Origin of the sequence: Euryhalocaulis sp., from assembly GCF_013911995.1 — a bacterium.
Classification (GTDB): domain Bacteria; phylum Pseudomonadota; class Alphaproteobacteria; order Caulobacterales; family Maricaulaceae; genus Euryhalocaulis; species Euryhalocaulis caribicus.
The window spans coordinates 1-55770 of record NZ_JACESD010000013.1; the positions used below are offsets into that span (position 1 = coordinate 1).

The 55770-nt window shown below is 63.3% G+C and carries 58 protein-coding genes and 1 tRNA gene (1 of these 59 only partly in view); 48 read left to right on the forward strand and 11 right to left on the reverse strand.

The annotated features are described in order from the left end of the window. The 30 genes from H2040_RS05100 to H2040_RS05245 form a co-directional block, all read left to right on the forward strand. The coding region (locus tag H2040_RS05100) for an EF-Tu C-terminal domain-related protein (protein WP_287155851.1) at positions 1 to 107 on the forward strand (107 nt) is incomplete at its 5' end. Between the two features lie 98 nt (positions 108 to 205). Next, positions 206 to 520 carry a 30S ribosomal protein S10 gene (gene rpsJ, locus H2040_RS05105; RefSeq protein ID WP_022699317.1) on the forward strand — a complete coding sequence of 105 codons (315 nt, stop codon included), beginning with the start codon at positions 206 to 208 and terminating at the stop codon, positions 518 to 520. Positions 521 to 523: 3 nt separating this feature from the next. Then, positions 524 to 1321, forward strand: a complete 798-nt coding sequence (rplC, locus tag H2040_RS05110; RefSeq protein WP_353844793.1) for a 50S ribosomal protein L3 — start codon at positions 524 to 526, stop codon at positions 1319 to 1321. Continuing rightward, on the forward strand, positions 1321 to 1941 hold the full coding sequence (rplD, locus tag H2040_RS05115; RefSeq protein WP_287155514.1) for a 50S ribosomal protein L4: 621 nt from the start codon (positions 1321 to 1323) through the stop codon (positions 1939 to 1941). Before rplC ends, rplD begins: the two co-directional genes overlap by 1 nt. Beyond that, entirely contained in the window at positions 1938 to 2231 is a 294-nt protein-coding gene (locus H2040_RS05120) for a 50S ribosomal protein L23 (RefSeq protein WP_287155523.1), read from the forward strand. Before rplD ends, H2040_RS05120 begins: the two co-directional genes overlap by 4 nt. Before the next feature lie 12 nt (positions 2232 to 2243). After that, entirely contained in the window at positions 2244 to 3083 is an 840-nt protein-coding gene (gene rplB / locus H2040_RS05125; protein WP_022699321.1) for a 50S ribosomal protein L2, read from the forward strand. A 15-nt stretch (positions 3084 to 3098) separates the two neighbouring features. After that, positions 3099 to 3377, forward strand: coding sequence for a 30S ribosomal protein S19 (rpsS, locus tag H2040_RS05130; protein WP_022699322.1), 279 nt, complete (start codon positions 3099 to 3101; stop codon positions 3375 to 3377). A gap of 2 nt (positions 3378 to 3379) precedes the next feature. Further along, positions 3380 to 3760, forward strand: a complete 381-nt coding sequence (rplV, locus tag H2040_RS05135) for a 50S ribosomal protein L22 (protein WP_022699323.1) — start codon at positions 3380 to 3382, stop codon at positions 3758 to 3760. Beyond that, entirely contained in the window at positions 3760 to 4464 is a 705-nt protein-coding gene (rpsC, locus tag H2040_RS05140; RefSeq protein WP_022699324.1) for a 30S ribosomal protein S3, read from the forward strand. Before rplV ends, rpsC begins: the two co-directional genes overlap by 1 nt. A 12-nt stretch (positions 4465 to 4476) precedes the next feature. Beyond that, positions 4477 to 4899: a 50S ribosomal protein L16 gene (gene rplP, locus H2040_RS05145; protein ID WP_022699325.1), complete on the forward strand. Its 423-nt coding sequence runs from the start codon at positions 4477 to 4479 to the stop codon at positions 4897 to 4899. A gap of 11 nt (positions 4900 to 4910) precedes the next feature. Then, positions 4911 to 5117 carry a 50S ribosomal protein L29 gene (gene rpmC, locus H2040_RS05150; RefSeq protein ID WP_022699326.1) on the forward strand — a complete coding sequence of 69 codons (207 nt, stop codon included), beginning with the start codon at positions 4911 to 4913 and terminating at the stop codon, positions 5115 to 5117. Positions 5118 to 5119: 2 nt separating this feature from the next. Continuing rightward, positions 5120 to 5359, forward strand: coding sequence for a 30S ribosomal protein S17 (gene rpsQ, locus H2040_RS05155; RefSeq protein ID WP_022699327.1), 240 nt, complete (start codon positions 5120 to 5122; stop codon positions 5357 to 5359). A gap of 45 nt (positions 5360 to 5404) precedes the next feature. After that, the gene (rplN, locus tag H2040_RS05160; RefSeq protein WP_022699328.1) at positions 5405 to 5773 is read left to right on the forward strand and encodes a 50S ribosomal protein L14; all 369 of its coding nucleotides are present in this window, start codon (positions 5405 to 5407) and stop codon (positions 5771 to 5773) included. Then, the gene (gene rplX / locus H2040_RS05165; protein WP_022699329.1) at positions 5773 to 6090 is read left to right on the forward strand and encodes a 50S ribosomal protein L24; all 318 of its coding nucleotides are present in this window, start codon (positions 5773 to 5775) and stop codon (positions 6088 to 6090) included. The genes rplN and rplX overlap by 1 nt, the downstream gene beginning before the upstream one ends. Then, on the forward strand, positions 6083 to 6643 hold the full coding sequence (rplE, locus tag H2040_RS05170) for a 50S ribosomal protein L5 (protein WP_022699330.1): 561 nt from the start codon (positions 6083 to 6085) through the stop codon (positions 6641 to 6643). Before rplX ends, rplE begins: the two co-directional genes overlap by 8 nt. Positions 6644 to 6691: 48 nt before the next feature. Next, on the forward strand, positions 6692 to 6997 hold the full coding sequence (gene rpsN / locus H2040_RS05175) for a 30S ribosomal protein S14 (RefSeq protein WP_022699331.1): 306 nt from the start codon (positions 6692 to 6694) through the stop codon (positions 6995 to 6997). A gap of 10 nt (positions 6998 to 7007) precedes the next feature. Further along, entirely contained in the window at positions 7008 to 7403 is a 396-nt protein-coding gene (gene rpsH / locus H2040_RS05180; RefSeq protein ID WP_022699332.1) for a 30S ribosomal protein S8, read from the forward strand. Between the two features lie 12 nt (positions 7404 to 7415). Next, on the forward strand, positions 7416 to 7946 hold the full coding sequence (gene rplF / locus H2040_RS05185) for a 50S ribosomal protein L6 (RefSeq protein WP_022699333.1): 531 nt from the start codon (positions 7416 to 7418) through the stop codon (positions 7944 to 7946). Positions 7947 to 7948: 2 nt separating this feature from the next. Next, the gene (gene rplR, locus H2040_RS05190) at positions 7949 to 8314 is read left to right on the forward strand and encodes a 50S ribosomal protein L18 (RefSeq protein ID WP_287155605.1); all 366 of its coding nucleotides are present in this window, start codon (positions 7949 to 7951) and stop codon (positions 8312 to 8314) included. Between the two features lie 12 nt (positions 8315 to 8326). Continuing rightward, positions 8327 to 8881 carry a 30S ribosomal protein S5 gene (gene rpsE / locus H2040_RS05195; protein WP_022699335.1) on the forward strand — a complete coding sequence of 185 codons (555 nt, stop codon included), beginning with the start codon at positions 8327 to 8329 and terminating at the stop codon, positions 8879 to 8881. Further along, positions 8882 to 9067: a 50S ribosomal protein L30 gene (gene rpmD / locus H2040_RS05200; RefSeq protein WP_287155628.1), complete on the forward strand. Its 186-nt coding sequence runs from the start codon at positions 8882 to 8884 to the stop codon at positions 9065 to 9067. It begins immediately after the preceding gene. A gap of 52 nt (positions 9068 to 9119) precedes the next feature. Further along, positions 9120 to 9602: a 50S ribosomal protein L15 gene (rplO, locus tag H2040_RS05205; RefSeq protein ID WP_022699337.1), complete on the forward strand. Its 483-nt coding sequence runs from the start codon at positions 9120 to 9122 to the stop codon at positions 9600 to 9602. 64 nt (positions 9603 to 9666) lie between these two features. After that, complete coding sequence (gene secY / locus H2040_RS05210; RefSeq protein WP_353844795.1) at positions 9667 to 10998, forward strand: preprotein translocase subunit SecY; 1332 nt, start codon at positions 9667 to 9669, stop codon at positions 10996 to 10998. After that, a complete protein-coding gene (locus H2040_RS05215) occupies positions 10995 to 11591 on the forward strand; it encodes an adenylate kinase (RefSeq protein WP_287155635.1) in 597 nt (198 codons plus the stop codon). The genes secY and H2040_RS05215 overlap by 4 nt, the downstream gene beginning before the upstream one ends. 122 nt (positions 11592 to 11713) lie before the next feature. Further along, entirely contained in the window at positions 11714 to 12082 is a 369-nt protein-coding gene (rpsM, locus tag H2040_RS05220) for a 30S ribosomal protein S13 (protein ID WP_022699340.1), read from the forward strand. Between the two features lie 17 nt (positions 12083 to 12099). Continuing rightward, positions 12100 to 12489 (forward strand): 30S ribosomal protein S11, encoded by a 390-nt coding sequence (gene rpsK / locus H2040_RS05225; RefSeq protein ID WP_022699341.1) that lies wholly within the window; start codon positions 12100 to 12102, stop codon positions 12487 to 12489. Positions 12490 to 12562: 73 nt separating this feature from the next. Next, positions 12563 to 13579 carry a DNA-directed RNA polymerase subunit alpha gene (locus tag H2040_RS05230; protein WP_022699342.1) on the forward strand — a complete coding sequence of 339 codons (1017 nt, stop codon included), beginning with the start codon at positions 12563 to 12565 and terminating at the stop codon, positions 13577 to 13579. 29 nt (positions 13580 to 13608) lie between these two features. Continuing rightward, entirely contained in the window at positions 13609 to 14028 is a 420-nt protein-coding gene (rplQ, locus tag H2040_RS05235) for a 50S ribosomal protein L17 (RefSeq protein ID WP_022699343.1), read from the forward strand. A 196-nt stretch (positions 14029 to 14224) separates the two neighbouring features. Next, entirely contained in the window at positions 14225 to 15646 is a 1422-nt protein-coding gene (locus H2040_RS05240) for a DegQ family serine endoprotease (RefSeq protein ID WP_287155654.1), read from the forward strand. Positions 15647 to 15707: 61 nt separating this feature from the next. Then, the gene (locus H2040_RS05245) at positions 15708 to 17024 is read left to right on the forward strand and encodes a replication-associated recombination protein A (protein WP_287155656.1); all 1317 of its coding nucleotides are present in this window, start codon (positions 15708 to 15710) and stop codon (positions 17022 to 17024) included. Between the two features lie 15 nt (positions 17025 to 17039). Here the strand turns inward: H2040_RS05245 and H2040_RS05250 are convergent, their stop codons facing one another. Continuing rightward, positions 17040 to 21182: a translocation/assembly module TamB domain-containing protein gene (locus H2040_RS05250; protein ID WP_287155663.1), complete on the reverse strand. Its 4143-nt coding sequence runs from the start codon at positions 21180 to 21182 to the stop codon at positions 17040 to 17042. 3 nt (positions 21183 to 21185) lie between these two features. Then, the gene (locus H2040_RS05255; protein WP_287155671.1) at positions 21186 to 22886 is read right to left on the reverse strand and encodes an autotransporter assembly complex protein TamA; all 1701 of its coding nucleotides are present in this window, start codon (positions 22884 to 22886) and stop codon (positions 21186 to 21188) included. 172 nt (positions 22887 to 23058) lie between these two features. Between H2040_RS05255 and H2040_RS05260 the strand changes: the two genes are divergently transcribed. From H2040_RS05260 to H2040_RS05270, 3 genes are read left to right on the forward strand one after another with little or no spacing between them, the layout of a single operon-like run. Next, positions 23059 to 24123 (forward strand): isoaspartyl peptidase/L-asparaginase family protein, encoded by a 1065-nt coding sequence (locus H2040_RS05260; protein ID WP_287155680.1) that lies wholly within the window; start codon positions 23059 to 23061, stop codon positions 24121 to 24123. Positions 24124 to 24126: 3 nt separating this feature from the next. Next, positions 24127 to 25065, forward strand: a complete 939-nt coding sequence (locus H2040_RS05265) for a bile acid:sodium symporter family protein (protein ID WP_287155689.1) — start codon at positions 24127 to 24129, stop codon at positions 25063 to 25065. A 12-nt stretch (positions 25066 to 25077) separates the two neighbouring features. Next, complete coding sequence (locus H2040_RS05270) at positions 25078 to 26838, forward strand: N-acyl-D-amino-acid deacylase family protein (RefSeq protein WP_287155697.1); 1761 nt, start codon at positions 25078 to 25080, stop codon at positions 26836 to 26838. Here H2040_RS05270 and H2040_RS05275 read toward each other — a convergent pair. Together H2040_RS05275 and H2040_RS05280 are read right to left on the reverse strand one after the other, a co-directional pair. Then, positions 26835 to 29954: an efflux RND transporter permease subunit gene (locus H2040_RS05275; protein ID WP_287155699.1), complete on the reverse strand. Its 3120-nt coding sequence runs from the start codon at positions 29952 to 29954 to the stop codon at positions 26835 to 26837. The two genes, H2040_RS05270 and H2040_RS05275, sit on opposite strands and share 4 nt — an antisense overlap. After that, on the reverse strand, positions 29951 to 31075 hold the full coding sequence (locus H2040_RS05280) for an efflux RND transporter periplasmic adaptor subunit (RefSeq protein ID WP_022699200.1): 1125 nt from the start codon (positions 31073 to 31075) through the stop codon (positions 29951 to 29953). The genes H2040_RS05275 and H2040_RS05280 overlap by 4 nt, the downstream gene beginning before the upstream one ends. A gap of 174 nt (positions 31076 to 31249) precedes the next feature. Between H2040_RS05280 and H2040_RS05285 the strand changes: the two genes are divergently transcribed. Further along, positions 31250 to 31996 carry a DUF4142 domain-containing protein gene (locus tag H2040_RS05285; RefSeq protein ID WP_287155714.1) on the forward strand — a complete coding sequence of 249 codons (747 nt, stop codon included), beginning with the start codon at positions 31250 to 31252 and terminating at the stop codon, positions 31994 to 31996. A 125-nt stretch (positions 31997 to 32121) separates the two neighbouring features. On the opposite strand, the gene H2040_RS05290 is transcribed toward H2040_RS05285, so the two are convergent. Then, positions 32122 to 32212, reverse strand: a tRNA-Ser gene (locus H2040_RS05290). A gap of 149 nt (positions 32213 to 32361) precedes the next feature. On the opposite strand from H2040_RS05290, the gene H2040_RS05295 reads away from it, so the two are divergent. The 4 genes from H2040_RS05295 (at position 32362) to H2040_RS05310 (ending at position 37184) form a co-directional block, all read left to right on the forward strand. Further along, positions 32362 to 33915 carry an exopolysaccharide biosynthesis polyprenyl glycosylphosphotransferase gene (locus H2040_RS05295; RefSeq protein ID WP_287155720.1) on the forward strand — a complete coding sequence of 518 codons (1554 nt, stop codon included), beginning with the start codon at positions 32362 to 32364 and terminating at the stop codon, positions 33913 to 33915. Between the two features lie 67 nt (positions 33916 to 33982). Further along, on the forward strand, positions 33983 to 35440 hold the full coding sequence (locus tag H2040_RS05300; RefSeq protein WP_287155722.1) for a lipopolysaccharide biosynthesis protein: 1458 nt from the start codon (positions 33983 to 33985) through the stop codon (positions 35438 to 35440). After that, complete coding sequence (locus H2040_RS05305; protein ID WP_287155724.1) at positions 35437 to 36333, forward strand: glycosyltransferase family 2 protein; 897 nt, start codon at positions 35437 to 35439, stop codon at positions 36331 to 36333. Before H2040_RS05300 ends, H2040_RS05305 begins: the two co-directional genes overlap by 4 nt. After that, positions 36330 to 37184 carry a polysaccharide deacetylase family protein gene (locus H2040_RS05310; protein WP_287155726.1) on the forward strand — a complete coding sequence of 285 codons (855 nt, stop codon included), beginning with the start codon at positions 36330 to 36332 and terminating at the stop codon, positions 37182 to 37184. The genes H2040_RS05305 and H2040_RS05310 overlap by 4 nt, the downstream gene beginning before the upstream one ends. Here the strand turns inward: H2040_RS05310 and H2040_RS05315 are convergent. Together H2040_RS05315 and H2040_RS05320 are read right to left on the reverse strand one after the other, a co-directional pair. Beyond that, the gene (locus tag H2040_RS05315) at positions 37094 to 37765 is read right to left on the reverse strand and encodes a P-loop NTPase family protein (RefSeq protein WP_287155728.1); all 672 of its coding nucleotides are present in this window, start codon (positions 37763 to 37765) and stop codon (positions 37094 to 37096) included. The genes H2040_RS05310 and H2040_RS05315 overlap by 91 nt on opposite strands. A 66-nt stretch (positions 37766 to 37831) precedes the next feature. Next, on the reverse strand, positions 37832 to 39349 hold the full coding sequence (locus H2040_RS05320; RefSeq protein ID WP_287155736.1) for a GumC family protein: 1518 nt from the start codon (positions 39347 to 39349) through the stop codon (positions 37832 to 37834). Positions 39350 to 39450: 101 nt separating this feature from the next. Between H2040_RS05320 and H2040_RS05325 the strand changes: the two genes are divergently transcribed. Further along, positions 39451 to 40209 carry a polysaccharide biosynthesis/export family protein gene (locus tag H2040_RS05325; protein WP_287155745.1) on the forward strand — a complete coding sequence of 253 codons (759 nt, stop codon included), beginning with the start codon at positions 39451 to 39453 and terminating at the stop codon, positions 40207 to 40209. Between the two features lie 39 nt (positions 40210 to 40248). On the opposite strand, the gene H2040_RS05330 is transcribed toward H2040_RS05325, so the two are convergent. Beyond that, on the reverse strand, positions 40249 to 40545 hold the full coding sequence (locus H2040_RS05330) for an SEL1-like repeat protein (protein ID WP_022698106.1): 297 nt from the start codon (positions 40543 to 40545) through the stop codon (positions 40249 to 40251). Between the two features lie 737 nt (positions 40546 to 41282). Continuing rightward, complete coding sequence (locus H2040_RS05335) at positions 41283 to 41987, reverse strand: glutathione S-transferase N-terminal domain-containing protein (protein ID WP_287155756.1); 705 nt, start codon at positions 41985 to 41987, stop codon at positions 41283 to 41285. A 63-nt stretch (positions 41988 to 42050) separates the two neighbouring features. Here H2040_RS05335 and H2040_RS05340 point away from each other — a divergent pair, with 63 nt between their 5' ends. Then, complete coding sequence (locus H2040_RS05340; RefSeq protein WP_287155764.1) at positions 42051 to 43151, forward strand: CaiB/BaiF CoA transferase family protein; 1101 nt, start codon at positions 42051 to 42053, stop codon at positions 43149 to 43151. Positions 43152 to 43284: 133 nt separating this feature from the next. Here H2040_RS05340 and H2040_RS05345 read toward each other — a convergent pair whose 3' ends face one another. Continuing rightward, positions 43285 to 44556 carry a cation:proton antiporter gene (locus tag H2040_RS05345; protein ID WP_287155783.1) on the reverse strand — a complete coding sequence of 424 codons (1272 nt, stop codon included), beginning with the start codon at positions 44554 to 44556 and terminating at the stop codon, positions 43285 to 43287. 90 nt (positions 44557 to 44646) lie between these two features. On the opposite strand from H2040_RS05345, the gene H2040_RS05350 reads away from it, so the two are divergent. The 4 genes from H2040_RS05350 (at position 44647) to tdh (ending at position 50683) form a co-directional block, all read left to right on the forward strand. Continuing rightward, on the forward strand, positions 44647 to 46296 hold the full coding sequence (locus tag H2040_RS05350) for a thiamine pyrophosphate-dependent enzyme (protein WP_287155792.1): 1650 nt from the start codon (positions 44647 to 44649) through the stop codon (positions 46294 to 46296). Positions 46297 to 46309: 13 nt separating this feature from the next. Further along, positions 46310 to 47497, forward strand: coding sequence for a glycine C-acetyltransferase (locus H2040_RS05355; protein WP_287155801.1), 1188 nt, complete (start codon positions 46310 to 46312; stop codon positions 47495 to 47497). A gap of 26 nt (positions 47498 to 47523) precedes the next feature. After that, positions 47524 to 49587 carry a penicillin acylase family protein gene (locus H2040_RS05360; protein WP_287155820.1) on the forward strand — a complete coding sequence of 688 codons (2064 nt, stop codon included), beginning with the start codon at positions 47524 to 47526 and terminating at the stop codon, positions 49585 to 49587. A 61-nt stretch (positions 49588 to 49648) separates the two neighbouring features. Beyond that, positions 49649 to 50683: an L-threonine 3-dehydrogenase gene (tdh, locus tag H2040_RS05365; protein ID WP_022698099.1), complete on the forward strand. Its 1035-nt coding sequence runs from the start codon at positions 49649 to 49651 to the stop codon at positions 50681 to 50683. A gap of 6 nt (positions 50684 to 50689) precedes the next feature. Here tdh and H2040_RS05370 read toward each other — a convergent pair whose 3' ends face one another. Next, a complete protein-coding gene (locus tag H2040_RS05370; RefSeq protein ID WP_287155823.1) occupies positions 50690 to 51628 on the reverse strand; it encodes an aspartyl protease family protein in 939 nt (312 codons plus the stop codon). 223 nt (positions 51629 to 51851) lie between these two features. Between H2040_RS05370 and H2040_RS05375 the strand changes: the two genes are divergently transcribed. The 4 genes in view from H2040_RS05375 to H2040_RS05390 are tightly spaced (at most 60 nt apart) and all read left to right on the forward strand, a layout consistent with a single transcriptional unit that may run on beyond the window. Next, positions 51852 to 53555 carry a class I adenylate-forming enzyme family protein gene (locus H2040_RS05375; RefSeq protein ID WP_287155825.1) on the forward strand — a complete coding sequence of 568 codons (1704 nt, stop codon included), beginning with the start codon at positions 51852 to 51854 and terminating at the stop codon, positions 53553 to 53555. 60 nt (positions 53556 to 53615) lie between these two features. After that, a complete protein-coding gene (locus tag H2040_RS05380) occupies positions 53616 to 54476 on the forward strand; it encodes a DUF3034 family protein (protein WP_287155827.1) in 861 nt (286 codons plus the stop codon). A 16-nt stretch (positions 54477 to 54492) separates the two neighbouring features. Next, complete coding sequence (locus H2040_RS05385; protein ID WP_287155829.1) at positions 54493 to 54900, forward strand: group I truncated hemoglobin; 408 nt, start codon at positions 54493 to 54495, stop codon at positions 54898 to 54900. A gap of 19 nt (positions 54901 to 54919) precedes the next feature. Next, positions 54920 to 55770, forward strand: the 5' portion of a protein-coding gene (locus tag H2040_RS05390; protein WP_287155831.1) for a sensor histidine kinase. 1036 nt of this gene lie beyond the right edge of the window; the window shows 851 of its 1887 coding nt (coding positions 1-851); its start codon is at positions 54920 to 54922; the stop codon falls past the right edge of the window.

The following is a 55770-nucleotide window of genomic DNA, read 5'->3' on the forward strand; positions in this document are numbered from 1 at the left end:
CGGTCGAGCTGATCACGCCGATCGCCATGGACCAGGGCCTGCGCTTCGCCATCCGCGAAGGCGGACGCACCGTCGGCGCCGGCGTCGTGTCGAAAATCATCGAGTAGGAAGCAAGAACCTGACGAGGGGCGCATTTTCCGGGCGGCACTTCAAAACGCCGCCCGGCTTAATCAGAAGACCGCTCGTCGGATAACGGAAGACCGTCATGGAACGTCAAAATATTCGCATCCGCTTGAAGGCGTTTGATCATCGCGTGCTGGACAGCTCCGCGCGTGAGATCGTCTCGACCGCCAAGCGTACAGGCGCGACTGTGCTCGGCCCGATTCCGTTGCCGACGCGCAAGGAGCGTTTCACCGTGAACCGCTCGCCGCACGTCGACAAGAAGTCGCGCGAGCAGTTTGAGGTGCGCACGCACAAGCGCCTTTTGGACATTGTCGATCCGACCCCGCAGACCGTCGATGCTTTGATGAAGCTCGACCTGGCCGCGGGCGTGGACGTTCAGATCAGCCTGGAGCGTTAAGTCATGCGATCCGGAGTTATAGCCAAGAAGATGGGCATGACCCGCGTCTTTAACGACGACGGGGCCCATATCCCGGTGACCGTCCTGCAACTGCAGGAATGCCAGGTCGTCGCCCAGCGTACGGGCGAGCGCGACGGTTATTCCGCGCTGCAACTCGGCGCGGGCGCGGCCAAGGTCAAGCGCGTGTCGAAAGCCGAGCGCGAGCGTTTCGCGAAGGCCAGTGTCACGCCGAAGAAAAAGCTGATCGAGTTCCGCGTCGCCGAGGACAACCTCATCGATGTCGGGTCCGAGATCACGGCCGATCATTTCGTGAATGGTCAGAAGGTCGATGTGTCGGGCATCTCTATCGGTAAAGGTTTTGCCGGCGCCATGAAGCGTCACAACTTCAGCGGCCTGCGCGCCACGCACGGCGTGTCCATCTCTCACCGTAGCCACGGCTCGACCGGTCAGTGCCAGGATCCGGGCCGTGTCTTCAAGGGTAAGAAGATGGCGGGCCAGATGGGCGCCAAGCGCGTCACCACGCAGAACCTTGAAGTGGTTCGCGTGGACGTGGACCGCGGTCTGGTTCTGGTGCTTGGCGCGGTGCCGGGCCCCGAGGGCGGCTGGATCGAGATCCGCGACGCCGTGAAGGGCATCGGCGTGGACGAGGTTCCGATGCCGGGCGCGTTCCGCGCGCCGGGCGCCGAAGACAAGAAATCTGCGGCCAAAGCCGAGGCGGAAGCCCCGGCCGAGAACGAAGCTGAAGCTGCGGACGCCGCGGCCGATGCTGACAGCTCCGAAGACAAGGGCGGCGAAGAATAATGAAGATCGACGTTCAAACCCTGGAGGCCAAAGCGGCCGGTTCGATCGAGCTGGACGAGTCCGTGTTCGGACTTGAGCCGCGCTCGGACGTGCTGCACCGCGTGGTCCGCTGGCAACTGGCGAACCGCCAGGCCGGCACCCACAAGGTCAAGGAGCGCGGTGAAATCTCGCGCACCAAGAAGAAAGCCTATCGCCAGAAGGGCACGGGCGGCGCGCGTCATGGCGCGCGTTCGGCCGGCATCTTTGTCGGCGGCGGCGTGGCGCACGGCCCGCGGGTCCGCGATCACGGTCACGACCTGCCGAAGAAGGTTCGCAAGCTGGGCCTGAAGCATGCGCTGAGCTCCAAGCTGGGCGGCAAGACGCTGATCGTTCTCGACAGCGCCGAGCTGAAAGAGCCCAAGACGGCCGCGCTGCGGAAGGCTTTTGCCGATCTTGGCGTGAAAAGCGCCCTGATTGTTGGCGGCGAGACGCTGGACGAGAATTTCTCCCGCGCCGCGCGCAACTTCCCGGAAGTCGACGTGCTGCCGGTTCAGGGCATCAATGTCTATGACGTGCTGCGCCGCGATACGCTGGTGCTGACCAAGGACGCTGTCGAAGCGCTGGAGGCGCGCCTGAAATGAGCAACGCCAAGCACTATGACACGATTGTCGCGCCGGTAGTGACCGAGAAAGCGACCCTGCTCTCAGAGGAGAACAAGGTTGTTTTTGAAGTGCCGCTGACCGCGAACAAGACCGAGATCAAGGAAGCGGTCGAGGGGCTTTTCAAAGTGAAAGTCGCGGCTGTGAACACGCTTCGCCAGAAGGGCAAGACGAAAATGTTTCGTCGTGTCGAGGGCCGGCGTTCCGACATGAAAAAAGCGATCGTGACCCTCGAAGAAGGTCACTCGATCGATGTCACGACTGGATTGTAGGCGGATAGGATAATGGCTCTCAAGAAGTTCAATCCCACCTCGCCGGGACGCCGGGCTCTGGTCCTGGTCGACCGCAGCGAGCTGCACCACGGGCGCCCCGAGAAGACGCTGACCGAAGGTCTGAAGTCTTCCGGCGGGCGTAACAATGTCGGCCGGGTGACCTCCCGCCGGCGTGGCGGCGGCGCCAAGAAGCTGTACCGCGTCATCGATTTCAAGCGCACCAAGCTTGATGTCGCCGCGACGGTCGAGCGTCTGGAATACGATCCGAACCGCACCGCGTTCATCGCGCTGATCAAGTACGAGGACGGCGAAAAGGCCTATATCCTCGCGCCGCAGCGCCTGAGCGTCGGCGACTCGGTGATCGCCGCCGACAAGGCGGACGTGAAGCCGGGCAACGCCATGCCTCTGAAGGCGATGCCGGTCGGCACGATCATCCACAATATCGAGATGAAGCCGAAAAAGGGCGGTCAGATCGCCCGTTCGGCCGGCGCGTTCGCGCAGCTGGTCGGCCGTGACCAGGGCTATGCCCAGATCCGGTTGTCCTCCGGCGAGCTTCGCATGGTGGAAGATATCTGCATGGCGACCGTTGGCGCGGTCTCCAACCCGGACCATTTGAACATCAATCTTGGCAAGGCGGGCCGCAAGCGTCACATGGGCAAACGCCCGGCGGTGCGCGGCGTTGCGATGAACCCGGTTGATCACCCGCACGGCGGCGGCGAAGGCCGCACCTCGGGCGGCCGTCACCCGGTCACCCCCTGGGGCAAGTCGACCAAAGGCGCGAAGACGCGCAAGAACAAGGCGACTGACAAGTTCATCATTCGCTCCCGTCACCAAAAGAAAAAGCGCCGTTAGGAGAGCTGAGAGAAAATGTCACGCTCTGTTTGGAAAGGTCCGTTCGTTGACGGCTATCTGCTCAAGAAGGCGGAAGCTGCTCATGAAGGCGGGCGTAAGCAAGCGATCAAGACCTGGTCGCGCCGTTCGACAATTATGCCGCAATTCGTGGGCCTGACGTTCCAGGTTCATAACGGCCACAAATTCATCCCCGTGCTGGTGACCGAAGACATGGTCGGCCACAAGCTCGGCGAGTTCGCCCCCAGCCGCACCTATTACGGCCACCAGGCGGACCGGAAGGCGAAGAGGAAGTAGTCATGGGTAAGGCCAAGGCTGAACGCCGCCTCGCGGATAACGAGGCCCGCTCGAAGCTCCGTCTGCTTCGCACCAGCCCTCAGAAGCTGAACCTTGTCGCGCAATCCATTCGCGGCAAGACGGCTGAGAAGGCGCTGGCGGAGCTGGAGTTTTCGCACAAGCGTATCTCCAAGGATGTCCGCAAGGCGCTGGAATCGGCGATTGCGAACGCGGAAAACAATCACGGCCTGGATATCGACTCGCTGGTCGTGTCCGAAGCCTTTGTCGGCAAGAACCTGGTGATGAAGCGTTTCCGCGCCCGTGCGCGGGGCCGCGGCGCCCGGATCCTCAAGCCGTTCTCTGAGCTGACCATCGTCGTGCGCGAAGTCGAGGAGGCCGTCTAATGGGCCATAAAGTAAACCCGATCGGGCTGCGGCTCGGCATCAACAAGACGTGGGATTCGCGTTGGTACGCGAACACCGGCGAATACGGCGATCTGCTGATGGAAGACATCAAGATCCGCCGGATGCTGAAGAAGCGCCTGAAGTCCGCCGGCGTGTCGAAGATCGTCATTGAGCGTCCGCACAAGAAGTGCCGCGTGACCATCTACACTGCCCGTCCGGGCGTCGTGATTGGCAAGAAGGGCGCGGACATCGAGTCCATGCGCCGCGAGCTGGACAAGATCGTCGATGGCGAGGTCTTCCTCAACATCGTCGAGGTCCGCAAGCCGGAAGTCGACGCCACGCTGGTCGCCGAGAACGTCGCGCAGCAGCTGGAGCGCCGTGTTGCGTTCCGCCGCGCCATGAAGCGTTCGCTGCAGTCCGCCATGCGCCTCGGCGCGAAGGGCTGCAAGATTCAGACGGGCGGCCGTCTGGGCGGCGCCGAGATCGCGCGCATCGAGCGTTACCAGGAAGGCTCCGTGCCGCTTCACACGCTTCGCGCCGACATCGATTACGGAACGGCTGAAGCCGATACCGCGATGGGCAAGATCGGCGTGAAGGTCTGGATCTACAAAGGCGAGATCATGGAGCACGATCCGCTCGCCTCTGAGAAACGCCAACAGGATTCCGGCGAACAGCGCGCCCGTTCGGGCCGCCAGGCCGCGTAAAGGTTAGAGACGATGCTGCAACCGAAGCGAACAAAATATCGCAAGGCGCATAAAGGGCGCATCAAGGGCAACGCCAAAGGCGGCGCGGCTCTGAATTTCGGGTCTTACGGCCTGAAAGCCATGCAGCCCGAGCGCATCACCTCGCGCCAGATCGAGGCGACGCGCCGCGCCATTACCCGCCACATGAAACGTGCGGGCCGTGTGTGGATCCGGATTTTCCCGGACGTGCCGGTTTCCAAGAAACCGACCGAAGTCCGCATGGGTAAAGGCAAGGGCTCGCCGGAATACTGGGCGGCCAAGGTCAAGCCGGGCCGCATCATGTTCGAGATTGACGGCGTGCCTGATTCCGTCGCCCGCGAGGCTCTGCGCCTGGGCGCGGCCAAGCTGCCGATCAAAACCAAAATCGTCGTCCGTGACGGCGTAGAGAGTGCTTAGGAGAGAAGTCGATGGATAGCGCTGACATCCACGCGATGAGCCAGGACCAGCTCCGCGACCAGATCGTCAAGCTGAAGAAAGAGCAGTTCAATCTGCGCTTTCAGCAGGCGACCGGACAGCTTGAGAATACGGCGCGCGTGCGCACCGTCCGCCGCGATATTGCGCGGCTGAAGACTGAGCTGGGCGTCAAACGCTCGGCCGAGAATAAAGGGAGCTAACGATGCCGAAGCGAATTCTGCAGGGCGTCGTGGTGAGCGACAAGGGTGAGAAGACGGTTGTTGTCCGCGTCGAGCGGACCTTCCTGCACCCGCTGTACAAGAAAACAGTGCGCCGGTCGAAGAAGTACCACGCGCATGATGAAGGCAATGCCTTCAATGTCGGCGACTTGGTGGAGATCAGTGAATGTCCGCCGAAGTCTAAACTGAAGCGCTGGGAGGTTGTCGGCGCGGTTGGAGCCTAAAGGCTTTCGATCGCACGGCCCCACTAGAAGGGTTGGAGACTCTGCATGATTCAGATGCAGTCAAATCTAGAGGTTGCCGATAATTCCGGCGCCCGCCGCGTCCAGTGCATCAAGGTTCTGGGCGGCGCCGGCCGGCGCTATGCGCATGTCGGCGACATCATCGTTGTTTCCGTGAAGGAAGCTCAGCCGCGCGGCCGCGTGAAGAAGGGCGAGGTTCGCCGCGCCGTTGTCGTGCGCACCGCCAAGGACATCAAGCGCGCTGACGGCTCCGTCATCCGTTTTGACACGAACGCCGCGGTGATCGTGAACAATGCGGGCGAGCCGGTCGGCACGCGTATCTTCGGGCCGGTGCCGCGTGAGCTGCGCGCCAAGCAACACATGAAGATCATTTCGCTCGCGCCGGAGGTTCTCTAATGGCTGCGAAAATTAAAAAGGGCGATCGCGTCGTCATTCTGACGGGCAAGGACAAGGGCAAGACCGGCCAGGTCGTGCGCGTCATGCCGTCTGAATCCCGTGTCGTCGTCGAGGGCGTGAACGTGGCCAAGCGTCACCAGCGTCCGAGCCAGATGGATCCCGGCGGGATCAAGGAAAAAGAATTGTCGATCCACGTTTCCAACGTGGCGCACGCCGATCCGAAATCAGGCGGCGCCACGCGGGTCGGGATCAAGACGCTGGACAGTGGCGAGAAAGTCCGCGTCGCCAAGAAATCGGGCGAGGTCATCGATGTCTGAGGCCAAGGAATACACGCCGCGCTTCAAGACGCGCTATCGCGAAGAGATTCGCGCGCGCCTGAAAGAGAAGTTCGGCTATACCAACGAAATGCAGATCCCGAAGCTCGATAAAGTCGTGCTGAATATCGGGGTCGGCGAAGCCGTGAACGACACCAAGAAGGTCAAGTCCGCTGTTGAGGACCTGACCATCATTGCGGGTCAGAAGGCCCTGACGACGACGGCCAAGAAGTCGATCGCCGGCTTCAAGCTGCGCGAAGGCATGCCGATTGGCGCCAAGGTGACCCTGCGCGGCGAACGCATGTATGAGTTTCTGGACCGTCTCGTGAGCGTTGCCCTGCCGCGCGTTCGGGATTTCCGGGGCCTCAGAGCCAAGAGCTTTGACGGGCGCGGGAATTACTCGATGGGCCTGAAGGAGCACATTGTGTTCCCCGAGATCAATTACGACGACGTCGAGACGGTCTGGGGAATGGATATCGTGGTCTGCACGAACGCCAAGACCGATGAAGAAGCAAAAGCCCTGTTGGCCGAGTTCGATTTCCCGTTCACGAGCTGACGCATCAGGGAGTGCGGAGTCGTGAGGCTCCGCGATCAGGAGGATTAAATGGCTAAAAAAAGCGCCATAGAACGGAATGACAAGCGCAAGCGCATGGCGGACCAGTACGCTGAGAAGCGGGCTGAGCTGAAAGCGATTGCGCGTGATCAGGAGCGTCCGATCGAGGAACGCTTCGCGGCCCAGCTCAAGCTGGCCGAACTGCCGCGGAATTCCGCCCCGTCGCGCATTCGCAACCGTTGCGAACTGACGGGCCGTCCGCGCGGTTACTACCGCAAGTTCAAGATGAACCGGATCGAGCTTCGCAATCTTGCGAACTCTGGCGAGATCCCGGGCATCACGAAGTCGAGCTGGTGAGGACGCACTGATGGCTGTGAATGATCCTATCGGCGATATGCTGACCCGTATCCGGAATGCGCTGATGCGCAACCGGAACAAAGTGGTGACGCCGGCGTCCAAACTGCGCGCCCGTGTTCTCGATGTCCTCCAGGAAGAGGGCTATATCCGCGGCTATGCCGAGGTCGAGGCGGATGGCGTGCACACGCTGGAAATCGAACTCAAATATTATGAGGGCGATCCGGTGATCAGCGATATCGTTCGTATTTCGAAGCCGGGCCGCCGCGTTTATTCGTCGGTCCGCGAACTGCCCCGCGTTCAGAACGGGCTCGGCATTGCGATTCTCTCCACGCCCAAGGGCGTGATGAGCGACCATGCCGCGCGCGAACAGAATGTCGGCGGCGAAATCCTCTGTCACGTAAGCTAAGGGGGCCGGATAATGTCACGTATCGGAAAATACCCGGTCGAAATCCCGAGCGGCGTCGAAGTCACGCTGGACGGCCAGACGGTTCGCGCGAAAGGCCCGAAAGGCCAGCTCGAGCTGACGCTGGTGGACTCGGTGAAAGCCGAGAAGGGCGAGGATGGCATCACCATCACGCCGCTGACCCCGGAAAAGGGCACGGCGATGTGGGGGCTGTCCCGGTCGCTGGTCGATAACCTCGTCCAGGGCGTGGCCACGGGTTTCACGAAAGACCTGGAGCTGGTCGGCGTTGGTTACCGCGCGCAGATGCGCGGTCAGTCGCTGGTCCTGAACCTCGGCCTCAGCCACGAAGTCGTGTATGAGCCGCCGCAGGGCATCCAGATCACCACGCCCAAGCCGACCGAAGTGAAGGTCGAGGGCGCGGACAAACAGGCAGTTGGTCAGGTTGCCGCGGAGATCCGCCGCTTCCGTCCGCCGGAGCCCTACAAGGGTAAGGGCGTGCGTTATGCGGGCGAGTACATCCTGCGCAAAGAAGGCAAGAAGAAGTAGCGATGAAAGATCCCAGGCAGAAAAGCCAACGGCGCGCTTTCCGTGTCCGTTCGAATATCCGCAAAGGCCCTGGCACCGAACGCCCGCGCCTTTCGGTCTTTCGTTCGTCCAAGCACATCTATGCGCAGATCATCGACGATCGCGAAGGCCGCACTCTGGCCGCCGCGTCCTCGCTGGATGACGGCGTGACGGCCAAGGGCAAGAGCGGCGCGGATTCCGACGCCGCCGCCAAGGTCGGCAAGCTGGTCGCCGAGCGCGCGAAGAAGGCTGGCGTCGAAAGCGTTGTCTTCGATCGCGGCGGATATCTGTATCACGGCCGGGTGAAAGCCCTGGCGGACGCCGCCCGTGAAGGCGGACTGAATTTCTAAGAGGACGTAATTATGGCCCGTCGTAATGACGACCGCGAACGCGATAACGAGTTCGTCGACAAGCTGGTCCACATCAACCGCGTCGCTTCCGTGGTCAAGGGCGGCCGCCGTTTCGGCTTTGCCGCTCTGGTCATCGTGGGTGACGAGAAAGGCCGCGTCGGCTTTGGGCATGGCAAGGCGCGCGAAGTGCCGGAGGCCATCCGCAAGGCGACCGAGGAAGCCAAGAAGACCATGATCCGTGTTCCGCTCCGCGAAGGGCGCACGCTGCATCATGACGGCCGCGGCCGTCATGGCGCCGGCAAGGTGCTTCTGCGGGCGGCGCCTCCGGGCACCGGCGTCATCGCCGGCGGTCCGATGCGCGCGGTTCTGGAATCGCTTGGCGTTCAGGACGTGGTCGCCAAGTCCACCGGTTCGTCGAACCCGTACAACATGATCCGCGCGACGTTTGACGCGCTGAAGAACCAGACCAGCCCGCGCGGCATCGCCGCCAAGCGTGGTCTGAAAGTTTCGGATCTGGTCGGTCGCCGTCAGGACGGCGTCAGCGACCCGTCCGCTATGGAGGCGTAGATGGCCGACAAGACCGTTACCATCAAGCAGACCGGTTCGCCGATCCGCCGCCCGAAAGACCAGCGCGCAACGCTGGTCGGTCTGGGCCTTAACCGCATCGGACGCACCCGTACGCTGAAAGATACGCCGGAAGTGCGTGGCATGATCCGGAAAGTCTCCCATATGGTGGAGATCGTAGAAGACTAGGTATCAATCCAGAGACGCGTAAGGCACAGCCGAGTCTCTTCTGGAGGAAAGCATGAAACTCAACGAATTGCGTGATAACCCCGGCGCCTATGCGGACCGCAAGCGCCGCGGCCGTGGTGTTGGCTCGGGTCTGGGCAAGACGTCCGGTTCCGGTCAAAAAGGTCAGAAGTCCCGTTCGGGCGTTGCCCTGAAGGGCTTCGAGGGCGGCCAGATGCCGATCGACCGGCGCCTGCCCAAGCGCGGCTTCAACAAGCCGAACCGCCTGTCCTTTGCAGAGGTCAATATCGGCCGCCTGCAACAGGCCGTCGACGCCAAGAAGCTGGACGCCAAGAAGGCGCTGGACGAAGCCGCGCTGATCGAAGCCGGCGTTGTCCGCCGCCGCCTGGACGGCGTGCGTCTCCTGGGCACGGGCGAGCTGAAAGCCAAGCTGGAGATCACCGTGACCGGCGCGTCCAAGGGCGCGATCGAAGCGGTCGAGAAAGCGGGCGGCAAGGTCACCGTGACCGGCGCGAAAAACGCCAAGTCAGCCGAGTAATCGAACTCTAGGGCGGCGCGCCCCGCAGCGGGCGCGCCGCCGCTTATAGGCTTTTGGAGATTTCATGGCGTCAGCCGCTGAACAACTCGCCCAGAACATGAACTTCTCGGCGTTCGCCAAGGCGTCCGAGCTGCAAAAGCGTATCCTGTTCACTCTGGGCGCGCTCGTCGTGTACCGGCTGGGGACCTATATCCCCGTTCCGGGCATCGATCCGGCGGCTTTCAATCAGGCTTTCCAGAATGCCTCCAACGGCATTCTTGGCGTCTTCAACGCCTTTTCGGGCGGCGCTGTCGAGCGCATGGCGATTTTCGCCCTTAACGTGATGCCCTACATCACCGCCTCGATCATCATGCAGATCATGGCGGTTTCCATTCCTTCGCTCGAGAAGCTGAAGAAGGAAGGGGAAACGGGCCGCAAACAGATCAACCAGTATACCCGCTATCTGACCGTCTTCCTGGCGACGTTCCAGGCCTATTCGATTGCGGTCGGGCTGGAGGTCGGCGGCCTTGTGGTCGATCCGGGCTGGTATTTCCGTATTTCCGCCGTGCTTACGCTGGTCAGCGGCACGATGTTCCTGATGTGGCTGGGCGAGCAGATTACCGCCCGGGGCGTTGGCAACGGTATCTCCCTGATCATCTTTGCCGGTATCGTCGCCGAGTTTCCGCGCATGCTGGCGCAGCTTTTCTCCGCTGCGCGCACCGGAAACCTCTCACCGCTTCTGTTCCTGCTCATTCTTGCCGGCGCGGTCGGGCTGATCCTGTTCATCGTGTTCATGGAGCGCTCCCAGCGCCGCCTGCTGATCCAGTATCCCAAGCGTCAGGTCGGCAACCGCATGTTCGGCGGCGAAAGCTCGTTCCTGCCGCTGAAGCTGAACACCGCAGGCGTTATTCCGCCGATCTTTGCATCCTCCATTCTGCTGATGCCGGCCACTCTGGGCGGCTTCGCGGGACAGGATTCGCCGGAGTGGCTGCAAACCGTGACCGCGCTTCTTGGCCCGGGACAGCCGGCCTATCTGGCCCTGTATTGCGCCATGATCATTTTCTTCGCGTTCTTCTACACCTCGATCGTGTTCAACCCGGAAGATACGGCCGATAACCTGCGTAAATATGGCGGGTTCCTGCCGGGCATCCGGCCGGGCAAGCGGACCGCGGAATATATCGATTACGTGCTGACCCGCCTGACCACGATTGGCGCGATCTATCTGGCCTTTGTCTGCGTCATTCCGGAATATCTCCGGGCGCAGGGCACCAATATTCCGTTCGCTCTGGGCGGCACGTCCATCCTCATCGTCGTGTCGGTGACCATGGATACGGTTTCGCAGATCCAGTCGCACCTGCTGGCGCATCAATATGAGGGCCTGATCAAGCGATCGAAACTGCGGGGGCGTAAACGATGAACCTGGTCATTTTCGGACCGCCGGGCGCCGGGAAGGGCACCCAGGCCAAGAAGCTGGTGGAAGAGCGCGGCTTCGTGCAGCTCTCCACGGGCGACATGCTCCGCGCCGCCCGCAGTTCCGGCACCGCGCTGGGCAAGAAGGTGGCCGGGATCATGGATCGCGGCGACCTGGTTTCGGACGAAATCGTGATCGAGCTGATCGAGAGCGAACTCGAAACACACAAGAATGCGAAGGGCTTCATCTTTGACGGCTTTCCGCGCACCCCGGCTCAGGCCGAGGCGCTGGACGGAATGCTGCGCGCCCACGGCATGCAGGTGAATCTGGTGATTCGCCTGGCTGTGGAGGATGGCGACGAATTGATTCGCCGCGTCCACCAGCGCGCCAAGGATGAAGGCCGTGCGGACGATAACGAGGAAACCCTCCGGAATCGTCTTGCGAACTACCGGGCCCAGACCGAAGCGCTGCTTCCCTATTACGAATCACAGGGGAAGGTGCGTGAGGTGAATGGTTTGGAGAGTATCGAGGCGGTGGCGTCTGATATCGCCGCCATCCTTGATGCAGAAAAGGAAAGCGAAGCTCAGTCCGCCGGTTGATTCTGTCACCGACGGGCGTATAACAGCCGACTTCCGCGAAAAAGGGCGAGAGCCTCTCGCGTCCGGGCTAACAACTGGACGTTAGAGGCCCCTTATCGCGGTTTCGTTTATGGAGATTTACTGTGGCACGTATCGCCGGCGTCAACATTCCGACGAATAAGCGCGTAGAGATCGCGCTGACCTACATTCACGGGATTGGTCCGACGACCGCCCGCAACATCACCGAGCAGGCCGGAGTGCCGCTCGAGCGCCGCGTCAATGAACTGACCGACGCCGAGGTGACCCAGATCCGCGAGATCATCGACCGTGACTTCACGGTTGAAGGCGATCTTCGCCGGGAGGTCGCGGTGAATATCAAGCGGCTCATGGACCTGGGCAATTATCGTGGCCTGCGGCACCGCCGCGGCCTGCCGGTGCGCGGCCAGCGCACGCACACCAATGCGCGCACGCGCAAGGGCCCGGCGAAACCCATCGCCGGCAAGAAAAAGTAAGCAGGTAGGCAAGACCCATGGCCAAGGAAACAGGACGCGTCCGCCGCCGCGAGCGGAAGAACATCACTTCCGGCGTCGCGCACGTGAACGCCTCGTTCAACAACTGCATGATCACCATCACCGACGTGCAGGGCAATACCATCTCCTGGTCTACGTCCGGGACGATGGGCTTCAAGGGCTCGCGCAAGTCCACCCCGTATGCGGCGCAGGTCGCGGCGGAAGACGCGGGCCGCAAGGCCCAGGAGCACGGCGTGAAGACGCTGGAAGTCAATGTGTCCGGTCCGGGTTCAGGCCGTGAGTCGGCGCTGCGCGCGCTGCAGGCTGTTGGTTTCACGATCACGACAATTCGCGACGTGACGCCGATCCCGCACAATGGCTGCCGCCCGCCGAAGCGCCGCCGCGTCTAGTTTTTGAATCTGTCCGGGCGGGCGGTTCGCGCTCTTGTTCCGGACAAAACCCACTTAAAGGTGAGGGTCCAACGTGATTGAAAAGAATTGGCAAGACCTGATCCGTCCGATGAAGCCGGTGATCGAACCCGGCCACGACGAATCCCGCCAGGCCAAGCTGATCGCCGAACCGCTGGAGCGCGGCTTTGGCATGACGCTGGGCAACGCTCTTCGCCGCGTGCTTCTGTCCTCGCTTCAGGGCGCTGCGGTCAACGCCGTGCAAATCGACGGCGTTGTGCACGAGTTTTCGTCCATTCCGGGCGTGCGTGAGGACGTCACCGACATCATCCTGAACTTCAAGCAGCTCGCGCTGCGCGTTCACTCCGAAGGTCCCAAGCACCTGACGCTGAAAGCGTCCGGTCCGGGCGAAGTGACGGCGAAGGATATCGAGGAAACGGCGGACGTCGAGATTCTCGACAAGGATCACTTTATCTGCACGCTCGACGAAGACGCCGAGCTTCGCATGGTGCTGACGGTCGACACCGGCAAGGGTTATGTCCCGGCCGAGCAGAACCGTCCGGAAGACGCTCCGATCGGCCTGATTGGCGTCGATGCGCTGTATTCGCCGGTCAAGCGGGTCTCCTACACGGTTGAAAACACCCGTGAAGGTCAGGTCCTGGACTATGACAAGCTGGTTCTGGAGATGGAAACCAATGGCGTGGTCACGCCGGAAGACGCCGTGGCGTACGCCGCGCGTATCCTGCAGGACCAGCTTCAGGTCTTTATCAATTTCGAAGAGCCGCGTCAGGCCGTTCCGGAAGACTCCAAGCCGGAGCTGGACTTCAACCCGTCCCTTCTCAAGAAGGTCGACGAGCTGGAGCTGTCCGTGCGTTCGGCGAACTGCCTGAAGAACGACAATATCGTTTATATTGGCGACCTGATCCAGAAGTCGGAGGCGGAAATGCTCCGCACGCCGAACTTCGGGCGCAAGTCGCTGAACGAAATCAAAGAAGTGCTGGCCCAGATGGGGCTCCACCTCGGCATGGAAGTGCCGGATTGGCCGCCCGACAACATCGAAGAGCTGGCGAAGAAATACGAAGACCAGATCTAGAGCTGGCTCCGCAAGGGACTTGTTGAATCATGCGTCACGGTAACGGATACCGGAAGCTGAACCGCACCCACGAACACCGCAAGGCGATGTTCGCGAACATGGCGGCTTCCCTGATCAAGCACGAGCAGATCGTCACGACTCTGCCCAAGGCGAAAGAGCTGCGCCCGTTTGTGGAGAAGCTCATTACCCTCGCCAAGAAGGGCGATATCGGATCGCGCCGTATCGCGGTTGGCCGCGTTCGCGACGAGGATATGGTCAAGAAGCTCTTTGACACGCTCGGCCCGCGCTATGAAGAGCGTCAGGGCGGCTATATCCGCGTGCTGAAAGCCGGCTTCCGCTATGGCGACAATGCCCCGATGGCCGTGATCGAACTTGTCGATCGCGACCCCGAGGCGCGCGGCAAGGAAGACCGTGAGCGGGTTGAAATGGAAGAAGCCGCGGAAGCGTAAGGTTTCTTTCCGGATCTGATTTGAAAAGGGCGGTCCTGTTTGGGCCGCCCTTTTATTTTTTGCGTAACATTGCAGCCAGTTAAGCACGCGTTCAGGCTCGCTTCATCGCCTCTGTGCTGACATGCTGGCGCGCTTCAAATTTGATGCGCGCGCCCTTATTTGTGCGACACTTCAACCAAAGGAGATCGCATTGCCCATGTCTTTCCTGCGTATTCTGGTTCTTGCCCCCGCGCTTCTTCTGGCCGCCCCGGCCTGTGGTCAAAACGACTCCGAGCCTCAGACTGGCGATGCCCTGCAAAAGCGCGCGCCGGAATCTGTCGGTGAGATCAAGCTGTCTTTCGCGCCCGTCGCAAAACGCGTCGGTCCCGCAGTCGTAAATGTGAACTCGACACGCGTGGTCAATCAGCGGGTGTCCATGCTGGATTTCTTCTTTGGCGAGGGCGCACAGCCGCGTGGGCGTCAACGTCTGGCCCAGTCGCTGGGGTCCGGCGTGATTGTTCGGCAGGACGGCGTAATCGTGACGAATTATCACGTTGTAAAAGGGGCGCAGGAACTGACGGTCAGCCTCCCTGACCGGCGCGAATTCGACGCCGAAGTCCTGCTGGCCGATGAGCGGACGGATCTGGCCGTGCTGAAGATCGACACGGGCGAGGAAATCCTGCCCACGCTGGATTTCTCCATGTCGTCCAACCTGGAGGTCGGCGATCTGGTTATGGCGGTCGGCAACCCGTTCGGGGTGGGGCAGACCGTGACGCAAGGCATCGTTTCCGCGCTGGCGCGGACCGATGTCGGCCTGACCGATTATTCCTTTTTCATCCAGACTGACGCGGCCATCAATCCGGGTAATTCCGGTGGCGCCCTTGTGGATCTGAACGGCGATCTGGTCGGGGTGAATACCGCGATCTTTTCCCGTTCGGGCGGGTCCAACGGCATCGGTTTCGCCATACCGTCCGAACTGGTCCAGCGGGTGGTGGAATCGGCGTTGGAGGACGGCAAGATCGTCCGGCCCTGGCTTGGCGCGCGTCTCCAGACCGTGACGCCGGATCTCGCCGCGGCCCTCGACCTCTCCCGGCCGCAGGGCGTGCTGGTGAGCGAGATTTATCAAGGCGGACCGGCGGACGAGGCCGGGCTTGAACAAGGCGATGTCATCACCTCCGTTGACGGCTCCGAAGTCTATGACGAACAGGGCGTTCGTTTTCTGCTGGCCACGCGCCGGATTGGCGAAGACGCTGCGTTCAATGTGATCCGTGACGGCGGAACCAGAGAGATCGGGTTCCGCGCCGAGGCCGCGCCTGAAAAACCGGCGAAGGATGAGCGCGTGGTCGAAAGCGCCAGCCCTTTGCAGGGCCTGAAGGTTGCCAATCTTTCCCCGGCTTACGCTGATGAGCTGGGTCTGGACCCGCTGGATGAAGGCGTGATCGTCATTGACGTCGCGCGTGGTTCGGCCGCGGACTATTTTGGCTTCCGGCCCGGTGATCGCCTGATTTCTCTGGGCGATAGCCGCGTCGAGAGCACCCGGAATCTGGACCGTATGCTGCAGCGTCTGGAGGGCGCAAAGTCCTGGCCGATCACGATTGAACGCGGCGACCGGCAAATTTCCCGCACCTTCCGCCTATAGGCGGACCGGGCCTGCATCAAAGCTTTTCCCGCGTGCGGGGAGGTGGGCTAGTCTGGACGGCATGTCCAATCTTTTCGAAGCCGCCGGCCTTGAGAAAGGCGCGCCACGCCCGCTCGCCGATATCCTGCGCCCCGCCAGCCTGGACGAGGTCGCGGGACAGGGTCATTTGCTGGCTGATAATGGGCCCATTGCACGGATGGTGGCGGCCGGCCGTCTGTCATCGGTAATTTTGTGGGGCCCGCCCGGTACGGGCAAGACCACGATTGCCCGGCTGCTCGCCCAGCACGCCAATCTACACTTTGAATCCCTGTCGGCGGTGTTCTCCGGCGTTGCCGATCTGCGCAAGGCGTTCGAGGCGGCCAAGGGGCGCCGGGCGGCGGGTGAGGGCACCTTGCTATTCGTGGACGAGATTCACCGGTTCAACCGCTCTCAGCAGGACGGTTTTTTGCCCTATGTGGAAGAGGGCGTGGTCACGCTCATCGGCGCCACCACCGAAAACCCGTCCTTTGAAATCAACGCCGCCCTGTTGTCCCGGTGTCAGGTTTTCGTCCTGAAGCGTCTGGATGACGCGGCTCTGGAAACACTGGCCCAGAGGGCGGAAACCTATCTGGACGCGCCTTTGCCGCTGACCCAGGGCGCGCGCGAAACCCTGAAGGCGCTGGCGGACGGCGATGGCCGTTATTTCCTGAACCTGGTGGAGGAAGTCTACGCGCTGGACCGCAAGGAGCCGATCGAGACGGCGGAGCTGTCCGAACTGCTGCAGCGCCGCGCCCCGGTTTACGACAAGGACCGGGAGGAACACTACAATCTCATCTCCGCGCTCCATAAATCGGTTCGGGGATCAGACCCCGACGCGGCGCTTTATTGGCTGGCGCGGATGCTGTCGGGGGGCGAGGATCCGCTCTATGTGGCGCGCCGCGTCGTGCGCATGGCGGTCGAGGATATCGGGCTGGCCGATCCATCGGTTCTGACGTCCGCGCTCCGCGCCAAGGACGCCTATCAGTTTCTCGGCAGTCCGGAGGGGGAGCTGGCGATAGCGCAGGCCGTGGTTCACATGGCCGTCGCGCCCAAGTCCAACGCCGTTTACGTGGGCTTCAAGGCCGCCATGCGCGCAGCCAAGGAGACCGGCTCGCTCATGCCGCCTGCGCATATCCGCAACGCGCCGACAAAGCTGATGAAGGATATGGGCTACGGGAAGGGGTACGAATACGACCATGATGCGCCGGAGGGCGCGTCCGGGCAGGATTATTTCCCCGATGAAATGAAAGACCGTCCGATCTTCTACAATCCGAAGGGCGAAGGCGCGGAGGGCCGAATCCTCGAGCGGCTGAAACGCTGGCGGGAGCTTCGTGAAAACCGCCGCGGCCGCGATTCCTGAACATCAGGGCGCTTGTCAGTAGTCCTTCCGCCAGCGCACCGACACGCTGGTATTTTTCGCCGAGCCGAATTGGGAGATAACGGCGAAGTTCTTCAAGGCCTGCCACTCGATCTGGGCGGCCGGGCCTTCAATCCCGCCGCTGGATAGCTCCAGATAGACATCGTCGGTCAGATACTGGCCGCCCGTTACCACGGTTCCTGAAGACCCGCTGGCGATGCTCAGACGGTCCAGCCCCAGGCCGGAACGGATCTGGCCGAGCGCATCGAACCCGCCGCCGCCGGCCAGGCTGGAAAGCGCCGCGGCCATCTGCGCCGCTTCGAGCCCTGACAACTGGCTGACGGAACGACCGAACAGAACCCGCGCCAGAATTTCGTCTTCCGGCAAGGGCGGCTGGCTGGTCAGCGAAATACGCGGCTCCTGCGGGGTGCCGGTGACATTGATGAAGGCGGTCAGTTCGGCCGCGTCATGGGTGGCGGTCAGATCCAGCTCCGACTGGAGGGGATCGCCCTCAAAGCGGATCTCGCCTTCATTGAACGTGAAGCGTTCACCGGCGAAATCGGCGTCGCCGCGTATCACGCTGGCTGTTCCGAAGATTTTCGGGCTGGCGCTGGTGCCGCCGATCCGGGCGTCCAGTCCCATTTCCACGTTCACGGTATTGGTGCGGACAAACAGCCGGCGCGGCGCATCCAGCGAAATATCCAGAGTGAACGGCGTACGCCCGCGCCCCGAAACCGTTTCTTCCTCGGGGTTTTCCTGGCCGGGCTTGTTGATTTCCACGACTTCGATCGTCGTTACGCCGGGCGGACCGGTGTTGGGAGGACGGAATTCGCCCCGGTTGATATTGATATCGCCTTCGATGGTCGGTGACTCGGGATCGATATTGATTGAAATCTCGCCGCTGGCGTCGACCTGTGCATCCCGGCGGTTGGCGACTTGGAAATTCTGGAAGTTGGCGCTGATTTCGCCGCTCCAGCCGCCTTCGACAGATCGCGCCTGGCCGCTGCCGGAGAGGGTTCCGTCCTCTTCATCACGGCCCTCCAGCTGTGTAACCGCCACGCGGCCATTAGCGAACTCGGCACGCGTTTCCAGATCGCGCAGCGCAATGCCGGACACGCCGTCATCGAAGCGGCCGTTGCTCAGTTGAACCGTGCCGTTGAAGTCCTGCCGGCTCATCGTGCCGCCCAGCGTCAGCCGCGCATCAATGTCGCCGCCCAGCCGCTGTTCCGGGCCGGTCACAAGCGAGGCGATGGAATCTATCGCGCCCTGAAGCGCCGCCTGACCGCTTAGCGGGCCGTCGGAATTAAGCGCCACGGGGATCAAGCCGGCATTGGGGTTGATGGCGATGCTGGCATTGCCGTTTGCGCGCATGTCGGCCTCGTCGCGCGCTTCCAGGGTCAGGTCCAGGCTGGACTGGGTTACATCGCCGGTCAGCGTCACGTTCACCGGCGGCAGGTCGTCGTCAGCGACATGGGCGTCGTTTACCGCCGCGCGAAGATCGCCGGACAGTTCGCCGTTGCGATTGATGATTTCAGCGTCCGCGTTCAACGTGCCGCGCAGGCGCGCGCCCGCGCGCATGGCTTCCAGGACCGCCAATGGCGCGTCTCTTACCTCCAGCGCCAGCCGCCGGATTTCCGGACTGCTATCCAGCTCCAGATTCAGCACGCCCTCGTCGAAACTCAGGGACGCGCGCAACTGGCTCTCGCCGCCGCCAAAGCGATAGGTAAGCGGATCCCGCGTGGAAAACGCCAGACGCCCGTACTCTCCGTTAAAGTCCACTGTCACGCGCCGGCCGGTCTCGGAGTCTTGCAGCACACCTTGCGCTTTTAGCGTGGAGGGCAGACCGCGGACGGAGCCATCGGCGGCGAGGGTGAATTCCAAATTGTCGAGATAGCCTTCGGTTTGTGCGGAAACGGTCTCCAGCCGGATATCCTGTTCCGGGAAGAGCAGGCTCTCGCCCTCGACCGACAGGGCGACATATTGCCGATCATTGCGCGTGGATAGCGTCAGCGATCCGTCCAGCGCGCCGGGATAGGGCGAGGGGCCTTCCCCGGTCTTGGTCAGTTCGACAGAGCCCTCAGCGCCGCCATTGCCCAGCGCCAGATTGCCCGCGGCAGTTACGTCAGCCAGTTCGGCGCGCAAATCGCCGAGCTGCAGACCGGATTCGCTGCGCGCCGCCGTGAAAGAGGCGGCCGCCGGGCCATATTTGGTTTCGGCTTCGGCAATAACATCGGCTTTCAACTCGCCGGTCAGGCTCTCAACCTTGAACTCGGTGCGCGGACGCTGGAATGCGACTCCGCCGGCGTCCAGCGTATCGGCAAACAGGGTGAGATTGATGGACGGATCGTCCAGCGGACCGCTGAGCGCGCCACGCGCCAGAATCGTGCCCCCGATTTCCGCGCTGCCAACCGTCAGGGGGCCATTGATCCGGCCCTCCAGGTCCAGACCGTAGCCGTCCTCAGATCCCAGCGTTCCTGTCGCGCCGAACGCCGATTTTTCGGATTCGATGCGGGCCTCGTCCACGGTGATTTGTCCGGAGCTTGCGATGCTGACATTGGCCGTATAGCGCGGATCGGCGCCGACGATGTCGCCGATCAGTTCCTGTTCGGCCGCAAAGCCCTGGACGCCGCCCTGAAGCCGGATTCGATAGGGCGAGTCACTGCCGCCGCGGCGCACTTCGGCGCGGGCGTTCAACCGGCCGCCAAAACTCTCGGAAAGCTGCGCCAGATCGGCTTCGCTCACGCGGGCGTCGACTTCCATGACGCCGGACTTCACGCCATAGGCGATGCGGGCGTCCGCGCTCAGTCCGCCGCGGACCGTCAGGGGGTCGATACTGACCTGACCGGACTCAAGGTCGTAGCGGCCTTGCAAAGCGGCCGTGACGCGGTCGGCCAGCAGATTGTCCAGCGCCGCCTGTGTCGAGGTGACGGACGTCATCGCCAGATCGCCTTCAAACCCGATACCGCCGTCGCCATAGGTAAAGGCAACGGGTCCGGTGACTCGCCCGGCTTTCAATAGCGACGCCTCCAGAGCCTCCAGCTCCGCCACGCCTTCGCCGGAAATAATGCCATCGGCCCGGCGGATCACGCCGTTCCAGTTCAAAATACTGGCCTGCACGGCCCCGCCGGACCAGTCGCCCAGCTGGCGCAATGTGAGATCGGTGTTCACGCCTTCGGTGAGGTCGGCGCCCGACGCCTCCACGCTCAACAGTGGCGCGTCGATGGAAATATCCAGCGCGCGGGTCTCGGTTTTGAAATCGCCGATCGTGATATCGAAATCGGCCTGGTCACCGGCCCGGCTGGAAAGCGCGGACAGCATGGGCCAGCCGCCCATGTTCAGTTGTCCTTCTATATCCAGCCTTGTTTCGGTCCAGGCGATCGCGGCGTCGGCGATGGTGTTTTCACCGAAGGCCAGACCCAGATCGCCGCCGCCATCCTGCTCGTCTCCGGAAAGCAGGGCGGTGAGGGTGGTGTCTTCGCCCTCGGGCGCATTCATCAGTTCGGATATCAGCCCATTGGCGGCGCTCTGCGCATCCAGGTCCAGCGCAACGCCTTCGCCCGGTTGATGAGACAGGTTCAGGGCCAGACGGTCCTTGTTCTCGGTCAATTCCTCGGCGTTCAGGACGATACGGGTGCGGCCGCCCGGGCTGTATCGGGCTTCGCCTTCGGCCCGCAGAACCGCGGGCTGTCCAAATGCGTCCTCCCGGATGTCGAAGCGGTCGATATTCAGACGGTCCAGCCGGATTGAAACGGGCAGAGCGCCTCCGCCGCCGTCTTCGCGCGCCTCTTCCTCGGACTCCGGCAGGCGGTAAAGCGTGATGGTGTCTGCGGCCAGCTCCTCGATGATCAGGTTCTTGCGGACCATGCGCACCGGGCGCCAGCGAAGAATCACATCCTCGATCTCCAGCCACGTTCCGTCTTCATCGACCAAAGCAATACGGTTGGCCTCGAGGCTTGAGAGCAAATTGCCGTGCAGACCTTCAATTTGCAGCGTCCCCGCGCCGCCAATCTTGCGCCCGTCCAGCTTGGATTGCGCAAAGCGCGCGCCGGACTCGGACATCGTGAAGCTCAGCAAGCCGACGATGACGAGCGACAACAACACCAGAAACCCGGCGAGGCCGAGGGTGCTGTAGCGAACCCATTTTCTGGACCAGACTTTCATCGATCAGAACGCCTGACCGATGCTCAGATAGATCTGCACGCCGTCCCCGCCGGACAGGGGGAAGGCGACATCGCCTCGGATGGGGCCGAAGTCGGTGTGATACCGAACGCCGACGCCCGCGCCGGTCTGAAGATTCTCGAAGCCCGGCAAACCGTCCCGTTCGACCGAACCCGCATCCACAAACACCACGCCGCCCCAGCGGCCGCGCAGTTTGGCGCGCACCTCGGCGCTCATCTCGATCAGGGACCGTCCGCCAATGGGGTCGCCTTCGGCGTCCTCCGGGCCGATGCCCTGATAAGGGAAGCCGCGGACGGAACCGCCGCCGCCGGCATAGAAGCGCCGGTCCGCCGGAAGGTCGGCGGCCGAAGCGCCGAAAATCGTGCCGGCGCGGAACAGGCCGGCCAGAACAATCCGGGGATTGCCCGAAACCTGCTTGTAGGTGGAGAAATTGGTGACCGCGCGCAGATAGACCAGTTCTTCATCGCCAAAACCGGTCGCCGGGGCCAGCGTCACGCCTGCCCGGAATCCTTCCGTTGGATCCAGCGTGTCGTCGGTATCGTCATAGCGCACATCGGCAAGGCCGGAGAGGATGGCGAAATCACGCTCGCCCGTCTGGAAATCCTCGACACGGCTGACTTCGACCTCCGCGCCCAGAGTACCGACGATATATTCCGTGATGGGTTGTTCGGCGCGCACGCCGGCCGTTGCCGCCTTGCGGTCGAACGCGTCCGTTTCTTCCTGGGTTACGTCGCCCAGCACCGTGAATGTGCGGTCCGGATAGAAGAAATGCGGGAAGTCCAGCTCGGCGTGGAGATTGCGCTCCAGGCTGGCCAGCTTGGCCGAGAGGCGCAGCGTTTCGGCTCCGCCGAAGATGTTGCGCTTGGTCCAGAGCGTTTCGACGCCAATTCCTTCGCTGGTGGAATAGCTGGCGCCCGCCTCGATCGTCCGAGTCCTGCCTTCCTCCACGCTGACCAGAATGTCGCGCCGGGCCCAGCCTTCGCCTTCGGGCGCTTCGGCCAGTTTGATGTCCACAGAGTCGAAAGCGCCTGTCCCGGCGATGCGGTCTGAATAGGTCTGGATATCTTCCGGGTCGTAAATCTCGCCTTCTTCGAACGTGCTGAAGGAGCGGAAATAGCCGGGGCGGATGTTACAGTCCTCGCATACGACAAGTTCGCCGTAGCGGGCGGGGCGGGCCGTCTCCAGGTTGAAGGTCACGTTCATCTTGTCGCTGGCGTGGTCGACCACGGCCCGCCGCCGGTCTGCCTGGGCGTCGGGATACCCGGCTTCCCGCAATCTAGTGACCGCCTGCGCTTCCGCGGCCACGACCTTTTCCGCCAGCGCCGGTTCTCCGGACGTCAATTCCGCTCCGGCGCGAATACGCTCGGCAATCGCCGGGTCATATAGCGGGCGGGAATAATCGAATGTCAGCGATCCGAACATGAAGCGCGGTCCGGGCCGGACATCGACAATCGCCTGCGGCGGCTCGCTCGCCTCCGCGAAGGATTCGATCTGGGCGGCGTAATAGCCTTGAGAGCGCAACAGCTGGTCGATCCGGCGGGCGGCGTCACGGGCGTTGCGCCGCGCCTCGATCAGGTTTCCGGATTCGCTATCGGGAAGAATGCGGTCGATTTCCTCCCTCAGGCCCTCATGTTCGTCCGGCAGACGAATTTCGGGCGCCGCGAACGCAGAGCCAGTTGCAAGCAAGGCAAAGCCGGCGCAGGCGCTGGCGAGGGCGGCCCGGCTGACGGCGCGGTTTGATTTTCGAGATCGGATCAGTGGACGCACCGCTTCAGAATAATCGTGGACACAAAAACATACTGCGCTTGAGACGCAGCCGAATGCGACGCACCATAGGCGAGAATATGGAGGCTTTTTGATGAAACGGCTCACATCTGCAATTTGTTTCTCAGCACTGCTGTTTTCAGCAGCCGCGTCGGCGCAGGACAACCCGGAATGGGCAATCGCGCTGCATGGCGGCGCCGGCGTTATAGAGCGCGGCGACATGTCGCCCGCAATGGAGGCCGAATATCGCGCGGCGCTGGAAGACGCGTTGCGCCTTGGCGCGGGGCAGCTCGAAATCGGCGCCAGCGCGCTCGACGCGGTCGAGGTCACCATACGCACAATGGAAGATGACCCGAAATTCAATTCAGGCAAGGGCGCGGTCTTCACCGCCGCCGGCCGGAACGAACTGGACGCCTCCATCATGGACGGCGAAACGCTGAACGCCGGGGCCGTGGCCGGGGTCACGCGGGTGCGCCACCCGATTACGCTGGCCCGCCTGGTCATGACGGACAGCCCGCATGTCATGCTCGCCGGGTCCGGGGCGGAGACGTTCGCGGAAGAGGCGGGCGCCGAGCTGGTCGCGCCCTCGCATTTTTTCACCGAGCGCCGCTGGCAATCCCTGCTGCGGACCCTGGAGGAGAAAGGGCTTCCGGCCCCGGATCGTCCTGAAGGCGTTGCCGCCCCCGAAGAGGAGACGGTCGACGACGCCGCGCTGAACCTGATGGAGCGCGAGCACAAATTCGGCACGGTGGGCGTTGTCGCGGTGGACCGGGAAGGCAATATCGCCGCCGGAACGTCGACGGGCGGCACCACGGCCAAATTATGGGGCCGGGTTGGCGACTCTCCGATCATCGGCGCGGGAACTTATGCGTCCAATGAGTCCTGTGCGGTCTCGGGGACGGGAACGGGCGAATATTTCATCCGGCTGACGGTGGCCAGCGCCGTTTGTGACCACGTGAAGTATAAGGGTGAAGACATTCAGACCGCCGCCGACGCCGTTATTCACGGCGATTTGACGGAGCTTGGCGGCGATGGCGGCGTGGTGGCGATGACGCCGGACGGCGCGGTCGCGTTTTCCTTCAACACGCCGGGCATGTATCGCGGTCATCTGCGCGCCGGCGAAGAGCCGAAAGTGATGATTTACGGCGACGAGGACTAGAACGTGGCGACGCCTTCCGGCGCGCTGGATGCGGTTACCATAGAGCTTGGGGCCAGTTCGCAGATCGGGCTGACCGTCGTTCTGATGGTCATCATGTTTGCGGTGGCGCTGGCGCTGAAGGTCGAACATTTCCGCTTTTTGCGGACCGAACCCAAACGTTTCTGGGTTGGTGTCGGGGCGCAGTTGATCGGTCTGCCCTTGCTTACCCTCGGCCTGGCCTTTCTGCTTCAGCCGCCGCCCAGCGTGGCGCTTGGCATGATTGTCGTGGCGTGCTGCCCGGGCGGCAATGTCTCCAATCTCCTGACACATGTGGCAAAGGGAGAGACGGCGCTATCGGTCTCGCTGACCGCGACCTCCAGTGTCGCCGCGGCGGTCGCCACCCCCGTTTCGATCGTTTTCTGGTCCGGCCTATACCCGCCGACATCGACTCTGTTGCGCGATATCCAGCTCGATACGCTGCCTTTTGTCGTCCAGCTTATCCTGATCCTCGCCGTTCCGCTGGCCGCCGGAATGGCGGTTGCGGAAAAGGCCCCGCGCATTGCCGCGCGCATCCGTCCCTGGCTGATCGGCTTCGGTCTGGCGGTCATCGCTGCTTTGATCCTGAACGGCGTGATCACCTATTGGGATGTCGTGATTGGCGTCGGGCTGCAGGTTGTCCCGGTGGTTATTCTGCACAATGCGCTGGCGTTCGGCCTCGGCGCCGGGCTGGCGCTGGCCGCCCGTTTGCCGGGTCCGGCCGCGCGCGCAATCACTTTCGAGACGGGCATACAGAACGCCGGGCTGGGCCTGCTTATCCTGCTAAGCCAGTTCGACGGACTGGGCGGCGCGGCGGTGGTGACATCCTTCTGGAGCATCTGGCACCTGTTCGCCGGCGCGATGCTGGCCGGCGCCATACGGTTTTTTCTTGCCCGGCGGGCGCTTAAACTCTCGCCCGGCAAATAGCGGAGCATATCCATGACCCTCGACCTGAAGATCACTGGCGGCCTTGTCTATGACGGGGAGGGCGGGGAACCGCGCCGCGCCGATATCGGGATCAAGGATGGATTGATCGCGGAGATCGGCGAAAGCATCGGCGACGCCGCCGAGGAGATTGACGCTGATGGCGCAATCGTCACGCCGGGCTTTCTGGACGTGCATTCTCATTATGACGGACAGGCCAGCTGGGATCCGGTGCTTCAGCCTTCCGTCAATCATGGCGTCACGACGGCCGTCATGGGCAGTTGCGGCGTCGGGTTCGCGCCGGTGAAGCCCGCCGATCATCAACGCCTGATCGAGTTGATGGAGGGCGTAGAGGATATTCCGGGCGTGGCGCTGGCCGAGGGTATGAACTGGGACTGGGAAAGTTTCCCGGAATATATGGACGCGCTGGAGCGGCAGGACCGCACCATCAATATCGCCGCGCAGGTCACCCATGACCCGATCCGCGTCTTTGTCATGGGCGATCGCGCCGTGCACAGCGAACCGGCGACCGACGAGGACATCGCAAAGATGCGCGCCCTGACGCGGGAGGCGATGGAGGCTGGCGCGGTGGGCTTTTCAACCGGGCGCACCGATGTCCACCGCACCGCCAAGGGCGACTGGACGCCCAGCTCGGAGGCGACGATCAAGGAGCTGACGGGCATCGGCTCGGCGCTTGATGGTTTGGGGCATGGCGTTCTGCAGGCCGTCAGCGACTTCGATCTGGAGCGCGACGCGAATGCTTTCGATAGCGAATTCGATGTTATCGAGGCTTACGCCAGGTCCTCTGGCGGGAAACCGTTCTCGCTCTCTCTGATGCAGCGTGATTTCGCGCCGGACCAGTGGCTGAAAATCATCGACAGATCCGAGAAGCTGAAATCGGATGGCGTGGACGCGCATTTCCAGGTGGCGCCGCGAGGGATCGGCGTTTTCCTCGGCCTTCAATGCACTTTCCATCCGCTGATGGCGCATCCGAGCTACCAGAAGATCGCTGACAAGCCGCTGGCCGAACGCGTGAAAATCATGCGCGACCCGGACTTCAAGGCGCGGCTTCTCTCGGAAACGCCGGTCAAACTGGCCGGCCCCGGCTCTTCCGCGCCGCCGCTGGCCGATTTGCTGATCGAAAATATCGAGTTTGTCGCCATGAAGCTGTTCAAGCTGGGCGACGATCCGGACTATGAGCAACCGGCGGAAAACGCGTTGGGCGCGCAGGCCAAGGCGGAAGGCGTCAGCGTTTGGGAGAAGCTCTATGACACGGTTCTGGAGGATGACGGCAAGGCGCTGATCTATTTTCCGATCTATAATTATACGGAGATGAATTACGAGAATGTCCTGAAGATGATGCGTCATCCGCAGGCGATCCTCGGTCTCTCCGATGGCGGCGCGCATGTCGGCACGATCTGCGACGCCAGTTTTCCGACCTATTTGCTCAGCTATTGGGCGCGCGACCGTGAACGCGGCGACCGCATAGCGCCGGAGCGCGCTGTGCAGATGTTGACCGCCGATCTGGCCGATTATCTGGGCATGAAGGACCGGGGGCGGCTGAAAACCGGCCTGCGGGCCGATATCAATGTGATCGACCACGAAGCGCTGGGGTTGAAACCGCCCCGCATGGTGAAAGACCTGCCTGCAGGCGGTCAGCGCCTGCTTCAGGACGCGCGCGGCTATCGCGCCACCTTGGTCGGCGGGCAGGCGGTTATCCTCAATGATGCGGTGACGGACGCCCGCCCGGGCAAGCTGGTGCGGATGGGCCGTTAGGCCAGCGACTCCCGGCTTTCATCGGGAATTTTCCGCGCCGCTTCCAGTTCTTCTTCAAGGCGCGCGGTTTCATGCGCCCGCGCCTGGCTGAAGCGCGCGATGCCCAGATAGATCACCGGCGTCAGGAACAGGGTGAACGCGGCGGCCAGACCCAGCCCCCCAAAAACCACCCAGCCGATAGAGGCGCGCGATTCCGCGCCCGGACCGTCGGAAAGGATCAGCGGCAGCCCGCCCAGTACCGTGGACATCAGGGTCATCATGATGGGCCGCAGACGGATGGAGGCGCTTTTGGTGATTGCGTCGAACACCTCCATGCCCTGATCACGCAGCTGGTCGGCGAATTCGACCACCAGAATGCCATTTTTCGCCATCAGACCGATCAACATGACCAGCCCGATCTGGGAATAGATATTGATGGAGACCCCTGTCAGGAACAGCGCGAAAATCGCCGCTGCGATGCCGAACGGAACGGTCAGCATGACCACGATGGCGCTGGTCAGGCTTTCAAATTGCGCGGCCAGCACCAGGAACACGATCAATAATGCGATGGCGTAGGTGATCGCCACCTCGCGCGAGGTTTCCTGCAACGTGGCCGCTTCGCCCTGCGTGATCATGCTGATGCCCTCAGGCAGGCTTTCGGCCAGCGTGCGCAGGTCGTCGACGGCCGATTGCAACGGGTAGCCGGGCGCGATGCTCGACTCCACCTCGATGGCGCGGCGCTGCGCCACGCGGTCCAGCTCCGCCGCAACGCCTTCCTCGACCAGAGAGGCCAGGCTCGAAATCGGGATCAGCGCGCCGGAGTTTGACCGGACATACAGGTTCACCAAATCGCTCGGGTCGTCGATCGCGCCGGTATTGCCCTCCAGATAGATCGGGATGGCCTGGTCCTCGATATTCAGGTCGACCAGTTCATATCCGTCGATCATGGCGCGTAGGGTCGTCGCCAGATCGTCCAGCGGCACGCCCAGATCCGCGGCCCGCCGGCGATCGATGCGTACCGATAGTTGGGGCTGCGTCGGCTGATAGGAAATCTCCGGATCGGTGACGTTGGGCAGCTGTGTCTCGATCGCTTCCGAGAACGCCTTCGCCGCCTCGTAAATGTCATCATATTCGCTGCCGGTCAGCGCCACCTCGATGCCGCTTCGCCCTCCGCCGAACGACAGGCTGGACCGGCCGAACGCATTCACGCGCATGCCGGGAATCTGCGCCAGTTTCGGCGTCAATTCCTCCAGGATTTCCTGCTGGCTGCGTTCGCGGTTTTCCCAGGGGGCGAGGGGGGCCGTAATCCACACCCGGTTGAGGTCATAGCGCCCCACGATGGTGTAGATCGACTCGATCTCGCCGCTGTCCACATAGGGCCGAAGGATGGCTTCGATGCGGTCGGCCTGCCGCTCGCTATAGGTCAGGCCGACGCCATCCGGCCCGCTGGCCCAGACATAGATGGTTCCGCGGTCTTCAGAAGGCACCAGTTCCTTGTCCAGAGACGTGTAGAGCAGGCCCGCGCCCGCCGCCGCCAGAACCGCGACCCCCACCGATATCCAGGCATGGCGCAGAGCCACGCCCAGCGCGCTCTCATATTCCTGCGCCAGCCGGGAGCCGAGCGTATTGATACGCTTCCTGAGAGGGTTCTCTTCCTTGGCCGGCCGCGCCAGCCGGGCGGCCAGCGCCGGCACCAGCGTCAAAGCCACGAAAGAGGAGATCGCCACGGCGATGGCCAGCACAAAGCCGAATTCCCGGAACAGCCGCCCGGCCGTGCTGGGCATGAAGGAGATCGGCACAAAGACGGAGATCAGCACCGCGGTAGTCGCCACGACAGCGAAAAACACCTGCCGGGTTCCCAGAACCGCTGAAGCCCGCGCCCGCATGCCGCGTCCGCGCTGGCGCTGGATGTTCTCCAGAACCACGATGGCGTCATCGACGATCATCCCGGTGGCCAGGACCAGCGCCAGAAGCGTCAGCATGTTGATGGAAAAGCCCAGCAGCCAGATCGCGGCCACCGAACCGATCAGCGCCACGGGTATCGCCAGCGCGGGGATCAGCGTGGTGCGAAGCGACCCGATGAACAGCCAGATCGTCAGGAAGACGATGGCGACCGTAAACAACAGGGTGGTCAGCACTTCCTGAACCGAGCCCTTGATGAACACCGCATCGTCGGACGTCGTCACGATTTCAAGATTATCAAAGCGCTGGTTCAGCCGGTCCTGAACCTCCCGTACGCCATCGGAGATATTGATGGTGTTGGATTGCGCCTGCCGGATGATCGACATGCCGATAACCGGGCGTCCGTTCAACCGGACATAGGACATGGCGTCTTCCGGGCCGAAATAGACCTGCGCCACATCGCCGATCCGCACCGGATCGCGGATCACGATATCCTCGACCTGCTGGGCATTCACCACGGTCGCGTCGGCCCGCACGAGCAATTCCTGATCGACGGAGCGGAAACTGCCGGCCGGGACGTCGAATTGCGCGTTGCGCAGCTCCTCGGCGACGTCGCTGACCGTCAGCCCATAGCTGGTCAGCCGCAGAGGGTCGAGCACGACGCGTAACAGCCTCTGCCGGTCGCCAGACAGCGTCACTTCCGCCACGCCGTCGATGGCCAGGAATTCGGGCGACAGGTCGTTCTCGACCACGCGCGTCAGCTCGTCCTCGTCCAGCTGACCGCTGTACACGGCCAGGGAAACAACAGGTTCAGCGTCGCTGTCGGCTTTTACGACGGTCAGCTGCTCCACATCGTCGGGCAGTTCGCGTTCGACGCGGTTCACGGCCTCCCGCACGTCGGAGGCGGCAATGTCCAGATTGGTGGAGGGCGAAAATTCAATGCGGATGCGGGAATTGTTTTCTTCGCTGGAAGAGCGGATCTCCAGCACGCCGGAAACGCGCGCCACCGCGCCTTCCACGATGCTCGTCACCTCGGCGTCCATGGTTTCGGGCGAGGCGCCTGGATAGTTGGCGTTGACGCTGACGACGGGCCTGTCGACATCGGGCAGTTCGCGCACCTCGATGCCGAAGATCGCGGCGATGCCGGCAATAACGATCAGCAGATTGGCGACAAAAATCAGGATTGGCCGGTGGATCGCCAGCGACGGCAGGTCGTTTACGCTCTGATCGCTCACGGCGCCGCGACCGGCTCAGCCGGACCGGAGGCCGTGGGATCGCGCTCGTAATCCACCTGCACGCCTTCACGCATGCGCTGGACGCCTTCCTCGACCACCAGATCGCCTTCCTGAAGCGCGGCGTCGACCAGCACGCGGCCTTCCAGCCGCTGGACGATGGTGGCGGAGACGCGCTGCGCGCCGCCATCCTTTATCGCCCAGAGATAGCTGCCTTCGCCGCCCCAGAGGATGGAGACTTCCGGCACCACCGGATATTCGCGTCCCTGCAGGTCCAGGGTCATGCGGAAACTCATGCCCGGCCGCAGGCGGTCTTCCGCGTTCTCGAGCGCCGCGCGCACGGTCACCGTGCGGCTGACCGGATCCACGCGGCTGTCCAGATAGACAATCTCGCCGGACGCTTCCGGGGTTGAGGCCGTCCACGTGGCCGCCTCGACAGGGTCGCCGATATCAATGCGGGTCAGATACGCCTCGGGCACCGGGAAATCGACCAGCAGGGTTTCGCGCGCGTCCAGGCTGGCGATTTCCGTGTCCGGACCAATACGGTCGCCCGCGTCGATTTCGGTCAGGCCGATTATGCCGTCAAAAGGCGCGCGGACACTCTGGTCATAAAGCCGCTCTTCCGCCTGGTTTACGGCGATACGCGCGGCCTGCACCGCAGTCCGGGATTCGTCCATGACCAACGCAGACACCGCGCCTTCGCCCGCCTCGTCATAACGCGTCAGAATCTGTTGAGCGTTTGCCAGCTGATTGCGCGCCGCCTCCACGTCCAGCCGCTCCTGCCGGGCGTCCAGCTCGATCAGGATATCGCCTTTCTCGACGCGGTCGCCGGCGTTGAAATTCACCGCTGTGACTTCCCCGCCGACTTCCGGAAACAGGGTCACCGATTTCATGGCGCGCGCGGTGCCGACCGCCTCGATCCGCACTTCTTCCGTGCGCATGGTCACGGGGGTGACAATCACGGGAACGGAATCGCTCATCATGGCGCCGCGGCCATTGGCGGGGTCTTCCTCGCCCAGCGTAATGGTCGCGAACCTCACGAGTATCAGAAGCGCCAGAAGCGCCCCCAGCGTGATCAGCGCGAACCGCACAGCAAGACGGCTTGTCAGGTCAGGAAAGGCCATAAAGGACAATCTAGATGAACGTGCAGGGTTTTAAACGGATCAGGCGCAGAAAACCGTCGCTTGCGCCTGTAATATTCTGTTGCTGCTTTTGCCCGATTCACGATCTGGAACACAGACCCCTGTAACGGTGTTTAAAGGCCCGACGACTGTTTTTGACACGAATGGAGTAAGAAAATGCGTCGGGAACTTCTTATTAGCGCGGCCGCGGGTCTGACCCTGTTCGCCGCGGCGTGTGGCGATCAAACCGCCATGGATGAGGCTGACACTGAGGCCGAAATGGACCAGACGTCCGAAATGGCCGCCAGTGAGGACATGAATGACGCCAACGATCCGTACGCCATGGAAGACGATGGCGATATGGATGCGATGGATGATGACGCCGACAATCTCGGCCAGACCGAAGCCGTGAACGAAGTGCAGGACGCCGCATCCGGCCCCGTCGGCATGACGTCCGCGGCCGCGACGGGCGGCGACACCGAGTCCTTCATCGAGGCCGCTTCCATCGGCAACCAGTACGAGATCCAGGCTGCCGAACTGGCTCTGGAAAAGAGCGATCACGCTGACATTCAAGCGCTGGCCCAGACCATTCTGGACGACCACCAGGCGCTGGGTGAGGAATTGACGTCCACGCTGGACGCCGAAGGTCTGACCTTCACTGCGCCCGCGACGCTTGATGAACGCCGTCAGGGCCTGATCGACAATCTGCAAGCCGCCAGCGGCGAGGATTTCGACGAAACCTATCTCGACCAGCAGATTGCAGCGCATCAGGAAGCGCTGACCCTGTTCAAGGCGCAGGGCGAACGTGGCGACAACGCTGCGCTCTCCAGCCTCGCTTCCAGCTCGGTCGCGACGCTTCAGGCTCACCTTGATGAAGCCCGCGCGATCGAGGAAAGCGTGGAGAACGCCGAAGACGAAATGTAATTTCGTTCTTGTTCGAAAAAGAGCCGCCGGGCCGATCGGTCCGGCGGTTTTTTTCTGCGCGCAAGCTGAACCCCAGGCGTCAGAGCGCCTGCGCCGCAATATTAATTTCTGAATGTAAAGGGGGCTGGCGGAGAGGAAGGGATTCGAACCCTCGATACGCTTTTGACGTATACTCCCTTAGCAGGGGAGCGCCTTCGACCACTCGGCCACCTCTCCGTCGCCGGGATTAGCCGTTTCTGGTCATGCTGATCAAGTCCTTGAGGGCAGCGCGCGCACGGTAACCGCTTCTTCACCATCGCCTTTAACGCGCCCTTACCGGTCATCGGTTAAATGAAATGATCGAATTTGAATGATCAGGACCGTCGATGACCATGGCCCGCGCCGCCCGCACCCTGTCATCGCCGCCGCGCAGTCCGCGCGCCGGCGACGCGCCGCCACGGCGGATTGAGACGGCGTCGCCGGAGGATTGCCGGGCATTTGAAGACGCGCTGAACGAATCCTCGGCGCCGCGGGTGGACAATTCCAGCCAGCTATTGCGGCAGACCGGTTTCATGGCGGCGGCGCGCACGCTGGATCTTGCCATTCTCTATGCGCTGGCCGCCTCCGGGCTGGCCGCATCTGTCAGCGGGCCGTTCTGGGGCGCGCCATTCTATCTCGCCGCGCCCTGGTTTCTGGCTCCGGCCATGGTCAGCTATATTTTCACGCTCACCGGAATTTATGACTTTCTGAAGTCCAGCAGCCTGTTTGCGCATCTGGCCAAGACGTCCGCGGGATTTGCCCTCGGGGGAGGGCTGGCGGCCCTTTGGATCGCATTTTCCGGCGCGCCGATGCGACCGGTGATTCTTACGGGCGGCGCTTCGGCTGTGGCCCTGCTGGCCGTTCACGCGGCGCTATACCTGACCGCCGCGCATTTGCGCAGCTCCGGCGCCTTGCGGACGAAAGTGGTGATCGTCGGGGCGACGCCCAATGCGCGCGCCTTGATCGAAGCCAACGCGGAAACCGGCGATCTGGACGTAATCGGGGTCTTCGACGACCGCATGGATGAACGCACGCCATCGGTGATTGGCGATGCGCCCGTGATCGGCACGCTTGAAGACATGACAAGCTGGGCGCGTCTGCCGGAAGCGCGCAAGATCATCATCACCGTGACAAGCCACGCCGAGACGCGGGTCCGCCAGCTTGTGTCGCGGCTGGACGCCTTGCCTCAGCGTATTGCGCTGTTCCTGGACGTGGAGGGGACCGATCCCCGCGCCACGACGCTGTCCCGCCTTGCCGACTCTCCGATCGCCTATCTGTCCGGCGGGCCGGATTGCCGCAGCGCGGCGGTGGCCAAACGCGCGCAGGATCTGGCGATCGGCGCTCTGGGCTTTCTGGCCGTGGCGCCGGCCATGGCCGTCATCGCACTTCTGATAAAGCTGGATTCACCCGGCCCGGTTTTCTTCCGCCAGTTCCGCCACGGCTTCAATAATTCGATTATCGAGGTCTGGAAATTCCGGACCATGAGGCCCGAGGAAGCCTCCCGTCCGACACGGCAGGTGGAGGCGGACGATCCCCGCGTTACGCGCATCGGACGTTTCCTGCGCAAGACCAGCCTTGATGAGTTGCCGCAGCTTTTCAACGTGTTGCGGGGCGACATGTCGCTGGTCGGACCGCGCCCGCACGCCATCGACATGAAGACGGGCGATGTGGAGTCGCATCGTCTGGTGGCCGAATACGCGCACCGCCACCGCGTGAAGCCCGGGATCACGGGCTGGGCGGCGGTTCATGGCTCCCGCGGGCCGGTTCATACGCCTGAGGCCGTGCGCGAGCGGGTCGCCTATGACATCGAATATATCGAGCGCCAGAATGTCTGGCTGGACCTCTGGATCATGTTGATGACCGTGCCGTGCCTGCTGGGCGACCGGCTGGCGCCGCGCTGAGGCTGAACTCGCCTGTCAGGCGGTCCGGAACTTGCTTCATTCACCCTGTAGGGGAAAAGGACAGGGAATGCTGGGTCGCCACCTTCTGGGATATCTGCCGGTCAATCTTGCCCAGGTCATCGTCGGATTCGGCGGCGTCTGGGCCCTGACACGGCTGTTGGAGACCGGCGAATACGGCCAGTATGCCGTGATCATGGCGGCGATGAGCTTTCTGCACGTCCCGCTATTCACGTGGATAGAAGCCGGGGCCGCGCGGTTCTATGCGCGCGCCGCGGCGCGCGGCGAAACGCGATCCCATTTTGCAACGCTTCTGGCGATCTATGCCGCCGTGGCGTTGCCCGCCAGTCTCATTCTGGCTCTGATCACGGTCTTTGCGCCCATGCCGGAAACGATGCGCATGGCGTTCGCTTTCATGGCGGCGTCCATCCTGTTCCGGTCGCTCGTCAAGCTGGTGCTGGAATCCTATCGCGCCGAACACCGGGTGCGGCGCTATGGCCTGACCGAAACGCTGAACCTGCTGGGTGGCTTCGGCCTTGGGCTGGCCTTCATCATGTTCACGCCGCTGCGCGCCGCCGGACCGTTCGCCGGGCTTCTCTGCGCCGCCGTCGTTGTTCTGGCGTTCGAAGCGCCGAAGCTGATCAGGCGCGCTGATGCGGTGCCGGACTGGAAGCGCGCCAAAACTTACGCCCTGTATGGCCTGCCCATCTCGCTCTCGCTGATCCTGTCGCATGCCGTGGCGACGTCAGACCGCTTTCTGATCGCCTGGATTCTGGGGGATGCGTCAGTGGGCGTCTATTCCGCCGGCTATGCTCTGGCCGACCGCACGATCGACGTGTTGTTCATCTGGATCGGCCTCGCCGCCGCGCCGCTGGCGATCACGGCTTTGGAACAGGGCGGCCGGGACAAGGCGCGCGAAGCGGCCCGCCGCAACGCCATGATGATGGCGCTGGTGGGCGCGCCCGCCGCCATCGGGCTGGGCCTTGTCGCCGATCCGCTGGCGGCGGTGATGACGGGCGAGGCGTTCCGCGATCAGGCGGCGCGAATTATTCCATGGATCGCAATTTCAGGGTTTTTGAACGGCTTCATGGTCTACTACCTCCATGAGGCGTTCATTCTGGCCAAGCGCACGCGGATCATTCCGCTGGTGATGATCGCGCCGGCGGTGCTGAACGTCGCGCTGAACCTGATCCTGCTGCCGCGCATGGGCGTTATGGGCGCGGTCGTTGCGACGGTGGCGGCCTATGGTCTTGGCGCTGTTCTCAGTGGTGTCATGGGGCGGCGCTATTTTCCGCTGCCCTTGCCCTGGGGCGAATTTGCCAAGGTGGGCGCGGCGTGCGGCGTGATGGCGCTGGGCGTGTGGCTGGTTCCGGCGTTCGGGGCCGCATTTGTAACGCTTCTGGCCAAGGCGGTGGTCGGCGCAGTGATCTATGCCGCCGCCATCTGGGCCATTGATGCAGGGGAAATCCGGGCGCTTGCGGGCGAAATCATGCCCGGGCGCTTTGGCGTGAAGGAGGCTGCAGCATGAGTGAAATCCGGCTTTCCGTTCTGGTCCCTTTCTACAAGGACGACCCGACGCCGCTGATTGCGGACATGGCCCGCGCGATTCCGCTTTGCGAGTTGGGCGTGGAGCTTGTCCTTTATGATGACGGGACGGCGGACGAAACGCTGACCGAAAAGATTGAGAACGCCATTGCCAAATGCGGCTTTCCGGCGCGTCTGGTGACCGAAAAGGCCAATCGCGGCCGGGCCGAGGCGCGGAACGCGCTGGTCAGGGCCGCGAAGGCGGACAAGGTGCTGTTCCTGGACGCCGATATGCGCTTTCCGGACGACGAGTTCCTGTCGCGCTGGACCAGCGCGATTGTCGATCACGATCCGGATATCGCGTTTGGCGGCTTCGAGGCGCCTGACGACGCCTCCGCGCCGCAATACAAGCTTCATCAGGCGTTTTCGCGTTCGGCGGAATGCGCCCCGGCGGTTGTCCGCGCCGAAGATCCCGCGCGGCACCTCTACACGTCCAATCTCCTGGTCCGGAAATCGGTTCTGGCGGCGCAGCCCTTTGATGCGGGTTTCGCGGGCTGGGGATGGGAGGACATGGAATGGGCGGCCCGTGCGGCGCACCATTTCACCATCCTGCACATCCAGAACCCGGCCATTCATGCCGGACTCGAGACCGAGGAAGGTCTGCTGGACCGCTATCAGAATTCCGGCGCCAACTATGCCCGTTTTGTCAGCCTTCACCCGGATATCGCCGCGCGTATGCCGCTTTACCGCTGGGCAAAGCTGCTGCGCCGCACGCCGGGTCAGCGGGCCTGCCGTCCGGTCCTGTCACGCATAGTGCGCGCCCCGGCGCCGGTCGATGTCCGTGTGGCGGCGCTGAAGCTCTGGCGCGCCAGCTGGTACGGGGATGCCCTGCCGTGAGCGAAGGGGTCTATCAGCCAGCGCGCGGCGTCGGCGCCAAGATAGCCCGGCGCGGACGCTATGCACTGGGCCGCAGCCATGCGCTGTGCCGTCCGGCGCGCGGCGTGCTGACGATCTGTTTTGACGATTTTCCCAAGTCGGCTGCCGCCAATGGCGCGCCGGCGCTGGAGGCATTCGGGGCGCGGGGGACGTATTTTGCGTCCGGCGGGTTCGCGGGCGGCCAGGACCATACCGGATTGATGTTCGATGCCGGGGACGTGATCGGCCTGTCGCGGCGGGGCCATGAAATCGGCTGTCATACGTTTTCCCATCTCGATTGCGCGCAGGCGAGCGTCGAGGACGTTATCGCCGATGTCGAACGGAATGCCCGCGCTCTGCAAGCGATGGGGCTGGACAGGAATCTGGAAAGCTTCGCTTTTCCCTATGGCGAAGCGTCGCCGGCGGCCAAACGGGCCTTGGCGCAGAAATTCACGGCGATCCGGGGCGTCCGCGCCGATCTCAATCGCGGTTCATGTGATCGCGGACTGCTGAAGTCAGCCTGTATCGATGGCGGCGAGGCGCAAATTGATCGCGCTACAGGGCTGATCGCCGCCGCGGCGCGCAACCCGGCCTGGGTTGTCCTGTTCGCACATGGCGTGGAGCATTCGGAGGGCGACTGGGCCTGTACGCCGGATCAGCTTTCGACATGCCTGCGGGCGGCGCGGGCGGTCGGGCTGAATGTTCTGACGTTTGGCGAAGCCGCGAAGGTCTGCCTGACGCCTCAGGCCGCGCGACGTGGTCTGGCCAGCTGGTTCACCACCAGCCCGGCGGGCAAGCCGCCACGGGCCTCGACCTCTTCAGCCAGAACGTGAGCCTGTTCGGCGCTTTTTTCCGTTCCATCGACCACGAAAACGACAGCATCGGCCTCCCCGTAGAGCGCAAACCCGGCGCGTGAGCGTTCGGGCGAGGGGGCGTCGATCACGGCGAGGTCCACGACGTCGCGCACGGCCTCCCAGTAGTCATGCGCGGCGCGCACCTTGATTCGCGTGCCCGGAGCGGCCGCTCTGGCGTTGAAGCGGGAGACGAACAGGCGCGAGCGGCCGACGCGGTGCAGCGTCAGCGCCGATTTGGCGTCCGTGTCATTGTCGAATTTCCAGAACGCATCCTTGTTCAGGCTGGCGTCCAGCGGCGCGCCGGGCGGGCCGAACTTGCGCACCATGCCGGGCGCGGCGAAGGCGCGATACTGGCTGTTTGCAAGGAAATCGAGATCATAGAGCCAGACGCCGCGCTGTGACTTGCGGGCGGCCAGCCGGGCAAATTCCCGCGTGATCAGCGACAGTCCGGCATGGCGATTGGGGGCCGTGAACAGAATCACCCAGCCGCGCCCGGTATCGGGGCGCGTGCGCTCCAGACTGTGCACAAGCTGGCTGAGGTCTTCGGTCAGGTCGATCAAGGGCAAAACTCCACGCCGCACAGGCTAGGGCCGCGTGGTTAACGCGATCCTATCGCAACAGTCCGTTCAGGCGGGATTGCGGCGAACCATCGCAAGAACGGGCAGGCGTTCTTTCGGCGGGGCCTCGTAATGATGGACGTGGGTGACGTCTTCGCGATGGGATCCACGGTTGTCGCGGCGTTTCCGCCGCGCCGGCGCGGCGCCCGGCGGGGGCGTCAGGAAAGCGTGCAGAAGACCGGCGACCAGCGCCAGGAACCCGGCGACCAAAAGCACGCCGGCGAAGGCGACCTTCTTGATGCTGTGGCCCTGCGTCGGCGCTTCGGCGGTCTCGACGATGCGGACATTATCGGCGGCGTCGGCGGTCAGGTCGCGCAGGGCGCGGGTCTGTTCCTGCCGCTCGGCCACCTGGTCCAGCGTGGTCTGGATGGCGCGCACGCGGCGGGCCCGGCGCTCATATTCCGGGGCGAGATTTTGCAGGCGCAGCTGTTCGTCGCGGATATCGCGGAGCTGGCCGTTCAGGGCGGTGACGCGCTGGGCGAGGGCGCGCACCTGCGCCTCGGCTTCAAGGCTGTCGCTTTCCAGCGCCTGACGAATCGGGTTCGGGCCGACACGGCGCATGCCGGCGCCTTCGCCCCCGCCGGAGGCGAGGAAGCGGCGGAAGCCTTCAATTTGCTGTTCGACTTCACGAACCGGCGTGGCGTCTGGCTTGTAGCGGGTCAGAAGGTCCTGCCGCTCCATTTCCAGTTCGAGAAGCCGTCCGGTCGCATCATTCTCGACATATTGCTCGATCTCCTGCGGCACGCCGGTCAGGTCGCCATTGATGGAGGAAAGACGGGCGCGCCATTGCGCCAGATCGGCTTCGGCCTGAAGCAGGTCATTGGCGACGCGAGCTTCGCGGTCGCGCAGGGCCTGCCGGGCGCCTTCGAAATCACCAAGGCCGGAATCGCTGAGGAAAACTTCAAGCTCGTTGTTCGCTTCCTCCAGTCGGGATTCGTAGAGATCGCGCGGCGTATCCGCATCGGACTCGATTTCGCCCAGAAGGACGTCGCGGCGATATTGCAGATATTCCTGGATCAGCGTGTTCAGGAATTCGGCGGCGACCTGCGGGTCGTCATGGGTGAAGCTGACATCGATGATCGAGGTGTTGGGCGCGGCGCCGGCGCCCAGATTGGCGCGCACCGTGCGGATGGCCGCGCCGAAAATCTCCCGCCGTTCCGACGGGGAGGCTTCGGCATATTCATTGGCGAGTTCCGGATAGATCTCGCGCAGGCCGATTTCGTTGAGAACGCGGGTCTTCAACTGGTCGGCGCGCAACAGGCCGATTTCGGACTGGATGATCTGTTCCAGATTGAAGCTCTCGCCCCGGCCGCCATCACCCAGAAGCGGCTGATAGACATAGGCGTCGTCATACCGAACCAGCAGCGAAGCCTTGGCCGTGTAGGACTTTTCCAGCTGCATCACCAGAATGAGCCCCGCCAGCGCCACGATCAGGAAGGTCGCGATCATCAGCCAGCGCTCCCGCCACAGCATCAGGGCGAGCACGCGGTAGCCGTCATTCGCGGGCGGTTGGTTCGAGGCGGACATTCGGGCCTTTCAGAGCCGGATCGGCGGATATTTATCCAAGGCCAGACAATCAGGCTGCCGTGTTTAAATTTTCCTTATCCTTTCGGATTAAGTTTGCGCGCATGAGCCCGCGTTATCTGCTTTTCGCGCCCCTTATCCTTGCCGGATGCATGTCCGGTCCGGACCGTTATTCCTATCAAGGCGTCCAGCCGCGCCCGGTTGGCGGCGAGGCGATGGTGCGCGGGGCGGGGCCTTCGCGCGCCGCGGCGTTCCAGTCATGGTCGTCGCAGGCGCCGGCCTACCGGCTCTATCCCGGAGACGAGGTGGAAGTCCGGGTGCCGAGCGCGCCGGAGCTGAGCCAGACCGTGACGGTGGCGCCGGACGGCAATGTCCGTTTTCCGCTGGCCGGGACGATCCCGGCGACCGACCGGACGCTGGGCGAATTCGAATCCCTGATGGCGCAAGCTTTGTCGAGCCAGCTGCTTCGGCCGCAGGTCCAGGCCATTCCGGCGAGCTTCGGTTCGCAGCGCGTGCTGGTGCTGGGTGAAGTGGGGCAGCCGGGGCTTTATGATCTGCCGGGGCCGATCGGCGCGCTGGAGGCCGTGGCGATCGCCGGCGGCTTCGAGGATACGGCGAACCGCAGCGAAGTCGGCATAATCCGGCGCGCGCCGGATGGCGGCGCCATGTTGCGCGCCGTAGATCTGAAAGCGTCCCTGAGAGGGGGCGAGGGCGGCGACAGCATTCCGCTGCAACGCTTTGATATCGTTTATGTGCCGAAGTCCGGGATCGCGGATGCGAACCTGTTCGTACAGCAATATATCCGCGACCTTCTGCCGTTCAATCTCGGCTTCTCGTACGCGGCGGGCAGCGCCTACAACTAGGCGGTCTTGCAGAAAAGAAGGGAAGGAATGGGGCCGCGCCTAGTGGGCGCGGCCGATCGTGCGCGCAGGGCGCGTCGAGAGCCATTCACGCGCGGCCCGCTGGGCTGCGGCGATTTCGTTGGAGGACATTTCCTGAGCCAGTTCGGCGCGGTAGGTCTTCGCGGCGTCATTGCCCATCAGGGCCGCCAGGTTGAACCATTTGTGCGCCTCGACATAGTCGGAGCATTCGCCTTCGCCAGCGGAGTAGATCAGACCCAGTTGATAGAGGTCTTCCCCGCTGGGGTTTCCGGAAAGCGAGCGCGAAGCTTCGCGCATTTCAAAGTCGGTGTAAGCCATTTCACTCATCCCATCGCTGTTTTGCGATTGGCGTTCCGTGCGAGCTTCTCCGGCCCTGTTCATTCGGATCGCCAGTGCGACCGTTTCAACAATTCACGCCCTTTGTTCTCTCCAGGCGCATAGGGAGAATTGAATCGGTCCACTTGAAAAAGAGTTAAGCTTGACAGGGTCCAAAAATATTTTTGCGGATTCTATGGATTGATTCGTTTTTGCGGCTTTTGGGACACAGTTCAGGCTCCGCAGGTCCTGTGACCTCGGAGGCGTGAGCAAGTGAGGGAAGCGGCGCGCGTTTCGGAGCGCTGGCCGTATTCACTTATTGATTGCTTTGCGAACCGAAGCTGCGCGCCGCTGACGTTTGAACCTGCCTGAAGTTGGCCTTGCGACCGTTTTTCCTTCGCAGTCCCTTCCGACAGGCCGGAGCGATCATCGGGCAAGGTCTCCTCCCGCGACACCTCCGGCGCCGTTCCCCGCCCCATGCGACCCGAGCTCATGGTCCCTCGCGGCGGCGAACAGGAGGGAGTATGGCTCAAGCGGGGACCCGGTCTGATATTTCCGTGTTTGTCCCCGCTTTCCGGCCCTTCGAGACGCCGCGCCTTTGGCGCGGCTCCTCAGGGGAAGGGTGATAGAATGGGCAAGGAAAACAAGAACCTCACATTCCAAGCCTTAGCCTGAGGAGCCCGGGAGGGCGTCTCGAAGGCGAACTCCAGAGAGCGCAAACTTCCTCTGGAAACCCGGCGCTATTTCCGCGCGCGCTGGCCGAAGAGAACCTTCTTGGCGTCTTCGGATTCCTTTGAGCCGTCGTCGAGGCGTTTGCGGAGGTCCTTGCCGAGGGCGCGGCCGCGCTGGACGGCGGGACGGTCGCCGACGCGTTTCAGCCAAGCCTTGAGGTTGGGGAATTCCTCGATGTCCTGTCCCTGGCCTTCGGGCAGGACCCAGGGCCAGATCGCCATATCGGCGATGGAATAGTCGCCGGCGACGTAGTCGCGGTCCTTCAGGCGCGTATCGAGCACGCCATAGAGGCGATGCACCTCATCGGTGTAACGGTTGATGCCGTATTCGATCTTTTCGGGCGCGTAGTTGCGGAAATGGTGCGCCTGTCCGGCCATGGGGCCGAGGCCGCCCATCTGCCAGAACAGCCATTGTTCGACTTCGACGCGGGCGCGCTCATCTGTGGGATAGAACTGGCCGGTCTTGCGGCCGAGATACTGGAGGATGGCGCCGGATTCGAAGACGCTGACCGGTTTCCCGTCCGGGCCGTCGGGGTCGATGATGGCGGGCATGCGGTTATTGGGGCTGATCTTCAGGAAGTCCGGCTCGAATTGCTCGCCCTTGCCGATATTGACGGGTTTGAGCGTGTAGGGCGTGGCGGTTTCCTCCAGAAAAATGGAGACTTTCCAGCCATTGGGCGTGGGCCAGTAATAAAGTTCGATAGGATCAGCCATGATTCTTCGCGTCTTTCTTTGTTCGCCTGACGTGACCCAAGCAGATAGGAAGGCGCGCCGCGCATGACCACCGCCGACAGTTCGCAAAATCGTGAAGGCCCGTTGAAGGGCGTGCGCATTGTGGAGTTTGCGGGGATCGGCCCGGCGCCGTTTGCCTGCATGCTGCTGGCCGATCTGGGGGCGGACATTATCCGCGTGGACCGCGCCGGCGCGCCGGACCCGACGGCGAAAGAAGTGCATCTGCGCGGGCGGCCGACCCTGAAGCTGGACCTGAAAAGCGATGAGGCGCGGCAGACCTGCCTGTCGCTGTGCGGGAAGGCGGACATCCTGATCGAAGGGTTCCGGCCGGGCGTGATGGAGCGTCTGGGGCTGGGGCCGGAGGCGGCGCTGGAGGCCAATCGGGCGCTGGTCTATGGCCGCATGACCGGCTGGGGGCAAGACGGGCCGCTGGCGCACGCCGCGGGGCATGACCTCAACTATATCGCGCTGACCGGGGCGCTGGACGCCATCGGGACGCCGGAGCGGCCCGTGCCGCCGCTGAACCTGGTCGGGGATTTCGGGGGCGGGTCGCTGTACCTGATCATGGGCGTGCTGGCGGCGCTGACCCATGCGCGGACTACCGGCGAAGGACAGGTGGTGGACGCGGCCATCGTGGACGGGGCGTCCAGCCTGATGGGGATTTTCCACTGGCTGAAGGCGGAGGGGCTGTGGGGCGCAGCGCGGGGTCAAACCCTGCTGGATGGCGGCGCGCCCTTTTATGACGTTTACAAGTGCGCGGACGGGAAGTTCGTGTCCGTCGCCGGGCTGGAGCCGCATTTCTACGCGAAGATGCTGGAGATCATGGGGCTGGCGGACGACCCGGTTCTGGCCCAGCGAGACGATCCGGCGGCGTGGGACGATGTGAAGGTGCGGCTGGCGGAGATTTTCGCCACGAAGACGCGGGCGGAATGGACGCAATTGCTGGAAGGCTCCGATGCGTGCTTTGCGCCGGTGCTGTCGCTGGAAGAGGTTCCGGAGCATCCGCATATGAAAGCGCGGGGCAGCGTGGTGGAGCGGGATGGCCAGACCCAGCCCGCGCCCGCGCCGCGGTTTTCACGGACGCCGGGGGAAATCCACGAGGGCGGAAGCGCGGACGCTGCGATGGAGCGGTGGGGGCTGGGGTAGCGCTTTATTTTGCGTCGCCCCTTTGAGACGCCGCTTCGCGGCTCCTCAGGGTGAGGGGTTCAGAACTAACAATCTGATCCCTTATGCTGAGAAGCGGGTGAAGCCCGCGTCTCGAAGCAGGTGTCCAGCCTGATTATTCCCCGTGAAACCGCATTGCGACGCGTTCCAGCGTCAGGCCCTGTACGATGATTGAGAACAGGACGACGGCGTAGCAGGCCAGCAGCAGCGGCTCCTTATAGGGCGAGGGCGGCAGGGAAAGCGCCAGCGCCACCGAGATGCCGCCATGCAAGCCGCCCCATGTCATGATGGGGAGGGCGCCTTTGGGGCGATCCTTCATCAAATTGAAGGTGAAAAGCGGCGCGGCGAGCGAGACGAAGCGCACGGCCAGCGCCAGCGGAATGGCCAGCAGGGCGGCGATGAACCAGGAGCCCTGAAAGGTCAGGGCCACGATCTCGAACCCGATCAGGACGAAGAGGATGGAGTTCATCACCTCGTCCACCAGCGTCCAGAACTGAAAGAGATGTTCCTCGGTCTTCGAGCTCATGGCGAACATGCGGCCCTGATTGCCGAGGAACAGGCCCGCCAGCACCACGGCCAGCGGCGCGGAGACGTGCAGGATATGGCCGAGCGAGGCGATGCCGGTGACCAGCGCCAGCGTGATCAGGATCTCCGTCTCGTAATGATCGACATGGCGCATCAGTCCGTAGGAAGCGAGACCGGCCAGAATTCCCAGAACGATGCCGCCGCCGGCCTCCTGAAGGAAGAAGAGCGCGGCGCTCTGCACGGTGACATCGCCCGCGCCGTGATCTCCGCCGCCGCCCGTGGCGACCAGCACGGCGAGGCTGAACACGACGATGGCGACGCCGTCATTGAACAGGCTTTCGCCCGTAATCTCGGTGGTGAGCGATTCCGGGAGGCCGAGGCGCTTGAGGATGGCGAGGACCGCGATGGGGTCCGTGGGCGAGATCAGCGCGCCGAAGACCAGGCACCATTTCAACGGGATCGCCGCGCCCGCCAGCATGAAGACGCCATACATGCCAAAGCCGATGAGAGCGGTGGAGATGACCACGCCGACCGTGGCGAGGATAAGAACCGACCATTTGCGGCTCATCAGGTCCGGCAGGTTCACCGTCAGCGCGCCGGCAAACAGCAGGAAAACCAGCATGCCTTCGAGAATCACCTCTGAAAGTTCGAGGTTTTCCAGGAAGGCGCGGGCGGTCTCCGTGAGGCCGAGGCCGGGCGCGACATGGCTGACCGCGATGATCAGTATGGAGGCCAGCAGCGACACCACGACCAGACCGATCGTGTGCGGCAGCTTGAAAATCTTCACGTTCAGCCAGCCGAAAAGGGCGGTGGCGAGAAACAGGAGGGCGGCGAAATCTATGAGGACGGAGACGTGCAGCATGGCGCCAAGCTGGCCCGCCCCTGCGAGGGGGTCAACGCGAAATCGAACGGGCCGCTTGCGCGGGGCGCGGGGCGTGTTAAGTCCGCTGGCATGAAACAGACAGGCGCCCGCCACCTCATCGATGCGCTCATCGCGCAGGGATGTAATCGAATTTTCTGTGTTCCCGGCGAATCCTACCTGGCGGCGCTCGACGCGCTGGCCGACCGGAAGGATGCGATCGAGCTGATCGTTTGCCGGCACGAGGCCAGCGCGGCGAACATGGCCGAAGCGCACGGCAAGCTGACCGGGCGGCCCGGCGTGTGTTTCGTCACGCGCGGCCCCGGCGCGACGCAGGCCGCGGTGGGCGTGCATACGGCGCAACAGGATTCGACGCCGATGCTGTTGCTGGTCGGGCAGGTCCGGCGCGAGGACGAGGGGCGCGAGGCGTTCCAGGAGCTGGACTACAACAAGGCGTTCGACGGTATCGCCAAGCTGGGATTCGAGATCCGCGACGCGGCGCGGGTGCCCGAGCAGATGATGCGGGCCTATGCGGCGGCGACGAACGGGCGGCCCGGCCCGGTCGTGGTGGCGTTCCCCGAGGACATGCTGCGCGATGAAGTCGATGCCGAACCGGCGGCGGCGCTGGTTGAGGCGCGGTCCGGGGTTTCCGACGAGACGGCGCGCGAGGTGGCGGAGGCGTTGAGCGCGGCGGAAAAACCGCTGGTCATGGTCGGCGGACCGGGCTGGAGCCATGAGTCGGCGAAGGCGCTGCACGGGCTGGCCGAGGCGTTCGACGTTCCGGTGATTTCCGCCTTCCGGGCCAAGCAGATCATGGACAACACGCACAGCCACTATGTCGGCGAGGCCGGGATCGGCTGTAATCCCGAGCTGATCGCGCGGATGCGGGAATGCGATTTGCTTCTGGTCATCGGGGCGCGGCTGGGGGAGATGACCACCCAGTCCTATGACTTGTTCGAAACGCCCGGCGGGGCGGCGGACAAGCTGATCCACGTGCATCCGGGCGGCGAGGAGCTGGGCCGGGTGTATCGTCCGAAACTGGCGATTACGGCGCGCCCGTCCGCTTTCATTGCTGCGCTGGGCAAGTTTGCGCCGCAGGCGTCGGACCAGAGCGAATGGCGCAAGGCGGCGCGGGCGGACTATGAAAAATGGATCGCGCCGGTGCCGGTGACGGGGGATCTGAACCCGTCAGAGATTTACGCCATGCTGTCCGAAAAGCTGGGGCATGAGGCTGTGCTGACCAACGGGGCGGGGAATTTCGCCGCCTGGCTGCACCGCTTCTACCAGCATCGCTGCTTCCCTTCGCAACTTGCGCCGACCTCCGGCGCGATGGGCTATGGCGTGCCGGCGGCGATTGCGGCGAAGCTGGAATATCCGGACCGTCCGGTGATCGGCGTGGCCGGTGACGGCGACTTTATGATGGCGGTGGCGGAGCTGGCCACGGCGGTACGCTATGGCATCAATGTTGTATTTCTTTTATTTGATAACGGGACTTACGGCACAATTCGCATGCACCAGGCGAAGACTTATCCGGGCCGGGTCAGCGGCACAGAGCTGACCAATCCGGACTTCAAGGCGATGGCGGAATCCTTCGGCGCAGCGGGTTTCCGCGTGCGAACGACCAAGGATTTCGAGGCTGCGTTCGACAAGGCGCTGGGCTGTGGCAAGCCGGCGCTGATCCACATTATCCAGTCGCTTGAGGACATCGCGCCCGGAAAGCGGCTGTCCGAGATGGAAAGCTGAAGGAGACCCTCACATGAGCGAGTCCTTTTATGACCGCCTGGACGAAGAGCTTCGCGAGATCGAGGCCGGCGGGATGTACAAGCGCGAGCGGATCATCACCACGCCGCAGGATTCCGACATCGAGGTGGCGGGGCGCGGCAATGTCCTGAATTTCTGCGCCAATAACTATCTGGGGCTGGCCGACGATGAGCGCCTGATCGACGCGGCAAAACGGGCCATCGACGATCACGGCTACGGCATGGCCAGCGTCCGCTTCATCTGCGGCACGCAGGATTTGCACCGGGAGCTGGAAAAGCGGCTGGCGCAGTGGCTGGGTTTTGACGACGCCATCCTCTACGCCGCCGCGTTCGACGCCAATGGCGGACTGTTCGAGCCGCTGCTGGGGCCGGAAGATGCGATTATCTCGGACTCGCTGAACCATGCCTCGATCATTGACGGGGTGCGGCTGTGCAAGGCCAAGCGGTTCCGCTACGCCAATTCCGACATGGACGATCTGCGCGCCAAGCTGAACGAGGCGCGCGAGGCCGGAGCGCGGGACATCATCATCGCCACCGACGGCGTGTTCTCCATGGACGGCTATATCGCCAAGCTGGACCAGATCCGCGCGCTGGCCGACGATTTCGGCGCGCTGGTGATGGTCGATGACTGTCACAGCCACGGCTTCATGGGCGAGAAGGGGCGGGGGACGCCTTCTCATTGTGGCGTGAAGGCCGATATCGTGACCGGGACGCTGGGCAAGGCGCTGGGCGGTGCGATGGGGGGCTTCACCTGCGCAAGCCAGCAGGTGGTGGACATGCTGCGCCAGCGCTCGCGGCCGTATCTGTTCTCCAACTCGCTGGCGCCGGGGATCGTGGGGGCGAGCCTGACGGCGCTGGATATCGTGGAAGAGGGCGACGACCTGCGCGCGCGCCTGTTCGACAACGCCAAACGCTTCCGCGCCGGCATGACCGAGGCCGGGTTCGACCTGCTTCCGGGCGAGCACCCGATTATTCCGGTAATGCTGGGCGATGCGGCGCTGAGCCAGAAAATGGCCGACAAGCTGATGGATGAGCACGTCTATGTGATCGGCTTCTTCTATCCGGTCGTGCCGAAGGGGCAGGCGCGCATCCGCACCCAGATGTCGGCCGCGCACACGCCCGAACAGATTGACCAGGCCGTGGCCGCCTTCACCAAGGTGGGCAAGGAGCTGGGCGTCATCTGACAAAAGCTGTCTTCGGGGGAGGGATGATGAAGCTGGTTCTTTGGGCTTTCGCGGCAGGGCTGATGCTCAGCGGCGGAGCGGCCGCGCAAACCTATGGCGAAACCTCCCGCATTGTGCGGGACGAATGGGGCGTGCCGTTCGTCTATGGGGAGACGGACGCGGACGCGGCTTTCGCGCTGGCCTATGCCGAGGCCGAGGACGATTTTTCGACCCTACAGGACGTCCTGCTGATGACGCGCGCCGAGATGGGGACGGTTCACGGGCGTGAAGGCGCGCAGATCGACTTCATGGCGCATTTCCTCAATGTCCGCGAGAAGGCGGCGCGCGGGTATGCCAGCGAGATTTCAGATGAGACGCGGGCTCTGGTCGACGGCTACGCGGCCGGGCTGAATGCCTATGCCGAAGCGCACCCGGACGAGGTGATCCGGCGCGGCCTGTTTCCGGCGACGGGGGAGGATATTGTCGCCGGCTTCATCCTGCGCTCGCCCTTCTTCTTCGGGCTGGACCGGGCGGTGGGGCCGATCTTCGACGGCGAAAAGCCGGCGCGGTTCGAGCCGCTGGAGGCGGGCGGATCCAACGGGTTCGCCATTGCGCCGTCCCGTTCCGCCGATGGCGCGACGCGCCTGATCGCCAATTCCCACCAGCCCTGGGAAGGTCCGGTGGCGTGGTATGAGGCTAGGATGGCGAGCGGCCAGGGGATGTGTTTCGCCGGGGCGCTGTTCCCGGGATCGCCGGTGATCCTGCTGGGGCATAACCGCAATCTGGGCTGGACCAATACGGTCAACCGGCCGGACCTGGTCGATATCTATGAGCTGGAGCTGGACCGGTCCGGCAAGCGCTATCGCTATGACGGTGAATGGCGGGATCTGGAACGTGAGCGGGTCTGGCTGCGCGTGAAGTTCGGGCCGGTGGCGGTACCCATACCAAAGACGATCAAGCGGTCGATCCACGGTCCGGTGATCGAGAACGATCATGGCGCCTATGCGGTGCGCTACGCCACGCAGGACGAAACGCGTCATGTTCAGCAATATTACGAGCTGACCAAGGCGGGCGACTGGGCCGAATGGCTGGACGTGATGCGGATGCAGGCCATCCCGGCGACCAATTTCATCTATGCCGACCGGGATGGAAATATCGCCATGCTCTACAACGCCCAGTTCCCGGACCGGGCGGAGGGCTATGACTGGCGGGACGTTCTTCCCGGCGAGGAGGCGGCGGCGCTCTGGGACGGGCCGGTGGATTTTGCGCAAATTCCGCTGCTGGCCAATCCGGCGTCGGGCTATGTGGTCAATTCCAACAATACGCCGTTCGTCGCCACCAGCGAGGCGGACAACCTGGACCGCGCGGATTATCCCGAGCGGCTGGGCATCGAAAAGCGCATGACCAACCGGATTATGCGGGCTGTGAAGCTGCTGGACGCCGATGACAGCATCACGCGGGCGGAGCTTGAGACGATCAAGTATGACCGCGGCTATGAGCCGGATTCGCCGGAAGGGCTGGAGTTCCAGAAAGTCATCGCTGCGGGCGAGAACGCGGCGGACCTGAAGGCGGCAACGGAGACCTTGAAGAACTGGGACTGGTCGCTGGACGGCGAGGGCATGTCGGACGCTCTGGCCGTGCTGATCATGGGGCCGCTCATGGTCTCGACTTATTTCGGCGAGGAGCCGCCGGATTACAAAACACTGCTGCGGGACTCCGCTGAGTTTCTGGAAAAGCATCACGGGCGGCTGGATCCGCCGCTGGGCGACGTGCTGCGGCTGAAGCGCGGCGATGCGGAATATCCGCTTACGGGCGGGCCTGACGCCCTGCGCGCTATCGGCTGGTCGGATCGCGAAGACGGGAAGCTGATCGCCGATGTTGGCGATTCCTTCGTGATGTTCGTGGAATGGGACGAGGCGGGGAATGTCGCTTCGCAAACAGCGCAACCGTTTGGGGCCGCCATATCCCGGCCCGACTCGCCGCACTACAATGATCAGGCCGAACTGTTCGCGAACATGGAATTGAAGCCGGTCCATCTGGACAGGCTCTGCGGAATGGATATGTCCGGGGTCACGCCCATTCTGGAGCGGAACCAAGCGCCCAGACGCTGAGTTCGTACGCCTGACGCACCAATTCTAATCCCTTCAAGTCGGAAGGGTCACGAGGTCGATTATGAAAGCCCTGGTCAAGGAAAAGCCGGAAACCGGCATCTGGCTGCATGATGACGAGCCGAAGCCGGAAATCGGGCCGGATGACGTTCTGATCCGTATCCAGAAAACCGCGATCTGCGGCACGGACGTTCATATCTATAACTGGGACGACTGGGCGGCGAACACGATCCCCACCCCGATGATCGTCGGCCATGAATATGGCGGCGTGATCGAAGCGGTCGGCGAGGACGTAACCCGCGTGAAGCCGGGGCAGCGCGTTTCAGGCGAGGGGCATATCGTCGGCAATCGCAGCCGCGCGGCGCGGGCCGGGCGCTTTCACCTCGACCCTGAAACCAAGGGCGTCGGCGTGAACATGCCCGGCGCTTTCGCCGAATACATGAAATTGCCCGCGTTCAATGTGGTGCCGCTGCCCGATGCGGTTCCGACCGAAATTGCGGCGATCCTGGACCCGCTGGGCAATGCGGTTCACACCGCGCTGTCCTTCGACCTGGTGGGTGAGGACGTTCTGATCACCGGGGCCGGCCCCATCGGCATCATGGCGGCGGCCGTGGCGCGGCACGTTGGCGCGCGGCATATCGTGATCACCGACCTGAACGATTACCGGCTGGAGCTGGCCAAGACCGTGGTTCCGAGCGTGGTGACCGTGAACGCCGGCGAACAAGGCGCGTTGAAGCAAACCGTGTCCGATCTCGGCATGACCGAAGGCTTCGATATCGGCATGGAAATGTCCGGCGCCGGGCCGGCCTTCGACCAGATGCTGGACAACATGATCATGGGCGGAAAGATCGCGTTCCTGGGCTTGCCGGCCAAACCGCTGACCACCGATTATTCCAAGATCATCCTGAAGGCGCTGACCATCAAGGGCGTCTATGGCCGCCGCATGTTCGAGACCTGGTACAAGATGCTGGCGATGCTGGAATCGGGCCTCGACGTCTCGAAGATCATCACTCACCGCTATAAGGTCGACGATTACCAGACGGCGTTCGACGCCATGGTGTCCGGCCAGAGCGGCAAGGTGATTATCGACTGGGAATAGGGCGCGCTAGCTGCGCGTCATGCGGGTGACATTGCCGGCGCAGGAAATCCGGCTGCCGGTGCAGGCGCGGCGATCCTCATCGAAATATTCCGGCGGCGCCGCGACAAAGCGGCCCTCCTTGATGTCTATGACCATTTTCATGTCCTTGAACGCCGAAGCGCCAAGGATCAGCGTTGGCTCGTCCTTTCGCCCGAGCGCGGCGAAGGCGGGCGATTCCAGCACATAGACGGGGACGTTTTTCCATACGACCGAGCCGAGTTTCAGGCGCTCGATCCGCACGACTTCCGGCCGGTCGGCATTCTCGTCGAAGCCGGTAATCTCGATCGGTTCAAGCCGCCCCTTGGCCTTCAGGACTCTCTCATAGGCCTCGTTCATCACGAGGAAAGGGACGCCGGTATCGATCAGGGCCGCGCCGCCGACCCGGTCCAGCTCCACCGGCGCAAGCCAGACGGAGAGATTGTTGGGCGAGGGCTGCAGGTCCAGCCAGGCCGATTCAAAATTGGGCTCGGGCGCAGTTTCCGCCGTATGGAAACGGAAGGCGTGGTCGCGGAAATCGATCTCCACAATGGCCGCATCGTCCGGCAGCAGGGCGCTGAGGCCCAGCAAGCCGTCGGCTTCGGCCGGGTAAGGCAGGGCCTCCCTGAGAATGGCGGCGTCGCTGGCTGTCCGGCGGATCGGCCCGGCATCGATATCAACCGAGGCGACGCCGGCGTCTTCCACCTGAGTAAGGCCGATGATGCGACGGGAACTGGTTGAGGTCTCAAGCCGGGCGCGCGCGGCAAAGGCCGGCTCCAGGGCCGTTACTTCCGCGCCGGTGTCCAGCACGAAAGCGCCCTCCTGCCCGGCGACGCGGGCATTGGCCAGATAGAGACCGTCCGTTGTGGGGGTGAGGGGGAGTTCGCCGGTTCGCTGGGCCAGCGAAAGTCCCGCGCCGGCCAGAAACACGGCCAGACAAAGCGTTCCGCCCCGACAGATCCGTGTAATCGACCATTGGTGTTTCATATGACCTGAAATTTACCGCCGGTTGTGTGAAGGCGGCAAGCAGGACGGGGCCAGATGACACAAGTTTAATGCGCGGCCCGGGCGCGAAATGACGCAATTCAGGCTCTCGATTCATGGCGCGCAGCCTCTATAGTCATTGCAAAAACAGGCTTTGGGAGGAGCTGAAATGGCCAACGCGCCGCAATTCGAAACCGTCGAACAGGCGATCCGCCACATGGTGGAGAACGATCCCGCCTGGGCGGTGACGCAGGAAGAGATACGCGGCGTGAAACACCGCGCCTTTGCGGAGCTGTCGGCCAATCTGGGCGAGGTGTTTGCGTTCGGCGCCATGCATGGCGACGCGCCGTTTCTGGTCTATGAGGAGCAGCGGCTCTCCTTTGCCGAGACCTATGCGCTGTCCTGCCGTCTGGCCAATGCGCTGGTCGCGAAGATGGGCGTGAAGCCGGGTGACCGCGTGGCTATCGCCATGCGCAACTATCCCGAATTCATCCTGGCCTACCAGGCGATCATTCTGGCGGGCGCCGTCGCCACGCCGCTGAATGCCTGGTGGACGACGCGAGAGCTGCAATACGCGTTCGAGGATTCCGGCGCGAAGCTGGTGATCGGGGACAAGCGGCGGCTGGACCGGATCACGCCGTTTGCGAGCGATCTGGGCGTGAAAATCATTTCTGTCCGGGGCGATCACGAGGCCGGCGAGGCGACGCTGGACGGTTTGATCGAGGGCGAGGCGGAAACCACGCCGCCGCAGACCGGGGTGGGCCGGGATGACCCGGCGACGCTGATGTATACATCCGGCTCCACGGGATATCCGAAGGGGGTTCTGTCTTCCCATCGCGGGGTCATGACGACGCTGAAAAGCTGGCTGCTGATCCTGGCTGGCGGGCTGGCCGTGCCCGACCCGCGCTATCCGGCCGTGCCCGAGGGCAAGCAGATGGGCGTGCTGCTGGCGTTGCCGCTGTTCCATGTCACGGCGACGCACAGCCTGTACCTGATGTCGCTGTTTGTGGGGCGGAAGATTGTGATGATCCGCAAATGGGACGTGGAGGAAACCCTGCGTCTGATCGAGGCGGAAGAGATCACGCATTTTGTCGGCGTGCCGACGATGACCGCGGAGCTGGCGCAGGCCTGTTCGGAAACCGACCGGAACATGGCCAGCCTGATCGATATCAGTTCTGGCGGCGCGAAACGGCCGCCCGAGCATGTGGCCCGGCAGCGCAAGCTGACGCCGAACGCCGCCGCGGCGTCGGGGTATGGCCTGACCGAGACCAACGCGATCGGCGCGATCATCAACCGGGCCGATTACGAGGCGCGTCCCGACGCGGCCGGCAAGGTTGTGCCGCCGGTTACGGAGGTGAAGATCGCGGGGGAAGACGGTAAGGCGCTTCCGGTGGGCGAGATCGGGGAGATCTGTATCCGCTCGCCCGCCAATATGATCGAATACTGGAACCGCCCGGAGGACACGAAGGCGGTGTTCGATGAGGAAGGCTATCTGAGAAGCGGCGATCTGGGCCGGCTCGACGAGGACGGCTTCCTGTACGTGCAGGGGCGCGTGAAGGACATGATCCTGCGCGGTGGCGAGAACATTGCCGCGCTGGAGGTGGAGGAGGCGTTCTACGAACATCCCGGCGTGGCGGAGATCGCGGTAATCGGGTTGCCGGACGAGCGGCTGGGCGAGGCTGTAGGCGCGGTTGTCTATCTCCATGAAGGCGAAGCGGCGGATGAGGACGCCTTGAGAGCCTTTGCCGCAGAGCGGTTGGCCGGCTTCAAGATTCCGGAACGATTCTGGTTCCGCGACGAACCCCTGCCGCGCGGCGGAACGGCGAAAATCGACAAGCTGACCGTGAAGAAGCTCTATGCCGGGTCCGAATAGACAAGTAATGAGATTTTAAGCCAAATCTGGTGTTCTGGCCCGGAAATAAGGGCCAGGAACATGAAAAATTACCTTGTCAGCGTGATGACGGCTGTTTGCGCGGCCGCATCGCCCGCCGCGGCCGATACGGTCTTTGACAGCGGCAAGCTGCTGGCCACGGGCGGCGTGAGCCAGGTCGAGGGCGCGGGTGGGGCCGGGCTTTCCACATGGTCGGTTATCACGGGCTATGGCTCGCGTAACGGCGTCGGGGCCAATGCGCATTACAGCTATCTGGACCTGCCGGATTTCACGTTCGAGACGGTGGGCTTTGCCGCGGGCCTGTTCGACCGCGTGGAGCTCAGCTATGCGCGCCAGTATTTCGATACGGGCGAGACCGGCGCCGTGCTGGGACTGGGCGAGGGGTTTGAATTCGGTCAGGATGTTTTCGGGGCCAAGGTGCGGCTGTTCGGGGACGCGGTCTATGACCAGGACCGCTGGTATCCGCAGGTGTCCGCCGGCATCCAGTACAAGGATGCCGAACAGGAAGCCGTTCTGGCGGCCGTTGGCGCGGACGACGATTCCGGGGTGGATTATTACCTGTCCGCCACGAAGCTCTATCTGCGGCACAGCCTGCTGCTGAGCGGGACCGTGCGCGCGACCCAGGCCAACCAGTTCGGCCTGCTGGGCTTTGACGAGGATTATTCCGCGCAGTTCGAGGGATCGGCCGTGATGCTGCTGTCCCGGCGCTGGGCCGTGGGCGCGGACTACCGAACCAAGCCGGACAACCTGGCTTTCGCGGACGAGGAGGACGCCGCGGCGGCCTATCTTGTCTTCTTCCCGAACAAGGGCGTGTCTCTGACGCTGGCCGGCGTCGATCTGGGCGAAGTGGCCAATCAGGGCGGTCAGGCCGGCGTGTATTTTTCTCTGCAAGTGGGGTTCTAGGATGATGAGACCGGTGATGACGGCGTTCGCCGCGTTGATGTTGGCCGCCGGCGCGGCGCAGGCGGCGGATGCGACTCTGTATGAAGACCTTGGCGGGGCGGACGCGGTGGCGCGCATTGCGCATGGCGCGATTGACCGTTCGGTCGCTGATCCGCGCATCGGCCATACATTCGAAAATTCGAATGTCGACCGGGTCAAGCGCCTGCTGACCGAACAGATTTGCGATCTGACGGGCGGACCTTGCGAATATTCCGGGCAGACGATGGAGGCCTCGCACAAGGGGCTGGCGCTGGATACGGCGGATTTCAACGCGCTGGTCGAGAACCTTCAGGACGCGATGGACGAAGAGGGCGTGGGGTTCCGCACCCAGAACCGCCTGCTGGCGATTCTGGCGCCGATGCACCGGGACGTGGTGACCGAGTAGAAGGACTTTCAGGACCGCCGTGTCACAGGATATGCCGCAGCCCCTGAAACAGACGCGCCTGCTGACGACGATTCGCAGCCGGCTGGTTCTGGGCTGTCTGGCGATGTGCCTGCTGGTGGCCGCGGTGGGCGCTTACGCCGTGATGTCGATTACCCGGGCCGGGGCGGTGGTCGAGGAAACCTATGACCGCCCCATGATGGCGATCAATTTTGCCCGGGCCGCGAGCCTGTCCTTTTCCCGCGCGGACGCCGCGCTGTTGCGGCAGGGCGTGTATGAGGGCGCGGACGGCGCCGATTTTTCCGAATTTGAAGAGCGCATGGACGATTTCCTGAGTGATCTGGAGATTGTCGAGGAGCGCGCGCTGACTGCACGCTCGCGGGAGATGACCCATGAGGTGCGTCTGCAGGCGCAGGAATGGGGCGCGGCGGTCATGGCGTCCAGCGGCGAGGCCTTGCCGGAGCGGACCCTTCAGGCGCAGGCGGATCAGATTGTCGAAACGCTCGATATCATCGTCGAACTACAGGCCAATGCCGCCTATCTGTCGCGGGAGAGCGCGGTGGCGGCGGTGGATCGAAGCCAGCGGCTGAACACGGCGGCGGCGCTGGCCGCGATTGCCGTGTCGATCCTGATCATTGCATTGCTGACGCGCTCTATCGTGCGGCCCCTGGATGCAGCCTCAGGCGCGGCGAACCGGATCGCCGATGGTGATTTCGAGGCGGAAATCCCGGCCGGAGGGCAGGATGAGACCGGGGCGCTGCTGCGATCCATGTCGGTCATGCAGGACAATATCCGGGAGATGATGGCCCGGGAAAAAGCCCTGCGGACGACCGCGCAGATCCGCCTGATCGACGCGCTTCAGAACGCGCACGA

Bases quoted from the DNA above. Each gene is read 5' to 3' on its own strand.
- rpsJ (WP_022699317.1), top strand. From the start codon at position 206: ATGGAACGTCAAAATATTCGCATCCGCTTGAAGGCGTTTGATCATCGC.
- rplC (WP_353844793.1), top strand. From the start codon at position 524: ATGCGATCCGGAGTTATAGCCAAGAAGATGGGCATGACCCGCGTCTTT.
- rplD (WP_287155514.1), top strand. From the start codon at position 1,321: ATGAAGATCGACGTTCAAACCCTGGAGGCCAAAGCGGCCGGTTCGATC.
- H2040_RS05120 (WP_287155523.1), top strand. From the start codon at position 1,938: ATGAGCAACGCCAAGCACTATGACACGATTGTCGCGCCGGTAGTGACC.
- rplB (WP_022699321.1), top strand. From the start codon at position 2,244: ATGGCTCTCAAGAAGTTCAATCCCACCTCGCCGGGACGCCGGGCTCTG.
- rpsS (WP_022699322.1), top strand. From the start codon at position 3,099: ATGTCACGCTCTGTTTGGAAAGGTCCGTTCGTTGACGGCTATCTGCTC.
- rplV (WP_022699323.1), top strand. From the start codon at position 3,380: ATGGGTAAGGCCAAGGCTGAACGCCGCCTCGCGGATAACGAGGCCCGC.
- rpsC (WP_022699324.1), top strand. From the start codon at position 3,760: ATGGGCCATAAAGTAAACCCGATCGGGCTGCGGCTCGGCATCAACAAG.
- rplP (WP_022699325.1), top strand. From the start codon at position 4,477: ATGCTGCAACCGAAGCGAACAAAATATCGCAAGGCGCATAAAGGGCGC.
- rpmC (WP_022699326.1), top strand. From the start codon at position 4,911: ATGGATAGCGCTGACATCCACGCGATGAGCCAGGACCAGCTCCGCGAC.
- rpsQ (WP_022699327.1), top strand. From the start codon at position 5,120: ATGCCGAAGCGAATTCTGCAGGGCGTCGTGGTGAGCGACAAGGGTGAG.
- rplN (WP_022699328.1), top strand. From the start codon at position 5,405: ATGATTCAGATGCAGTCAAATCTAGAGGTTGCCGATAATTCCGGCGCC.
- rplX (WP_022699329.1), top strand. From the start codon at position 5,773: ATGGCTGCGAAAATTAAAAAGGGCGATCGCGTCGTCATTCTGACGGGC.
- rplE (WP_022699330.1), top strand. From the start codon at position 6,083: ATGTCTGAGGCCAAGGAATACACGCCGCGCTTCAAGACGCGCTATCGC.
- rpsN (WP_022699331.1), top strand. From the start codon at position 6,692: ATGGCTAAAAAAAGCGCCATAGAACGGAATGACAAGCGCAAGCGCATG.
- rpsH (WP_022699332.1), top strand. From the start codon at position 7,008: ATGGCTGTGAATGATCCTATCGGCGATATGCTGACCCGTATCCGGAAT.
- rplF (WP_022699333.1), top strand. From the start codon at position 7,416: ATGTCACGTATCGGAAAATACCCGGTCGAAATCCCGAGCGGCGTCGAA.
- rplR (WP_287155605.1), top strand. From the start codon at position 7,949: ATGAAAGATCCCAGGCAGAAAAGCCAACGGCGCGCTTTCCGTGTCCGT.
- rpsE (WP_022699335.1), top strand. From the start codon at position 8,327: ATGGCCCGTCGTAATGACGACCGCGAACGCGATAACGAGTTCGTCGAC.
- rpmD (WP_287155628.1), top strand. From the start codon at position 8,882: ATGGCCGACAAGACCGTTACCATCAAGCAGACCGGTTCGCCGATCCGC.
- rplO (WP_022699337.1), top strand. From the start codon at position 9,120: ATGAAACTCAACGAATTGCGTGATAACCCCGGCGCCTATGCGGACCGC.
- secY (WP_353844795.1), top strand. From the start codon at position 9,667: ATGGCGTCAGCCGCTGAACAACTCGCCCAGAACATGAACTTCTCGGCG.
- H2040_RS05215 (WP_287155635.1), top strand. From the start codon at position 10,995: ATGAACCTGGTCATTTTCGGACCGCCGGGCGCCGGGAAGGGCACCCAG.
- rpsK (WP_022699341.1), top strand. From the start codon at position 12,100: ATGGCCAAGGAAACAGGACGCGTCCGCCGCCGCGAGCGGAAGAACATC.
- rplQ (WP_022699343.1), top strand. From the start codon at position 13,609: ATGCGTCACGGTAACGGATACCGGAAGCTGAACCGCACCCACGAACAC.
- H2040_RS05240 (WP_287155654.1), top strand. From the start codon at position 14,225: ATGTCTTTCCTGCGTATTCTGGTTCTTGCCCCCGCGCTTCTTCTGGCC.
- H2040_RS05245 (WP_287155656.1), top strand. From the start codon at position 15,708: ATGTCCAATCTTTTCGAAGCCGCCGGCCTTGAGAAAGGCGCGCCACGC.
- H2040_RS05250 (WP_287155663.1), bottom strand. From the start codon at position 21,182: ATGAAAGTCTGGTCCAGAAAATGGGTTCGCTACAGCACCCTCGGCCTC.
- H2040_RS05260 (WP_287155680.1), top strand. From the start codon at position 23,059: ATGAAACGGCTCACATCTGCAATTTGTTTCTCAGCACTGCTGTTTTCA.
- H2040_RS05270 (WP_287155697.1), top strand. From the start codon at position 25,078: ATGACCCTCGACCTGAAGATCACTGGCGGCCTTGTCTATGACGGGGAG.
- H2040_RS05280 (WP_022699200.1), bottom strand. From the start codon at position 31,075: ATGGCCTTTCCTGACCTGACAAGCCGTCTTGCTGTGCGGTTCGCGCTG.
- H2040_RS05285 (WP_287155714.1), top strand. From the start codon at position 31,250: ATGCGTCGGGAACTTCTTATTAGCGCGGCCGCGGGTCTGACCCTGTTC.
- H2040_RS05295 (WP_287155720.1), top strand. From the start codon at position 32,362: ATGACCATGGCCCGCGCCGCCCGCACCCTGTCATCGCCGCCGCGCAGT.
- H2040_RS05300 (WP_287155722.1), top strand. From the start codon at position 33,983: ATGCTGGGTCGCCACCTTCTGGGATATCTGCCGGTCAATCTTGCCCAG.
- H2040_RS05305 (WP_287155724.1), top strand. From the start codon at position 35,437: ATGAGTGAAATCCGGCTTTCCGTTCTGGTCCCTTTCTACAAGGACGAC.
- H2040_RS05320 (WP_287155736.1), bottom strand. From the start codon at position 39,349: ATGTCCGCCTCGAACCAACCGCCCGCGAATGACGGCTACCGCGTGCTC.
- H2040_RS05325 (WP_287155745.1), top strand. From the start codon at position 39,451: ATGAGCCCGCGTTATCTGCTTTTCGCGCCCCTTATCCTTGCCGGATGC.
- H2040_RS05330 (WP_022698106.1), bottom strand. From the start codon at position 40,545: ATGGCTTACACCGACTTTGAAATGCGCGAAGCTTCGCGCTCGCTTTCC.
- H2040_RS05335 (WP_287155756.1), bottom strand. From the start codon at position 41,987: ATGGCTGATCCTATCGAACTTTATTACTGGCCCACGCCCAATGGCTGG.
- H2040_RS05340 (WP_287155764.1), top strand. From the start codon at position 42,051: ATGACCACCGCCGACAGTTCGCAAAATCGTGAAGGCCCGTTGAAGGGC.
- H2040_RS05345 (WP_287155783.1), bottom strand. From the start codon at position 44,556: ATGCTGCACGTCTCCGTCCTCATAGATTTCGCCGCCCTCCTGTTTCTC.
- H2040_RS05350 (WP_287155792.1), top strand. From the start codon at position 44,647: ATGAAACAGACAGGCGCCCGCCACCTCATCGATGCGCTCATCGCGCAG.
- H2040_RS05355 (WP_287155801.1), top strand. From the start codon at position 46,310: ATGAGCGAGTCCTTTTATGACCGCCTGGACGAAGAGCTTCGCGAGATC.
- H2040_RS05360 (WP_287155820.1), top strand. From the start codon at position 47,524: ATGAAGCTGGTTCTTTGGGCTTTCGCGGCAGGGCTGATGCTCAGCGGC.
- tdh (WP_022698099.1), top strand. From the start codon at position 49,649: ATGAAAGCCCTGGTCAAGGAAAAGCCGGAAACCGGCATCTGGCTGCAT.
- H2040_RS05375 (WP_287155825.1), top strand. From the start codon at position 51,852: ATGGCCAACGCGCCGCAATTCGAAACCGTCGAACAGGCGATCCGCCAC.
- H2040_RS05380 (WP_287155827.1), top strand. From the start codon at position 53,616: ATGAAAAATTACCTTGTCAGCGTGATGACGGCTGTTTGCGCGGCCGCA.
- H2040_RS05385 (WP_287155829.1), top strand. From the start codon at position 54,493: ATGACGGCGTTCGCCGCGTTGATGTTGGCCGCCGGCGCGGCGCAGGCG.